Annotated in this window: 52 protein-coding genes and 1 pseudogene (1 of these 53 only partly in view); 17 read left to right on the forward strand and 36 right to left on the reverse strand. The window is 72.5% G+C overall.

The features are described 5' to 3' along the window. From BN344_RS09135 to BN344_RS09155, 6 genes are all read right to left on the reverse strand, one after another. Positions 1-593 carry the 5' portion of an electron transfer flavoprotein subunit alpha/FixB family protein gene (locus BN344_RS09135; RefSeq protein WP_040338276.1) on the reverse strand. It extends 370 nt beyond the left edge of the window, so the window shows 593 of its 963 coding nt (coding positions 1-593); its start codon is at positions 591-593; its stop codon lies beyond the left edge, outside the window. Between the two features lie 36 nt (positions 594-629). Further along, positions 630-1,409 carry an electron transfer flavoprotein subunit beta/FixA family protein gene (locus BN344_RS09140; protein WP_040338277.1) on the reverse strand — a complete coding sequence of 260 codons (780 nt, stop codon included), beginning with the start codon at positions 1,407-1,409 and terminating at the stop codon, positions 630-632. Positions 1,410-1,525: 116 nt separating this feature from the next. Continuing rightward, positions 1,526-2,638, reverse strand: coding sequence for an L-cysteine desulfhydrase Cds1 (cds1, locus tag BN344_RS09145; RefSeq protein WP_040338278.1), 1,113 nt, complete (start codon positions 2,636-2,638; stop codon positions 1,526-1,528). Between the two features lie 27 nt (positions 2,639-2,665). Further along, positions 2,666-2,830, reverse strand: coding sequence for an RGCVC family protein (locus BN344_RS20245; RefSeq protein WP_166518216.1), 165 nt, complete (start codon positions 2,828-2,830; stop codon positions 2,666-2,668). A 117-nt stretch (positions 2,831-2,947) separates the two neighbouring features. Then, positions 2,948-3,733, reverse strand: a complete 786-nt coding sequence (locus BN344_RS09150) for an enoyl-CoA hydratase/isomerase family protein (protein ID WP_040338279.1) — start codon at positions 3,731-3,733, stop codon at positions 2,948-2,950. A gap of 10 nt (positions 3,734-3,743) precedes the next feature. Continuing rightward, positions 3,744-4,511, reverse strand: a complete 768-nt coding sequence (locus tag BN344_RS09155) for an ABC transporter ATP-binding protein (RefSeq protein WP_040338280.1) — start codon at positions 4,509-4,511, stop codon at positions 3,744-3,746. Positions 4,512-4,645: 134 nt separating this feature from the next. On the opposite strand from BN344_RS09155, the gene glgX reads away from it, so the two are divergent. Continuing rightward, on the forward strand, positions 4,646-6,775 hold the full coding sequence (glgX, locus tag BN344_RS09160) for a glycogen debranching protein GlgX (RefSeq protein WP_040338281.1): 2,130 nt from the start codon (positions 4,646-4,648) through the stop codon (positions 6,773-6,775). Positions 6,776-6,797: 22 nt separating this feature from the next. Continuing rightward, the gene (locus BN344_RS09165; RefSeq protein ID WP_040338282.1) at positions 6,798-7,430 is read left to right on the forward strand and encodes an alpha/beta fold hydrolase; all 633 of its coding nucleotides are present in this window, start codon (positions 6,798-6,800) and stop codon (positions 7,428-7,430) included. A gap of 87 nt (positions 7,431-7,517) precedes the next feature. Here the strand turns inward: BN344_RS09165 and BN344_RS09170 are convergent, their stop codons facing one another. Both BN344_RS09170 and glgP read right to left on the reverse strand, forming a co-directional pair. After that, positions 7,518-8,483: an FHA domain-containing protein gene (locus BN344_RS09170; protein WP_040338283.1), complete on the reverse strand. Its 966-nt coding sequence runs from the start codon at positions 8,481-8,483 to the stop codon at positions 7,518-7,520. 133 nt (positions 8,484-8,616) lie between these two features. Then, a complete protein-coding gene (gene glgP, locus BN344_RS09175; RefSeq protein WP_040338284.1) occupies positions 8,617-11,166 on the reverse strand; it encodes an alpha-glucan family phosphorylase in 2,550 nt (849 codons plus the stop codon). Between the two features lie 149 nt (positions 11,167-11,315). Here glgP and BN344_RS09180 point away from each other — a divergent pair, with 149 nt between their 5' ends. From BN344_RS09180 to BN344_RS09200, 5 genes are read left to right on the forward strand one after another with little or no spacing between them, the layout of a single operon-like run. Further along, positions 11,316-13,343: an alpha-1,4-glucan--maltose-1-phosphate maltosyltransferase gene (locus BN344_RS09180; protein WP_040338285.1), complete on the forward strand. Its 2,028-nt coding sequence runs from the start codon at positions 11,316-11,318 to the stop codon at positions 13,341-13,343. 50 nt (positions 13,344-13,393) lie between these two features. Further along, entirely contained in the window at positions 13,394-15,262 is a 1,869-nt protein-coding gene (gene treS / locus BN344_RS09185) for a maltose alpha-D-glucosyltransferase (protein ID WP_231486685.1), read from the forward strand. Next, on the forward strand, positions 15,259-16,629 hold the full coding sequence (locus tag BN344_RS09190) for a maltokinase N-terminal cap-like domain-containing protein (RefSeq protein WP_040338286.1): 1,371 nt from the start codon (positions 15,259-15,261) through the stop codon (positions 16,627-16,629). The genes treS and BN344_RS09190 overlap by 4 nt, the downstream gene beginning before the upstream one ends. Before the next feature lie 57 nt (positions 16,630-16,686). Continuing rightward, positions 16,687-19,395: a 1,4-alpha-glucan branching protein GlgB gene (gene glgB, locus BN344_RS09195; RefSeq protein ID WP_040338287.1), complete on the forward strand. Its 2,709-nt coding sequence runs from the start codon at positions 16,687-16,689 to the stop codon at positions 19,393-19,395. 28 nt (positions 19,396-19,423) lie between these two features. Continuing rightward, entirely contained in the window at positions 19,424-20,818 is a 1,395-nt protein-coding gene (locus tag BN344_RS09200; RefSeq protein ID WP_051515750.1) for a neutral zinc metallopeptidase, read from the forward strand. Here BN344_RS09200 and BN344_RS09205 read toward each other — a convergent pair. The 4 genes from BN344_RS09205 to BN344_RS09220 all read right to left on the reverse strand — a co-directional run bounded on the left by BN344_RS09205 (position 20,815) and on the right by BN344_RS09220 (position 25,584). Then, complete coding sequence (locus BN344_RS09205; protein WP_081788617.1) at positions 20,815-21,777, reverse strand: tetratricopeptide repeat protein; 963 nt, start codon at positions 21,775-21,777, stop codon at positions 20,815-20,817. The genes BN344_RS09200 and BN344_RS09205 overlap by 4 nt on opposite strands. Before the next feature lie 47 nt (positions 21,778-21,824). Next, positions 21,825-24,575: a penicillin acylase family protein gene (locus BN344_RS09210; RefSeq protein WP_040338288.1), complete on the reverse strand. Its 2,751-nt coding sequence runs from the start codon at positions 24,573-24,575 to the stop codon at positions 21,825-21,827. A gap of 81 nt (positions 24,576-24,656) precedes the next feature. Next, a complete protein-coding gene (locus tag BN344_RS09215; protein ID WP_040338289.1) occupies positions 24,657-25,028 on the reverse strand; it encodes a VOC family protein in 372 nt (123 codons plus the stop codon). 25 nt (positions 25,029-25,053) lie between these two features. Then, positions 25,054-25,584 (reverse strand): MarR family winged helix-turn-helix transcriptional regulator, encoded by a 531-nt coding sequence (locus BN344_RS09220; RefSeq protein WP_040339008.1) that lies wholly within the window; start codon positions 25,582-25,584, stop codon positions 25,054-25,056. A gap of 418 nt (positions 25,585-26,002) precedes the next feature. Between BN344_RS09220 and BN344_RS09225 the strand changes: the two genes are divergently transcribed. Then, entirely contained in the window at positions 26,003-26,509 is a 507-nt protein-coding gene (locus BN344_RS09225) for a C40 family peptidase (protein ID WP_051515751.1), read from the forward strand. An 18-nt stretch (positions 26,510-26,527) separates the two neighbouring features. Here the strand turns inward: BN344_RS09225 and BN344_RS09230 are convergent, their stop codons facing one another. Continuing rightward, on the reverse strand, positions 26,528-28,006 hold the full coding sequence (locus tag BN344_RS09230; protein ID WP_081788515.1) for a phytoene desaturase family protein: 1,479 nt from the start codon (positions 28,004-28,006) through the stop codon (positions 26,528-26,530). A gap of 136 nt (positions 28,007-28,142) precedes the next feature. On the opposite strand from BN344_RS09230, the gene BN344_RS09235 reads away from it, so the two are divergent. Together BN344_RS09235 and BN344_RS09240 are read left to right on the forward strand one after the other, a co-directional pair. Then, positions 28,143-28,631, forward strand: a complete 489-nt coding sequence (locus BN344_RS09235; RefSeq protein WP_051515752.1) for a hypothetical protein — start codon at positions 28,143-28,145, stop codon at positions 28,629-28,631. After that, entirely contained in the window at positions 28,628-29,527 is a 900-nt protein-coding gene (locus BN344_RS09240) for an MFS transporter permease (protein ID WP_051515753.1), read from the forward strand. Before BN344_RS09235 ends, BN344_RS09240 begins: the two co-directional genes overlap by 4 nt. Here BN344_RS09240 and meaB read toward each other — a convergent pair. Together meaB and BN344_RS09250 are read right to left on the reverse strand one after the other, a co-directional pair. Further along, on the reverse strand, positions 29,491-30,516 hold the full coding sequence (gene meaB, locus BN344_RS09245; protein WP_040338290.1) for a methylmalonyl Co-A mutase-associated GTPase MeaB: 1,026 nt from the start codon (positions 30,514-30,516) through the stop codon (positions 29,491-29,493). The two genes, BN344_RS09240 and meaB, sit on opposite strands and share 37 nt — an antisense overlap. Beyond that, positions 30,513-31,718: an acetyl-CoA C-acetyltransferase gene (locus BN344_RS09250; protein WP_040338291.1), complete on the reverse strand. Its 1,206-nt coding sequence runs from the start codon at positions 31,716-31,718 to the stop codon at positions 30,513-30,515. The genes meaB and BN344_RS09250 overlap by 4 nt, the downstream gene beginning before the upstream one ends. 205 nt (positions 31,719-31,923) lie before the next feature. Between BN344_RS09250 and mce the strand changes: the two genes are divergently transcribed. The 4 genes from mce (at position 31,924) to BN344_RS19520 (ending at position 36,428) form a co-directional block, all read left to right on the forward strand. After that, on the forward strand, positions 31,924-32,382 hold the full coding sequence (gene mce / locus BN344_RS09255) for a methylmalonyl-CoA epimerase (RefSeq protein ID WP_040338292.1): 459 nt from the start codon (positions 31,924-31,926) through the stop codon (positions 32,380-32,382). Positions 32,383-32,489: 107 nt separating this feature from the next. Continuing rightward, on the forward strand, positions 32,490-33,821 hold the full coding sequence (gene ccrA, locus BN344_RS09260; protein ID WP_040338293.1) for a crotonyl-CoA carboxylase/reductase: 1,332 nt from the start codon (positions 32,490-32,492) through the stop codon (positions 33,819-33,821). Positions 33,822-33,978: 157 nt separating this feature from the next. Beyond that, positions 33,979-35,139 (forward strand): coiled-coil domain-containing protein, encoded by a 1,161-nt coding sequence (locus BN344_RS09265; RefSeq protein ID WP_040338294.1) that lies wholly within the window; start codon positions 33,979-33,981, stop codon positions 35,137-35,139. 53 nt (positions 35,140-35,192) lie between these two features. Continuing rightward, positions 35,193-36,428 carry a class F sortase gene (locus BN344_RS19520; RefSeq protein WP_081788516.1) on the forward strand — a complete coding sequence of 412 codons (1,236 nt, stop codon included), beginning with the start codon at positions 35,193-35,195 and terminating at the stop codon, positions 36,426-36,428. Between the two features lie 5 nt (positions 36,429-36,433). Here BN344_RS19520 and BN344_RS09280 read toward each other — a convergent pair whose 3' ends face one another. The 3 genes from BN344_RS09280 to nucS all read right to left on the reverse strand — a co-directional run bounded on the left by BN344_RS09280 (position 36,434) and on the right by nucS (position 39,264). Further along, entirely contained in the window at positions 36,434-36,643 is a 210-nt protein-coding gene (locus BN344_RS09280; RefSeq protein ID WP_231486686.1) for a hypothetical protein, read from the reverse strand. A 103-nt stretch (positions 36,644-36,746) separates the two neighbouring features. After that, positions 36,747-38,498 (reverse strand): 3-hydroxyacyl-CoA dehydrogenase family protein, encoded by a 1,752-nt coding sequence (locus BN344_RS09285; protein ID WP_040338296.1) that lies wholly within the window; start codon positions 38,496-38,498, stop codon positions 36,747-36,749. A 94-nt stretch (positions 38,499-38,592) separates the two neighbouring features. After that, positions 38,593-39,264: an endonuclease NucS gene (nucS, locus tag BN344_RS09290; RefSeq protein WP_040338297.1), complete on the reverse strand. Its 672-nt coding sequence runs from the start codon at positions 39,262-39,264 to the stop codon at positions 38,593-38,595. A gap of 65 nt (positions 39,265-39,329) precedes the next feature. On the opposite strand from nucS, the gene BN344_RS09295 reads away from it, so the two are divergent. After that, positions 39,330-40,199 carry a hypothetical protein gene (locus BN344_RS09295; protein WP_040338298.1) on the forward strand — a complete coding sequence of 290 codons (870 nt, stop codon included), beginning with the start codon at positions 39,330-39,332 and terminating at the stop codon, positions 40,197-40,199. A 5-nt stretch (positions 40,200-40,204) separates the two neighbouring features. Here the strand turns inward: BN344_RS09295 and BN344_RS19005 are convergent, their stop codons facing one another. Then, positions 40,205-41,383, reverse strand: coding sequence for a glycosyltransferase family 87 protein (locus tag BN344_RS19005; protein WP_051515754.1), 1,179 nt, complete (start codon positions 41,381-41,383; stop codon positions 40,205-40,207). A gap of 32 nt (positions 41,384-41,415) precedes the next feature. After that, positions 41,416-43,434, reverse strand: a complete 2,019-nt coding sequence (locus BN344_RS09305; RefSeq protein WP_040338299.1) for a protein meaA — start codon at positions 43,432-43,434, stop codon at positions 41,416-41,418. 121 nt (positions 43,435-43,555) lie between these two features. Between BN344_RS09305 and BN344_RS09310 the strand changes: the two genes are divergently transcribed. Continuing rightward, positions 43,556-43,864 carry a hypothetical protein gene (locus tag BN344_RS09310; RefSeq protein WP_040338300.1) on the forward strand — a complete coding sequence of 103 codons (309 nt, stop codon included), beginning with the start codon at positions 43,556-43,558 and terminating at the stop codon, positions 43,862-43,864. On the opposite strand, the gene murA is transcribed toward BN344_RS09310, so the two are convergent. Then, on the reverse strand, positions 43,865-45,145 hold the full coding sequence (gene murA / locus BN344_RS09315) for a UDP-N-acetylglucosamine 1-carboxyvinyltransferase (RefSeq protein WP_040338301.1): 1,281 nt from the start codon (positions 45,143-45,145) through the stop codon (positions 43,865-43,867). Between the two features lie 22 nt (positions 45,146-45,167). On the opposite strand from murA, the gene BN344_RS09320 reads away from it, so the two are divergent. Further along, complete coding sequence (locus BN344_RS09320; protein ID WP_040338302.1) at positions 45,168-45,755, forward strand: cob(I)yrinic acid a,c-diamide adenosyltransferase; 588 nt, start codon at positions 45,168-45,170, stop codon at positions 45,753-45,755. Positions 45,756-45,827: 72 nt separating this feature from the next. On the opposite strand, the gene BN344_RS09325 is transcribed toward BN344_RS09320, so the two are convergent. The 15 genes and pseudogenes from BN344_RS09325 to BN344_RS20705 form a co-directional block, all read right to left on the reverse strand. Next, on the reverse strand, positions 45,828-46,229 hold the full coding sequence (locus BN344_RS09325; protein WP_040338303.1) for a DUF2550 domain-containing protein: 402 nt from the start codon (positions 46,227-46,229) through the stop codon (positions 45,828-45,830). 38 nt (positions 46,230-46,267) lie between these two features. Then, positions 46,268-46,654 (reverse strand): F0F1 ATP synthase subunit epsilon, encoded by a 387-nt coding sequence (locus BN344_RS09330; RefSeq protein WP_040338304.1) that lies wholly within the window; start codon positions 46,652-46,654, stop codon positions 46,268-46,270. A gap of 123 nt (positions 46,655-46,777) precedes the next feature. After that, the gene (locus tag BN344_RS09335) at positions 46,778-46,972 is read right to left on the reverse strand and encodes a hypothetical protein (protein ID WP_040338305.1); all 195 of its coding nucleotides are present in this window, start codon (positions 46,970-46,972) and stop codon (positions 46,778-46,780) included. A 172-nt stretch (positions 46,973-47,144) separates the two neighbouring features. After that, a complete protein-coding gene (gene atpD / locus BN344_RS09340; protein ID WP_051515755.1) occupies positions 47,145-48,587 on the reverse strand; it encodes a F0F1 ATP synthase subunit beta in 1,443 nt (480 codons plus the stop codon). Positions 48,588-48,651: 64 nt separating this feature from the next. Then, the gene (locus BN344_RS09345; RefSeq protein ID WP_040338306.1) at positions 48,652-49,632 is read right to left on the reverse strand and encodes a F0F1 ATP synthase subunit gamma; all 981 of its coding nucleotides are present in this window, start codon (positions 49,630-49,632) and stop codon (positions 48,652-48,654) included. 3 nt (positions 49,633-49,635) lie between these two features. Then, entirely contained in the window at positions 49,636-51,273 is a 1,638-nt protein-coding gene (atpA, locus tag BN344_RS09350; protein ID WP_040338307.1) for a F0F1 ATP synthase subunit alpha, read from the reverse strand. Positions 51,274-51,329: 56 nt separating this feature from the next. Then, positions 51,330-52,205, reverse strand: coding sequence for a F0F1 ATP synthase subunit delta (locus BN344_RS09355; RefSeq protein WP_040338308.1), 876 nt, complete (start codon positions 52,203-52,205; stop codon positions 51,330-51,332). Next, positions 52,205-52,777, reverse strand: coding sequence for a F0F1 ATP synthase subunit B (locus BN344_RS09360; protein ID WP_040338309.1), 573 nt, complete (start codon positions 52,775-52,777; stop codon positions 52,205-52,207). The genes BN344_RS09355 and BN344_RS09360 overlap by 1 nt, the downstream gene beginning before the upstream one ends. Positions 52,778-52,826: 49 nt before the next feature. Next, positions 52,827-53,054: an ATP synthase F0 subunit C gene (gene atpE / locus BN344_RS09365; protein WP_040338310.1), complete on the reverse strand. Its 228-nt coding sequence runs from the start codon at positions 53,052-53,054 to the stop codon at positions 52,827-52,829. A gap of 106 nt (positions 53,055-53,160) precedes the next feature. Beyond that, positions 53,161-53,988: a F0F1 ATP synthase subunit A gene (atpB, locus tag BN344_RS09370; protein ID WP_040338311.1), complete on the reverse strand. Its 828-nt coding sequence runs from the start codon at positions 53,986-53,988 to the stop codon at positions 53,161-53,163. Then, positions 53,985-54,311, reverse strand: a complete 327-nt coding sequence (locus BN344_RS09375) for an AtpZ/AtpI family protein (protein ID WP_040338312.1) — start codon at positions 54,309-54,311, stop codon at positions 53,985-53,987. The genes atpB and BN344_RS09375 overlap by 4 nt, the downstream gene beginning before the upstream one ends. 26 nt (positions 54,312-54,337) lie before the next feature. Then, positions 54,338-54,805, reverse strand: a complete 468-nt coding sequence (locus tag BN344_RS19010; protein WP_051515756.1) for a hypothetical protein — start codon at positions 54,803-54,805, stop codon at positions 54,338-54,340. Then, positions 54,802-56,052 carry a glycosyltransferase family 4 protein gene (locus tag BN344_RS09385; protein WP_040338313.1) on the reverse strand — a complete coding sequence of 417 codons (1,251 nt, stop codon included), beginning with the start codon at positions 56,050-56,052 and terminating at the stop codon, positions 54,802-54,804. The genes BN344_RS19010 and BN344_RS09385 overlap by 4 nt, the downstream gene beginning before the upstream one ends. Before the next feature lie 168 nt (positions 56,053-56,220). Next, positions 56,221-56,862 (reverse strand): L-threonylcarbamoyladenylate synthase, encoded by a 642-nt coding sequence (locus BN344_RS09390; RefSeq protein WP_231486688.1) that lies wholly within the window; start codon positions 56,860-56,862, stop codon positions 56,221-56,223. Positions 56,863-56,909: 47 nt separating this feature from the next. Then, positions 56,910-57,551: pseudogene (locus BN344_RS20705) on the reverse strand (hypothetical protein); the annotation flags it as partial.

Here is a 57,551-nt window from a genome sequence, read left to right on the forward strand (position 1 = left end):
AGCTCGGGACGGCTGCTCTTCTGCTCGACCACGCGGTCGGTGACCTTGGCCTGCTTGGCGGCGTCGGAGACCGACACCGACACGGCCTGCTCGGCACCCGCGGCCGCAGCCGGCTCGGGGGTGACCGAGTTGCCGCGCAGGGTGTAGATCGGCGTGCCGGCGGTGACCTTCGAGTGCACGATCACCGCGCCGGCGAAGGCGGCCTGCGTGGCGGTGCCGTCGGCGGCGATCTCGGTGACGTCGGTCAGGAAACCGCTGCCGATCTTGATCGCCAGCCGGGCGGCGACCTCCTTGCCCTCGGGCGAGGAGGGGATGACGACGGCGGCCGGCGACTTCTCGCCCACCAGCTGCGCCAGCACCTCGGCCTTGGGCGCGACGAGGAACTCGTCGATCTCGGGGGCCTCGGCGACGTAGACGGTGGCGGCGCCGTACTCGGCGAGCTGGTCGCGCACGCCCGCGGCGGTGCCGGGCGCGGCGATGACGACCGCCGACGGCTCACCGAGCGCACGCGCCGCGGTGAGTGCTTCCAGGGTGGTCTTGCGGACTCCGCCGCCGGCCGGGTTGAGCTCGGCCAGGACCAGGACCTCTGCCATGCGTGGGTTCTCCTCTTCCTTCGATCCGGGCCGGACTCAGACGATCTTCTGGCTGGCGAGGTAGTCGACGAACTGCTGCCCGCCGTCGCCCTCGTCGGTGACCTTGACGCCCTCGCCCTTGGGCGGGCGGCCGGAGAAGTCGAGGACCTGGGTCGTGGCGTTGGCCAGCCCGACGGCCGAGGCGTCGACGCCGATGTCGGCCAGCGACTTGGTCTCGACCGGCTTCTTCTTGGCGGCCATGATCCCCTTGAACGAGGGGTAGCGCGGCTCGTTGATGGTGTCCCAGGTGGACACGATCGCCGGCAGCGGCGCCTCGACGGCCCAGTAGCCGCCGTCGGTCTGCCGCTCGATCTTCGCGGTGCCGCCGTCGACCGTGAGCTTGCGGGCACCCGACAGCTGCGGGAGCCCCAGGCGCTCGGCCAGCAGCGCCGGCATGACGCTCATCTGGCTGTCGGTCGCCTCGGCGCCGCAGATGATGAGGTCGTACTCCAGCTGCCCCAGGGCAGCGGCCAGGACGGCGCTGATCTGCACGGCGTCGGAGCCCTTGATGGCCTCGTCGGAGATGTGCACCGCCTTGTCGGCGCCCATGGAGAGCGCCTTGCGGATGGCGTCGGTGGCGCTGTCGGGGCCGACGGTCAGCACGGTGACCTCGCCGCCCTGGGCCTCCTTCACCACGAGCGCCTCTTCGATGGCGTACTCGTCGATCTCGTTGACGACGTTGTCCGCGGCGGCGCGCGCGACGGTGTTGTCCGCCGGGTCCAGCTTGCGCTCGCTGCCGGAATCGGGGACCTGCTTGACCAGTACGACGATGTTCACGCCAGACCTACCTCCGCGACGGGGTCAGGGGGTGCGGGCATGAGGCCCGCCCAGCTCCGACCAAGGAGGTTACTTGCAGGTATGAGGGACGCGGCACGAGGGCCGGGTGAGCCACGTCACGAGGGGTCGCCCCATAGCCCCGTGCGGGCGAATCGCTGCAGCCTGGCGGCGTGCGGGGCCAGGTCCAGTCCCTGCGCGGCGACCCACTCGTCGGAGTAGTAGGTGTGCGCGTAGCGCTCCCCGCCGTCGCACAGGAGGGTGACCACGCTGCCCGTGCGGCCGGCGGCCACCATCTCGGCGACCAGCGCGAAGGCGCCCCACAGGTTGGTGCCGGTGGAGCCGCCGGCCCGTCTGCCGGTCGTCGTCGCCAGGTGCCGCATCGCGGCGAGCGAGCCGGCGTCGGGCACCCCGATCATCCGGTCGACGATCGTGGGCACGAAGGAAGGCTCCACGCGCGGCCGGCCGATGCCCTCGATGCGGGAGGGCATCCCGGTGGTCCAGTCCGGCTCCCGGGCCGCGTAGCCGGGGAGGAACGCCGAGTTCTCCGGGTCGACGACGGCCAGCCGGGTGGGGTGCCGGCGGTAGCGGATGTACCGGCCGATCGTCGCGCTCGTGCCGCCCGTGCCGGCACCGACGACGACCCACTCGGGGACCGGGTGCCGCTCGGCGGAGAGCTGCTCGAAGATCGACTCGGCGATGTTGTTGTTGCCCCGCCAGTCGGTGGCGCGCTCGGCGAAGGTGAACTGGTCGAGGTAGTGGCCCCCGCACTCGGCGGCCAGCCGGCGGGCTTCGTCGTACATGTCCGGAGCCCGGTCGACGAAGTGGCAGCGGCCCCCGTGGAACTCGATGAGGGCGATCTTCTCGGGGCTGGTCGAGCGCGGCATCACCGCGACGAAGGGCAGGCCGAGCATGCGGGCGAAGTAGGCCTCGCTCACCGCCGTCGATCCGCTGGAGGCCTCCACGACGGTGCTGCCCTCGGTGATCTGACCCGAGCACAGGCCGTAGAGGAACAGCGACCGGGCGAGCCGGTGCTTGAGGCTGCCGGTCGGGTGGGTCGACTCGTCCTTGAGGTAGAGGTCGACACCCCACTCCGGGGGCAGCGGGTAGACGAGCAGGTGCGTGTCCGCGCTGCGCCGGGCGTCGGCCTCGACCGTCGCCACCGCCCGGTCGACCCACGCCCGGCCGGCGGGGTCCGAACGGTCGACGTCGTCTGGGCCCGATGAGCTCATGCCCGCATGATCACGCATCCCCCTGGTTCAGGACGACGGACAGGCGCATCCCCGCGGCAGGTCGCCGGCCTGGGTGGCACGGCAGAAGCGCAGCGAGATGGTGTCGTGGGCGCTCAGCGGGTGCGGGCAGTTCCCGCAGGCGTCGGCGGGTGCGTGCTCGTCGGTGGGCGTGGCGGACGGTGCGGAGACCATGGGTGAACCTGACCGGGCCGGCGACCGGCCCACGGCGTGCTCCTGGTCCCGGCACCGGCGACGGACGGCCGGCGCGCGAGGTGGACCAGGACCCCCCGGACGCTACGCCTCCCGGCGTCAGCGGCCGGTGAACGTGGCCTTGCCCGGCCCGCTCTCCAGGAACGAGCTCATGCCGGTCTTCTGGTCCTCGGTGTCGAACAGCTCGGCGAACAGCCGGGTCTCCAGCGTCAGCGCCTCGTCCATGGGCAGCTCGAGGCCCTCGTCGATGGCGCGCTTGGCGGCGGCCAGCGCCAGCGGCGGCCCGGCGGCGAACTTGCGAGCCATCGCCACGGCGGTCTCGTAGACCTCGGCGTCGGGGACGACGGCGTCGGCCAGGCCGATCTCCAGCGCCTCCTCGGCGCCGACGTGCCGGCCGGTGAAGACCAGGTCCTTGGCCTTGGCCGGGCCGACCAGACGGGCGAGCCGCTGGGTGCCCCCCGCGCCCGGGATGACGCCGAGCAGGATCTCGGGCTGGCCGATCTTCGCCTTGCTGCCGAGCACGCGGAAGTCGGCGCACAGCGCGAGCTCGTACCCGCCACCCAGCGCGTAGCCGGTGATCGCGGCGATGACCGGCTTCGGCACCCGCGCGACGACGCGGAACGACTCCTGCAGCTCCCGGCCCCAGTCCGCCATGCCGACGGCGTCGAGCTGGGACATGGCCTTGATGTCGGCGCCCGCGGCGAAGACACGCTCTCCGCCGTAGATGACGACGGCGCGGACGTCGTCGCGCTCCCCCGCCTGCAGCGCCGCGGCGCGCACCTCCCGGTGCAGCTGCTCGTCGATCGCGTTCATCTTCGGGCGGTCGAGGCGGATGGTGCCCACCCCGTCCTCGACCTGCAGGGTCACGAACTCCGGATCGGCCATGCGGGGAACCTTAGCGAGCGCGGCGGGCGGTGAACCGGCCGTCGGTCCGGGTCACGTCCAGCGGCAGGCCGAAGGTGTCCGAGAGGTTCGCGGCGGTGACCACGTCGTCGGTCGCCCCCGCGGCCACCACCTCTCCCCCGCGCAGCAGGAGGGCGTGGTCGTACCCGGGCGGGATCTCCTCGACGTGGTGGGTGACCAGCACTTGCGCCGGGGCGTAGAGGTAGCGGGCCAGGTCCGAGAGGCGGGCCACCAGGTCCTCGCGGCCGCCCAGGTCGAGGCCGGCGCCCGGCTCGTCGAGCAGCAGCAGCTCGGGGTCGGGCATGAGCGCCCGGGCGATCTGGGCGCGCTTGCGCTCCCCCTCGCTGAGGGTCCCGAACGGCCGGTGCGCGAACTGGGCGACGCCCCACTGCTCCATGAGGATGCCGGCGCGGGTGAGGTCGTGGACGTCGTAGCGCTCCCGCCCCCGGCCCACCACGGCGTAGCCGGCCGAGACGACGATGTCCCCGGTCGTCTCCGCCGGGCTGATCCGCTGCGCCAGGGCGGCGCTGGTCAGCCCGATGCGGGGGCGCAGCTCGAAGACGTCGACCGCACCGAGGGTCTCCCCCAGCAGCTGCACCTCGCCCCGGGTCGGGTGCAGCAGCGCCCCGGCCAGCTGCAGCAGCGTGGTCTTGCCGGCCCCGTTGGGCCCGAGGACCACCCACCGGTGGTCGGCCTCCACGTGCCAGTCGACACCGCGCAGCAGGTGGGTCTCCCCCCGCACGACGTCGACCCCGGTCATCCGGACGACAGCCCCTTCGGAGGCGTCTGTGCCGCCCCCACCCACCCCACCGACGCTCGACACGGACCCCATCCAACCAACCCGCCGCGCACCACGTGCACGCGCACACGCCCCGGGCTTGGCACGATCGCCCGGTGATCGAGCATCCGGTCGCCGAGGTCCTGCCCGGCTCCCCCTCCCCCCTCGGCGCGCACTGGGACGGCACGGGCACGAACTTCGCCCTCTGGTCGGCCGGCGCCTCCGCCGTCGAGCTGTGCCTGTTCGACGCCGACGGCACCGAGCACCGCCAGCCGCTGACCGAGACCACGCACCAGGTGTGGCACGGCCGCCTGCCCGGGATCGGCCCCGGTCAGCGCTACGGCTATCGCGTCCACGGCACCTACGAGCCCTCGACCGGGCAGCGGTACAACCCGGCCAAGCTGCTGCTGGACCCCTACGCCCGCGCCGTCGACGGCGGGCTGGAGCTGCACCCCTCGCTGTTCGGGCACGCCGACTCCCCCGAGGGTCCGCCCGACGACCGGGACTCCGCCCCGCACGTGCCCCGCGGCGTGGTGGTCCACGACATCTTCCCGTGGGACGGCGACCGGCCGCTGCGCACCTCGTGGTCGGACACCGTGATCTACGAGGTGCACGTCAAGGGCGCGACCATGCGCCACCCCGACGTGCCGGCACACCTGCGCGGAACCTACGCGGGCCTGGCGCACCCCGCCTTCGTCGAGCACCTGCAGGGCCTCGGCGTCACGGCCGTCGAACTGCTGCCCGTGCACCAGTTCGTGAGCGAGCCGCACCTGCTGCGGCGCGGGCTCACCAACTACTGGGGCTACAACACCCTCGGGTTCTTCGCCCCGCACGCCGCCTACAGCTCCGCGGGCGGCGGCGGTGGGCAGGTGACCGAGTTCAAGACGATGGTCAAGGCGCTGCACGCCGCCGGCATCGAGGTCATCCTCGACGTCGTCTACAACCACACCGCGGAGGGCGACCACACCGGGCCGACCCTGTCGTTCAAGGGCATCGACAACAGCGGCTACTACCGCGTCGACCCGCAGAACCCGGCCCGCTACACCGACTACACCGGGTGCGGGAACACCCTGGACGTGCGCCGGCCCGCGGTGCTGGGGCTGCTCATGGACTCGCTGCGCTACTGGGTCACCGAGATGCACGTCGACGGGTTCCGGTTCGACCTGGCCCCGGCGCTGGCCCGCTCGACGCACGACGTCGACCGGTTCTCGGCGTTCTTCGACGTGGTGCACCAGGACCCGGTGGTCAGCCAGGTGAAGCTGATCGCCGAGCCCTGGGACGTCGGCCCCGGCGGGTACCAGGTGGGCAACTTCCCGCCGCCGTGGACGGAGTGGAACGCCGCCTACCGGGACACCGTGCGCGACGTGTGGACGGGTGCGCACGTGGGCGTCCGCGACCTCGCCTACCGGCTCACCGGCTCCTCGGACCTGTACCGCTCCGACGGCCGGCGCCCCTTCGCCAGCATCAACTTCGTCACCGCCCACGACGGCTTCACGATGCGCGACCTGGTGACCTACCAGGACAAGCGCAACGAGGCCAACGGCGAGGACAACCGGGACGGCGAGAGCCACAACCGCGGCTGGAACTGCGGCGTCGAGGGCGAGACCGACGACCTGGCGGTCAACGCCCTGCGCGGCCGTCAGGTGCGCAACCTGCTGAGCACGCTGCTGCTGTCCACCGGCGTGCCCATGCTCACCGCCGGTGACGAACTGGGCCGCACCCAGCAGGGCAACAACAACGCCTACTGCCAGGACGGCGAGCTGTCCTGGCTGGACTGGACCCAGGTCGACGAGGACCTGCGGGCGTTCGTCGCACACGTGCTGCGGCTGCGCCGGTCGGCGCCCGTGCTGCGGCAGGAGGCGTTCTTCGAGGGCCACGAGCTGCCCGGCACCGGCGGCACACGCGACCTCGCCTGGTTCGCCCCCGACGGCGGTCAGCTCACGACGGCCGACTGGTTCGACACCGGGCTGCAGACCGTCGGCATGTACCTCGACGGGCGGGGCATCCGCGGCCGCGACGCCCACGGCCGGCCAGTGGTGGACGACTCCTACCTGGTGCAGCTGCACGCGGGCCCGGATCCGGTGACCGTCGAACTGCCCGGACCGCCGTGGGCCGACGGCTACGAGCTGGTGCTGTCCACCGAGTACGCCACCGGGGCACCGCCCGAGACGACCGTGGTGGCGCCGGGTCCCATCCAGCTCCCGGGCCGCTGCGTCTGGCTGCTCAAGGTCCTCCGCCGACCCTGACGAGCTGGAGAGAACTCGCACCGTGACGCAGAAGCCGCCTGTCGACGTGCCCGCCGACATCGCGTTCGTGCATGCCATCGGTGGTCGTGCGGGGGTGGGCGCCTGGCCGATGCAGGCGGACCTTCCGGGCGCCCGCTTCCTGGTCCGACGGGGGTTCGGCGACGACGAGCTGCCCGAGGAGTTGACGGTCGACGGCGAGGCGACCTGGCTCGCCGCACAGGTCCACCCCGCCACGGTCCTCGTCGGGCACTCGTGGTCCGCAGTAGCGGTCCTGGCGACGGCGATCCGGTCGCCCGGGCTGCGTGGCGTGGTCGTGATCGAACCGGCAGCGACATTCGCGGCCGCCGACGAGTACAGCGTTCAGGAGCACGTCCGCGCCGTTTCCCCGGCCACGGCGCAGGACGAGCGGTCGCTGGAGCTGCTTCGCCGACACCGACCGCCGTGGGAGACCAGGCTGACACCGGCGGCTCTCGCAGGCATGGCGGTGCCGCTCGCAGTGGTGACCGGCGGCTGGAGCCCCCTCTACGAGGCCATCGGATCGGCCGTCGTGGACATCGCAGGCGGCCACCACGTTCAGATCGAGGGAGCGGGGCACCGGCCGCAGGATGTCGGGCGGTTCAACGACTTCCTGCTGAGCTGGGTCGGCCGGCTGTAGCGGCGCTCCGACCGGAACGAAGGGTTGAACCCGAGAGGCCCAGGACCGGTGCGGTCCTGGGCCTCTGGGGTTCAGCGGTCCGCAGAGCTACTCGGGCTGCTCGAAGGTGATGACGGTCCAGCCGAGGAGCAGGCGGTCGCCGTCGGACAGGGGGTGGGCGACGCCCGGCTCGAGCTGGGTCCACTCGGTGGCCTCCGGCCCGGCGACGTGCGTGCCGTTGAGCGAGCCCAGGTCGATGAGCGAGACCTCCTCGCCGGAGCGGGTCAGCGCCGCGTGGGCCGAGGAGAGCACGTTCTGGGTGTCGGCGATCGGCACCGGCCGCGCGCCGCCGCTGCTGACCATCTCGTGGTTGTCGGGACGACGCCCGAGCACGAGGTCCTCGTCGACCGTGATGACCAGGCCGTCGTCGAACCGGAGGACCGGCGCCGCGGCGCCGGCCTCGGGGCGCCAGAAGGCGGTCTCCTCGCCCGTCTCGGGCGGGGTGCTGGCCCGGCTCGCACCGGCACCGGAAGCGGAACCGGACGCGGCACCGAACCCGGAGTCCGAGCTCGCGGTGAACGACGACGGGGCGGCCTGGGCGGGCGCCGCAGCCGGGGCGGCGGTCAGGTGCAGGGCGGCGCCGGACCCGGGCACGGTCCCCTCGACGAGGTCGAAGGAGATGCCGGGAGCCGACTGCGAGGCGGCCTCCCCCGGGCCCACGTAGAGCGCGCGGCCCACCGGGAAGCCGGAGGCGACGGTGCCCCCGTCCACCGACGACCCGGACAAGGGGACGCCGTCGACGGACGGCTGGCCCTTGCCGGACCACAGGGCGACGCCGGTGCCCGATGCGCGGTCGGCGAGCACCAGCGCGAAGGAGGCGCTGCCGGAGACGAGCGACCCCGCACGCGCGGCCACGGCCGACAGGACGCGGTCGGCGCCGGGGCCGGAGACGCCGAGGCAGGCGTGGAGGGCCGCCACGAGGGCGGGCGAACCGGGAGCGTCGACCCACAGCAGGGCGCCGTCGCGGCGGGCGACGACGGCGTCTCCGGGGAGGACTTCACAGCGGTCGGGCATGGCGGCCAGCCTAGTGATGCGCAACGGACTTCGGTGCCCGGCCACCCCCGCCACGCCGTGATCGCTGCACGTCACACCGAACAGGTGGGACCAGCGTGACGGGAGCGTCGCGACGTGTGACCGGGCGCTCCGATCAGGCCGTCGTCACCACCCCGAGCTCGGCCGGGTCGGCCAGGTGCTCGGAGTACGGGAGGACCCGCACGGTGTAGCCGAAGGCGCCGGTGCGCTCCAGCGGCACGGTGGCGGTGAACCAGTGGCGGGAGCCCTCGCTCTGCTCGTGGGCCATGGGCACCGACGTGACGTCGTGCAGCCCGTCGGCGTCGTCGACCCGGCCGTAGGCCGCCTGCACCTGGACGTCGGAGGGCTCCAGGCCCGGCAGCTCCACCTCCGCGCGCAGCGCGAGGGTCGAACCGATCTCGGGCGTGTCACCGGCTCCGGTGGCCTCCACGTGGGCGACGCGGACGGTCGACCAGTTGTGCAGCAGGTGCGCCCGCCACTGCGACTCCGACCGCGCCGGGGCGTAGCCGTCCGCGGACATCACGCGGGCCGACTGCGCGGCCGGCACGTACAGCGCCTGCACGTAGTCGCGCACCATGCGGGTGGCCAGCACCTTGGGCCCGGTCTCGCGCAGCGTGTGGCGGACCATCTCCACCCAGCGCGCCGGCACGCCCTCCGCGTCGCGCTCGTAGAACCGCGGCAGCACCTGGGTCGAGAGCAGGTCGTAGATCGCCCGCGCCTCGACCTCGTCGCGCCGGTCGGCGTCGGCGACACCGTCGGCCGTGGGGATGGCCCAGCCGTTCTGGCCGTCGAACCACTCGTCCCACCACCCGTCGCGGATGGAGAGGTTCAGGCCGCCGTTGAGCGCGGCCTTCATGCCCGAGGTCCCGCACGCCTCCAGCGGGCGCAGCGGGTTGTTCAGCCAGACGTCGCAGCCCCAGTAGAGGTAGCGGGCCATGCCGATGTCGTAGCCGGGCAGGAACGCGATCCGGTGCCGGATCTCCGGGTCGTCGGCGAACTCGACCATCTGCTGGATCAGCTTCTTGCCGCCGTCGTCGGCCGGGTGGCTCTTGCCGGCGATGACCAGCTGCAGCGGCCGCTCCGGGTCCAGCAGCATGGCCTTGAGGCGGGCCGGGTCGCGCAGCATGAGCGTCAGGCGCTTGTAGCTGGGCACCCGGCGGGCGAAGCCGATGGTGAGGACGTCGGGGTCGAAGGCGGTGTCGGTCCAGCCGACCTCCGCCTCGGTGGCCCCGCGGGAGAGCGCGGTCTCGCGGATGCGGCGGCGCACCTCCTCCACCAGCCGGCCCCGCAGCGTGCGGCGAATCGCCCACAGGTCGCCCGCGGCGATGGCGTCGACGCCGTCGAAGTGGACCGGGCCGGTGACCTCCGCCGGGTCGCCCTGGCTGGAGGTCTGGGTGCCCATCTCGACCAGCTCGCGCGCGGTCCAGGTCGGCGCGTGCACGCCGTTGGTGATCGAGCCGATCGGGACGTCGCCCTCGTCGAACCCGGGCCAGAGGTTGTTGAACATGCCCCGGCTCACGTGCCCGTGCAGCTCGCTCACGCCGTTGGCGCGCTGGCCCAGCCGCAGGCCCATGTGGGCCATGTTGTACTTCGACGGATCCTCCTCGGCGCCGAGCGCGAGCAGGTCCTGCAGCGGGACGCCGAAGCCGGCGAAGTACCGCTCGATGAGACCCCTGGGGAAGCGGTCGATGCCCGCCGGGACCGGGGTGTGCGTGGTGAAGACCGTGCCCGCCCGCACCGCCTGGACCGCCTCGGCGAACGACAGCCCGTGGGACTCCATGAGCTCGCGGATCCGCTCGATGCCGAGGAAGCCCGCGTGCCCCTCGTTGGCGTGGAACACCTCCGGCGCCGGCGTCCCGGTGAGCGCGCAGTAGGCGCGCAGGGCCCGCACGCCGCCGATGCCCAGGAGCATCTCCTGACGCAGGCGGTGGTCCTCGTCGCCGCCGTACAGCCGGTCGGTCACGCCGCGCTCGGCCGGCGCATTCTCCTCGATGTCGCTGTCGAGCAGGAGCAGGGAGACCCGGCCCACCTGCGCCCGCCACACGTGGGCGAACAGCGTGCGGCCCTCGGGCAGCGGCACGGAGATGACGACGGCGGACCCGTCGGGCTCGCGCAGCAGCTTGACCGGCAGGCCGTGCGGGTCCAGCGACGGGTAGTGCTCGAGCTGCCAGCCGTCGGCCGACAGGCCCTGGGTGAAGTAGCCGGCCCGGTAGAGCAGCCCGACGCCGATCAGCGGCACCCCGAGGTCGGACGCGGCCTTGAGGTGGTCACCGGCCAGGATGCCGAGGCCACCGGAGTACTGCGGGAGGACCTCGGTGATGCCGAACTCCGCGGAGAAGTACGCGATCGTCGCGGGCGCCTCGGCCCCCAGCGACTGGTACCAGCGCGGCGTCGTCAGGTACTCCTCGAGGTCGTCGACGGCGTCCTGCAGCCGGCGGACGAAGCGACGGTCCTTGGCCAGGGCGGCCAGCCGCTCGGCCGACACCTCGCCGAGCGCCCGGACCGGGTCGCCGCCGCACGTCCGCCAGAGGCCGGGGTCCAGCGACTCGAAGAGGTCACGCGTCTCGGGGTGCCAGGACCACCGGAGGTTCATCACGAGCTGGGACAGGGGCGTCAGGGGTTCGGGCAGCGCCGCACGGACGGTGAACCGACGAAGAGCACGCACCGGCCGAGACTAACCAGCGGACGGCGTCCCGCCAGGGGTTCGACGGAACAATCCGGGCCGGCGGCCGCACCGCTCCAACGGGTGAGGCCCGTGGGACGGCACCGCAGCCGAGGTGCTGGTGGGGCGGGACCTCAGTAGCGTGGTCGGCGATGACTGGCCGCACTGACCTCCGCCTCGGCATCTCCGATGTCGCCCCCGTCGTGTCCTGCGGGACCTTCTCCGCCCGCGCCGTGGTGGGTGAGCACCTGCCGATCACCGCGACGGTGTTCCGCGAGGGCCACGACGCCGTCGCGGCGAACGTCGTGTGGACCGCGCCGGACGGCTCCGAGGGGCCGTTCGTCCGCATGGCGAAGCTGCCGCCCGAGCCGGACCGCTGGATCGCCGGGGTCGTGCCCGACCGCGAGGGCCGGTGGACCTTCCGCGTCGAGGCCTGGAGCGACCCGCTGGCGACGTGGCGGCACGCGGTCGAGGTCAAGGTCGAGGCCGGCCAGGGCCCCGAGGACCTGGCCAACGACCTCGAGGAGGGCGCGCGGCTGCTGGACCGGGTGGCGAAGGAGGCGGACGCGGACTGGCAGGGCCGGGTCGAGGCCGCCGCCGCCGCGCTGCGCGACACCTCGCAGGAGCTCACCGTCCGCATCGCGCCCGCGCTCGCGGCGGGCCTGCAGAAGTACCTGCACGAGCACCCCGTGCGCGAGCTGGTGACTCCCTCCCCCGAGTACGAGGTGTGGGTCGACCGCCGGACGGCGCTCTTCGGCTCCTGGTACGAGTTCTTCCCGCGGTCGGAGGGCCCGGTCGTGGGCGGCACGTCGACGCACGGGACGTTCGCGACCGCGGCCGACCGGCTGCCCGCCATCGCCGACATGGGCTTCGACGTGGTCTACCTGCCGCCGATCCACCCGATCGGCACGGTCAACCGCAAGGGCCCGAACTCCAAGGAGTTCCCCGGCGGCAACCCGCACGAGGTCGGGCCCGACGACGTCGGCTCCCCGTGGGCGATCGGCAGCGCCGAGGGCGGCCACGACGCCGTCCACCCGCAGCTGGGGACGATGGAGGACTTCCGCGCCTTCGTCGCCCGCACCCGCGAGCTGGGCATGGAGGTGGCGCTGGACTTCGCGCTCCAGGCCGCACCCGACCACCCGTGGGTCGAGGCCCATCCGGAGTGGTTCACGACCAAGCCCGACGGCACGATCGCCTACGCGGAGAACCCGCCGAAGAAGTACCAGGACATCTACCCGATCAACTTCGACAACGACCCCGACGGCATCTACGCCGAGTGCCTCCGGGTGATCCGGGTCTGGATCGAGGCCGGCGTCAAGATCTTCCGGGTCGACAACCCGCACACCAAGCCGCTGAACTTCTGGCACTGGCTGATCTGGGAGGTCAAGAAGACCGACCCCGACGTCCTGTTCCTCGCCGAGGCCTTCACCCGGCCGGCGATGATGCACCAGCTCGCGCGGATCGGGTTCACCCAGTCCTACACGTACTTCACGTGGCGGACCGAGCGGGGCGAGCTCGAGGAGTACGGCCGCGAGCTGGCCACCAACAGCCACTACATGCGGCCGAACTTCTTCGTGAACACCCCGGACATCCTCCACGAGTCGCTGCAGTTCGGCGGCCCCCCGATGTTCAAGATCCGGGCGGTCCTCGCGGCGATGCTGAGCCCCACCTGGGGGGTCTACTCCGGCTTCGAGCTCTTCGAGCACGTAGCGGTGAAGCCGGGCAGCGAGGAGTACCTCGACAGCGAGAAGTACCGGCTGCGGCCGCGCGACTGGGAGGCGGCCGAGGCCTCCGGGCGGAGCCTCGCGCCCTACCTGCGCCGGCTCAACGAGGTCCGCCGCGCGCATCCAGCGCTCCAGCAGCTGCGCACGCTGCACTTCCACGCCGTCGACAACCCGAACCTGCTGTGTTTCTCCAAGACCGACCCCGGGTCCCAGGACGCGGTGCTGGTCGTGGTCAACCTGTCCAGCCGCGACACCCACATCGGCACGACGGCGCTGGACCTGCCGGTCCTCGGACTGGACTGGCACGAGCGGTTCGGCGTCACCGACGAGCTCAGCGGCGCCCACTACGACTGGGGCCAGTTCAACTACCTGGAACTCGATCCCTACCGCGAGCCCGCCCACGTCTTCGCGGTCACGCTGCCGCGCCCGGTGCGCTTCCCGCCGCCGGTCTCCTGAAGTCAGGACCCCGCCCACCCGCCGTACGACCCAAGGGGCCACTCCTCCCGATGTCCGTTCCCGTCCCTGACTTCCCCGACAGCCGCTCCGCCCTGCCGCCGCCCGGCACGGATCCGGAGTGGTTCAAGCGCGCGGTCTTCTACGAGGTCCTGGTGCGCGGCTTCGCCGACAGCAACGCCGACGGCGTCGGCGACATCCGCGGCATGATCGACAAGCTCGACTACCTGCAGTGGCTGGGCGTCGATTGCCTCTGGCTGCCGCCGTTCTTCGCCTCGCCGCTGCGCGACGGCGGGTACGACGTCAGCGACTACACCGCGGTGCTGCCGGAGTTCGGGGACATCCACGACTTCAAGGACTTCCTCGACCAGGCCCACGCGCGCGGCATGCGCGTGATCATCGACTTCGTCATGAACCACACCTCGGACCAGCACCCGTGGTTCCAGGCCTCCCGCAGCGATCCGGAAGGCGACTACGGAGATTTTTATGTATGGGCCGACGACGACACCGGATACGCCGACGCCCGCATCATCTTCGTCGACACCGAGAGCTCGAACTGGACGTTCGACCCGGTGCGCAAGCAGTACTTCTGGCACCGCTTCTTCTCCCACCAGCCGGATCTCAACTTCGAGAACCCGAAGGTGCAGGAGGCGATCATCGAGGCCCTGCGGTTCTGGCTGGACCTGGGCATCGACGGCTTCCGCCTCGACGCCGTCCCCTACCTCTTCGAGGAGGAGGGGACCAACTGCGAGAACCTGCCGAAGACCCACGAGTTCCTCAAGCACGTGCGCAAGGTCGTCGACGCCGACTACCCCGACACCGTGCTGCTGTGCGAGGCCAACCAGTGGCCGGCCGACGTCGTCGAGTACTTCGGCGAGAACGGCGACGAGTGCCAGATGGCCTTCCACTTCCCGGTCATGCCGCGCCTGTTCATGGCCGTGCGCCGGGAGCAGCGCTTCCCGATCTCGGAGATCATGGCGCAGACACCGGAGATCCCCGACAACTGCCAGTGGGGCGTCTTCCTCCGCAACCATGACGAGCTGACGCTCGAGATGGTCACCGACGAAGAGCGCGACTACATGTGGGACGAGTACGCCAAGGACCCCCGCATGAAGGCCAACATCGGCATCCGCCGGCGGCTGGCCCCGCTGCTGGACAACGACGTCAACACCCTCGAGCTGTTCAACGCGCTGCTGCTGTCGCTGCCGGGCTCACCGGTCCTCTACTACGGGGACGAGATCGGCATGGGCGACAACATCTGGCTCGGTGACCGCGACGGCGTCCGCACGCCGATGCAGTGGACCCCGGACCGCAACGGCGGGTTCTCCAGCGCCGACCCGCAGCGCATGTACCTGCCGCTGAACCAGGACCCGGTCTACGGCTACCAGGTCACCAACGTCGAGTCCCAGCTGCGCAACACCACCTCGCTGCTGCACTGGATCCGCCGGATGATCCAGGTGCGCAACCAGCACCCGACGTTCGGACTGGGCACGTTCGAGGAGATCGGGTCGCGCAATCCGACCGTGCTGTCGTTCGTGCGCCGGTTCGGCGACGACGTGGTGCTGTGCGTCAACAACCTCTCGCGGTTCCCGCAGCCGGTGGAGCTCGACCTCCGGCAGTTCGAGGGCTACACCCCCATCGAGCTGACCGGCCGGGTCGAGTTCCCGCAGATCGGCGTGCTGCCGTACATGCTCACGCTGGCCGGGCACGGCTTCTACTGGTTCGAGCTGGCCAAGCCGGCCGAACCGGCCGCCGAGGAGCCCGAGGACTGGGAGAGCACCGGCAGCAGCGCCATCGCCGACTCCCTGCTCGCCGCGGGGGTGGTCAGCGCCGCGGAGGAGACGCCCGGCGACAACCTGCCGGCTCCCGACGCCGAGCAGAACTCCCCCGACTCCGTCGACCGCGCGGGAGGACCCCGATGAGCGCACTGGCAGAGCTGCTCCGCGAGTGGATGCCCGCCCAGCGGTGGTTCGGGAGCAAGGGCCGCGAGTGGGCGGACGTCACCGAGGACGGCTTCTTCCTCGACCGCAGCGAACCCGTGCTCTCGGTGCACCTCGTGCGGGTCACCTACACCGACGGCGGCGGCGACACCTACCTGGTCCCGATCTCCTGGCGCGACGCCTACGTCGAGGAGCTCGGCTCCGCCCACATCGGCACGGTCACCGGCGACGGGCGGCAGTCGCACGCCTACGACGGCATGCGGGACCGGGACGCGACCACCCCGTGGCTGATCCACCTGGTCCAGGCCTCCACCGTCGGGCCGATGCACTTCCACCCCGCGGGGGTGGCCTACATCCCCGAGGGCGTGCCCGGCGACATCGTCTCCACCGAGCAGAGCAACACGTCCCTGGTCTACGGCTCGGAGGCGATCTTCAAGCTGTTCCGGCGCCTGGAGCCCGGGCTGAACCCGGACGTGGAGATCCACGACGCCCTGCGCCGCACCGAGAACCCGCACATCGCGCCGCTGCTCGGGCACATCGAGATCGACGACCCCGACCCGTCGAAGCCGCCGGCGACGGTCGCGATGCTCCAGACATTCGTCCCCAACGCCAGCGACGGGTGGCGGCTGGCCACCGCGAGCGTGCGCGACCTCTACGCCGAGGGCGACCTGCACGCCGACGAGGTGGGCGGCGACTTCGCCGCGGACAGCGAGCGGCTGGGCACGGCCACCGCGTCGGTGCACCTGGACATGGCACGGGTGCTGCCCACGGAGCCGGCCGACCCCGACTGGTACGGCGGCGTCGCCCGGCAGATGGGCGAGCGGCTGGACGCCGCGATCGAGATCGTGCCGCAGCTGGCCGAGCACGCCGAGGGCATCCGGCAGATCTACGCCGCCGTCGCGGACAGCACCGAGCCGGTCGTGCGCCAGCGGGTGCACGGCGACCTGCACCTGGGCCAGGTGCTGCGGACGGCGACCGGCTGGATCGTCCTCGACTTCGAGGGCGAGCCGGCTCGGCCCCTGGCCTCCCGCCGCGAGCTGGACAGCCCGCTGCGCGACGTCGCCGGGATGCTGCGCAGCTTCGACTACGCCGCGCGGCACATGCTCGTCGAGCAGCCCGACGACCCCCAGCGGGCCTACCGCGCCCAGGAGTGGGCCGAGCGGAACCGGGCCGCGTTCTGCACCGGTTACTCCGAGGCCAGCGGCCTGGATCCGTGCGGAGGCTCACCACTCCTTCGGGCGTTCGAGGCCGACAAAGCGGTTTACGAGTGCGTCTACGAGGCACGGAACCGACCGCACTGGTTGATGATCCCGCTCAACTCGCTGTCCCGGCTGACCAGTCGCGACTGACGCTCACGAGAGACCCGAGGCCATCACACCCACGAGCACGGCACCGGAGGACGAGACATGAGCAGCGCAGACGGAAAGGAACCGGTGGCAGACAAGGACGACCTGCAGCGCGCCGTGGAGGACCGGGTGGCCGAGGTCGAGGCCGCCGCCGGCACCGAGCCGGTGGTCAACGCCCCCGCGAAGAAGACTGCCCGCAAGGCGGCGGCCAAGAAGCCCCCGGCGAAGAAGGCGGCCGGCAAGCGGGCGCCGCGCAAGGCGTCGGGTGCCGACGCCGGGAACGTCGCGCCCGCCGGCGAGGTCACGACCACCGGTCAGGAGAGCACCGAGTCCACCGCGCCCGAGGGCGGGCCCACCACGGTGCCGCCGGTGGTGGCGCCGGCACCGATCGCCGAACCGGGCAACCCGGCCGGCTCCCCCGCACCGCCGCCCGAGCCGCCGGACCAGGACCCCGCGGAGCCCAGCCACCCGCAGGCACCGGAGGACGGCGGTGAGCCCTCCGCAGCGACGCCGTCGCCCACGGGCCTGGCCGCACCCGGCGAGCAGCCCACTCTCGACGAGGTGGGCGAGGACGACCTGCGCGCCATCGTCGAGGGCTGGTCGCACGACCCGCACCGCGTCCTCGGCGCGCACCAGGCCGGCGAGGGCTGGGTCGTGCGGACGCTGCGTCCGGACGCGGTCTCCGTGGCCGTGCTGGACGAGGACGGCGGGCGCTACGAGGCCCGCTCGCTGCACGCCGGCGGCGTCTACGAGGCCACGCTCCCGCAGCAGCCGGGCGACTACCGCATCGAGGTCGTCTACCCCGACGGCCAGGGCGGCACGACGACCCACGAGGTCGACGACCCGTACCGCTGGCTGCCCACGCTCGGGCCGATGGACGAGCACCTGATCCGCGAGGGCCGCCACGAGCGGCTCTGGGAGGTGCTCGGTGCGCACGTCCGCCGGTACGAGACCCCGCGGGGGACGGTCGAAGGCGTCTCCTTCGCCGTCTGGGCCCCGGCCGCACGCGGCGTCAAGGTCACCGGCGACTTCGACTACTGGGAGTCCCGCGCCTACCCGATGCGGTCGCTGGGTTCCTCCGGCGTCTGGGAGATCTTCGTGCCCGGCGTGCAGGTCGGTTCCCGCTACCGGTTCCACGTGCTGGGCGCCGACGGGACCTGGCGGGAGAAGTCCGACCCGATGGCCTTCGCCACCGAGGTGCCGCCGCTGAACGCGTCGGTGATCACCGAGTCCGCCCACGAGTGGAACGACGACGCGTGGCTGGCGGAGCGGGCGAGCGGCGGCTGGCACGAGAAGCCGATGAGCGTCTACGAGGTGCACGCCGGCTCCTGGCGCCAGGGCCTCTCCTACCGCGAGATGGCCGACGAGCTCGTCGACTACGTGTCGTCCGCCGGCTTCACCCACATCGAGTTCATGCCGCTGGCCGAGCACCCCTTCGGCGGGTCCTGGGGCTACCAGGTCACCTCGTACTTCGCCCCCACCTCCCGCTTCGGCACCCCGGACGACCTGCGCTACCTGATCGACCGGGCGCACCAGGCGGGCATCGGCGTCATCGTCGACTGGGTGCCGGCGCACTTCCCGAAGGACGAGTGGGCGCTGGCCCGCTTCGACGGCACCCCGCTGTACGAGCACGGCGACCCCCGCCGCGGGGAGCAGCTGGACTGGGGCACGCTGGTCTTCGACTTCGGCCGCTCCGAGGTGCGCAACTTCCTCGTCGCCAACGCGCTGTTCTGGTGCAAGGAGTTCCACGTCGACGGCATCCGGGTCGACGCCGTCGCCTCGATGCTCTATCTGGACTACTCCCGCGACGAGTGGGTGCCCAACCAGTACGGCGGCCGGGAGAACCTCGAGGCGGTCGCGTTCCTGCAGGAGTTCAACGCGACCGTGTACCGCGAGGTCCCCGGCGTCGTGACGATCGCCGAGGAGTCGACGGCCTGGCCGGGCGTCACCCGGCCCACCCACCTGGGCGGCCTGGGCTTCGGGTTCAAGTGGAACATGGGCTGGATGCACGACTCGCTGGACTACGTCGAGCGGGAGCCGATCTACCGCGGCTACCACCACGGGCAGCTCACGTTCTCGATGCACTACGCCTACTCCGAGAACTACGTGCTGCCGATCAGCCACGACGAGGTCGTGTACGGCAAGGGCTCGATGCTGCGGAAGATGCCGGGCGACCGGTGGCAGCAGCTGGCGAACCTGCGGGCCTACCTCGGCTACATGTGGGCCCACCCGGGCAAGCAGCTGCTGTTCATGGGCTCGGAGTTCGCCCAGGACGCCGAGTGGGCCGAGAGCCGCTCGCTGGACTGGTGGCACCTCGACGACCCTGCGCACCGCGGGATCCTCGAGCTGGTCACCGACCTCAACGCCCGCTACCGCGAGCTGGACGCGCTGTGGGCCCTCGACATCGACCCCTCGGGTTTCCAGTGGATCGACGCGAACGACGCCGGCGGCAACGTGCTGTCGTTCCTGCGCTACGGCAAGGCGGTCGCCTCGGCCGACGAACCGGCCGACGCCGCCGACGCCGACCGGTCGGCGGTCGCCTGCGTGGTGAACTTCGCCGGGACCCCGCACCACGAGTACCGGATCGGGCTCCCCCGCCCCGGCTTGTGGCGCGAGGTGCTCAACACCGACGCCGAGGGGTACGGCGGTTCGGGTGTGGGCAATCTCGGCGGCGTGGAGGCGGTCGAGGAGCCCTGGCACGGGCAGCCGTACTCGGCCACGGTCTCGGCACCTCCGCTGGGCACCGTCTGGTTCCTGCACGAGGCCTGACCGGCCGCTCCACGAGGAAGCAGGGAGCATGCGACGACGGCGGTGGGCCGGGCTCACCGCCGTCGGTTGCTGCCTGCTGACGCTGCTCGGTTGCTCGGTGGTCGTCGTGGGAAAGGCCAGCCCGGCTCGGCCGCCCACCACGGACGTCGGGCTCGGCGACATCGACGTCGTCGGCTCGACCGACGAGGAGGTCGACGTGCTGGCGCGCAACGCGCTGGCCGATCTGGAGACGTTCTGGGCCGAGCAGTTCCCCGCGGTCTTCGGGACCTCCTTCGTGCCGCTGCAGGGCGGCTACTTCAGCGTCGACCCCGGCGATGCCGACCCGGGCCTGTACCCGCGGGGCATCGGCTGCGGTGCCGCGTCCAGCGAGGTCGAGAACAACGCCTACTACTGCGTGGCACCCGACTCCCCGAACTCGGACTCGATCAGCTTCGACCGCTCGTTCCTCGCCGACCTCGGCGCGGAGTTCGGCCGGTTCATCCCGGCGCTGGTGATGGCCCACGAGTTCGGGCACGCGGTGCAGGCCCGGGTCGGCTCGTCGGAGTTCTCCATCCTCGTCGAGACGCAGGCCGACTGCTTCGCCGGCGCCTGGGCGCGCTGGGTCGCCGAGGACGAGGCCCAGCACACGACCCTGCGCACCGTCGAGCTCGACGACGTCCTGCGCGGGTACCTGCTGCTGCGCGACCCGGTCGGCACCTCCCTCGCGGAGGAGACCGCGCACGGCTCCTACTTCGACCGGGTCTCCGCCTTCCAGGAGGGCTTCGACGCCGGTACGGAGGCGTGCCGGGACAACTTCGACACCGACCGCGTCCTCACCCAGGACGAGTTCGACCCCAGGAACGAATCCGACATCCGCACAGGGGGGAACGCCGACTACGACGTCCTTCTGGAACTCGTGGAGACGTCCCTCCCTGCGGCATGGACGATCGCCTTCGAGGACGAGTTCGACACGTCCTTCGAGGCGCCGTCGATCGAGCCGTTCGACGGCGAGGCCCCCGGCTGCGCGGCGGACTCGGGCCTCGACCTCGTCTACTGCGCCGACGAGGCCCTGGTCGGGTTCGACGAGGCGGATCTGGCGACTCCGGCGTACGACGAGCTCGGGGACTTCGCGGTGGCCACCGCCATCTCGCTGCCGTACGGGCTGGCCGTGCGTGACCAGCTCGGGCTGTCCACCGACGACGAGGAGGCCGTGCGCTCGTCCGTGTGCCTGGGCGGTTGGTACGCCGCACAGGTCTACGGCGCCGGCGACCTCGTCGGCGCCTCGGTCTCACCGGGCGACATCGACGAGAGCGTGCAGTTCCTGCTCACCTTCGGCGGCGAGCCGACGGTCCTGCCCGCCACCGACCTGACCGGCTTCGAGCTGGTGGACCTGTTCCGGAACGGCTTCGTCGAGGGCCTGCCCGCCTGCGGCCTGGACGCCTAGAAGAGGGCGGTGGTGAGCGCCCGGCGGGCTGCCCCGACGCGGGGGTCCTGATCCCCCACGACACCGAACAGCTCGACCAGGTGCTTGCGGGCCTCGTCCCGCTCCTCCCCCGCGGTGCGGCGGATCACCTCGAGCAGCCGCTCGAACGCCGCCTCGATGTTGCCGGTGCCGAGCAGGAAGTCCGCGGCGCGCGTCTGGGCGGCGATGTCGTCCGGGGCGGCGTCGGCGGCCGCCAGCGCGTCCGGCCCGGCCTCCTCGGCACGACGGAACAGCTGCACCTGCCGCAGGGCGATGCCGGCGTCGGGATGGTCCGGCTCCTCGGCGAGGACGGCCTGGTAGGCGGCCTCCGCGGCGGCGAGGTCGCCGCGTTCCAGCGCGGCCTCCGCGGCGTCGAGACGCGGGTCCTCCAGCTCCGGCTCGGCGGCCTCGCCCGGCACGGCGCCGCCGGTCGTGGCGCGCACCAGCTCCGCGACGAACTCCCGGGCCTGCTCCTCGGGGATGGCGCCGTTGAACTCGGCGATGAGCTGGCCCTGCCACACGGCCTTCACCGCGGGGATGCCCTGGACCCGCAAGCCCTGGGCCAGGGCCGGGTTCGCGTCGACGTCGACCTTCGCCAGCACCCACGAGCCGCCACCCTCGGCGGCCAGCCGCTCGAGGACCGGGGAGAGCTGCTTGCAGGGGCCGCACCACTCCGCCCACAGGTCCAGCACGACCGGGACCTGGAACGAGCGGTCCAGCACCTCGGCCTGGAAGGTCGCCTCGGTGACGTCGACCACCGCGCCGCCGGGCGCCCCCGCCGGGGCGGCGGCGCTCGGCGGCGGTGCCGTCTGGGCGCGGGCGGCTGCCTCCGAGCGGGCCTTCACGGCGGCGAGGTCGACGGCGCCGGCCATCGCGGCGGCCATCTGCGCCTGCTGGGCCTGCGCCCGGGGGTCGGGACGTCCAGGGCGGGTGGGCTGCATGCCAGCGATCATCCCACCGCTGCCCCGGGCGTGTCGGCGCGGCCCGGTCAGCGCTCCCGGTGGCCGGTGAAGGCCACCACCTGCTGGAACGTCGGCCGGTTCTGCCAGTCGATGTCGCGCACCCCGATCACGCCGGTCGCCGTGTGGCGGATGTCGTCCTGGTGCTTGTCGTAGGTCAGCTCGGCGAGCGAGCCGGCCCCCTGCGCGGCGAGGCTCCGGTCCACCGCGCCGCGCAGCGAGGCCCGCAGGTCCTCGGTGCACTGGGTGGCGTCGCCGCCCCCGCAGTAGCTGCGCGACCAGGCGCCGTCGGAGTTGCCGCCCAGGTCGCGGACGACGTAGCCGTACCAGGCGACGTTGTTCCAGGCCGAGCCCAAGCCCTGCCGCGGGTGGTCGTCCAGCCGCTGCGGCAGCTCGGCCACGAGGTCGCCGAGCGTCCCGCGCAGCAGGTCGTGGGCGACCGAGTGGACCGTGCCGTCCTCGGCGGTCGACTCCCACCAGGCGTCGAAGAGCGCGATCGCCGCCTGGTCCTCGTAGGTGCCGTCCCGGTCGGCGTCGATGCGGTGGGCTCCCTTCGCCTGCCAGTCGCGCAGCAGCGCCGTCGCCTCGGCGAGCGCCGGGTCGTCCCCGATCGCCTCGAGCAGTGCGGGCACCGTGTACACGGCCCGGACGTCGACGGTGGCGGCGTCCTGCACGGCGGCGACCAGGTCGGTCGTGGTCACCCCGCCCTCCCCGACGAGGACGTCCATCCGGTCCGAGAGCGCCAGGCTGCGCTGCACCGGGCCCCAGCCCCAGCTGTCGTCGGCCCCGGCCCAGCCGGGCGCCGGCTTGTTGTTCCAGGAGACGAGGTAGCCCGAGGGCGGGTTCGTCTGCTGCGGGTGGTCCTCCGGGGCCATCCAGCCCTGCCAGTCGTACTCGTCGTCCGCCCAGCGCGGCAGGTGCGGGTCGGTGCCCTCGGCCCGGACCGGCACCAGGCCCGACGAGTAGTACGCGATGTCCCGGTCGTCGGCGTAGAACCAGTTGAAGGTGTAGTCGATCGCCGTGGCCGCCTCCTGGAAGCTCTCGGCGTCCTGGACGTACTCGGGGTTGCCGAACCGCTCGAACCCGACCACCGAGTCGAGCTCCCGGTGGTACGTGCTGCGCTGCAGCACGATGCCGACCGGCTCGCCGCCGGCCGTGGTGCGCAGCTGCACGATGCCCTGCTCGGTGCGCAGCACCAGGAAGCGGAGGGTCTGCGGAGCACCGACGCCCCCCAGCGTCGGCAGAGCCACCTGCTCGTGCACGTGCCGGTCCATGGGCACGCAGGTGTCACCGTCCAGGTAGCCCTCCGACTCCACGGTGGCGGTGCCACCCGCGGGGTCGCACAGCCGGACGACGACGGTGTCCACGTTGTCGTGGTTGGCGCTGGTCGCCGACCACGCGTAGTCCACGCCGCGGCCGAGCTGGACGACGACGTTGGTGCCGGCGAAGGAGACGCCGCGCGCCCGGACCCCGGGGGCGACGACGGACTGCTCGGTGAGCAGCTGCGGCGCGTAGTAACTGGTCTGCGGACCGAAGACCGCCCGCGGCCGGCCGTCGTCGGTGTGCTCGCCCGACACCAGCGCGGCATTGCTCATGCCGTCGCCGACCGCGCCGAGGTCCAGGGTCCCGAAGGGTCCGGTGACCTGCTTCGGCGCGGGGTCCAGGCGGCCGGAGAGCGAGCCCAGGGAGGGCAGCGGCAGCGGCGATCCGCCCGCGTCGGACCCGGTGCCCGGCGCGGTGGCGCCGTCGAGGTCGGGCAGCGCGACCCCGGGCCGGGTCGGGTCGACCGCCGCGCCGCCGCCGTTCGGCGCGGACAGCGACGACGTCGTCGGCGCCTGCGGGTCGTCGGCCGACCGCAGGTCGTCGAAGATGCGCCGGCCCTCCTCGGGCCCGAACTGCGCCTGCAGCTGCTGCAGCCACCGGGCGTTGGCGAACTCCGCGCCCCCGCCCTTGCCGAAGATGCCGCCGACGAGCGAGGCGATGTAGACCAGGTCGGCGCGGTCCCAGTCCTGCGGGACCTTCTGGAGCGCGACGTACTCGACCGGGCAGTGCGGACCGAGCACCAGCCCGGGGCAGAGCGCGCGCTGCCCGGCGTTGATGCCCTCGAGGTAGGCGTCGGTGGCACGCAGCAGCGCCTGGCCCTCCTCGCCGAAGCGGGCCGCGACGTCCTCGACCTGGGCGGCGGCCTCATCCTCCGTGTAGAACGCGCTGCGCAGCTGCTCCTGGTCCATGGCGATGTTCTCGGGGCTGGGGCCGAGGAACTCCGAGGCCCGGGCGGCGCCGACGTGGCGCAGCACGTCCATGAGGAACATGCGGTCCTGGGCCCCGGCGTAGCCCGAGGCCCAGGCAGCGAGCTCACGGGTCTCCGCCTCGATGTAGGGCACCCCGAAGGAGTCCCGGCGGATGACGACGCCCTCGCGCGGACGCTCGATGCGGACCGCGTCCTCGTCGGCGAGGGTGAGCGGGGCGTCCTTGTAGAAGTCGCCGAGCCGGTCCTCGGTGAGGGCCGCGAGGTCGGTCGCGTTGAGCGCGTCGTACATCTCCAGCTGGTCGGAGAAGTTGACCGGCGCGTTCCGGCCGTCGACCGCCTGTCGCCCGACCGGGTCGCCGAGCAGTGCACCCACGGCACCGGGCAGGGTCATCGCACCCGACTGGCCGGGCGGCAGGATGTTGCGCACCCCGCCGTACTCGGTGGACTGCTCATGAGCCACGGCGGTGTGCGGGACCGCCAGGCCGGCGACCGCCACCGCCCCTGCCACCAGCACCGATGCGAGCCGCACGACGACCTCCGGGGTAGGGGGATGTTGCCGTGCCTCAACGACACACCTATTGGTGAGTTACGTCACCGGTGGCCCGAGGTCTCAGGACTGGGCCCACACCCCGAGTTCGTTGCCGCTCCGGTCGCGGAAGTGGAAGCGCCGTCCGCCCGGGAAGTCGTACGGGCCCTCGACCACCCGCCCGCCGGCCGCGGTCACCGCGCTCAGGGTGCCGTCCAGGTCGGTCGAGAAGAGCAGGACCAGCGGACCGCCCGGACGGGGCGGCTCGTCGCTCAGCGCCAGCCCGCCGGCCTCGGGTGCGCCCGCGGCGCCCCGGATGCCGGCGTAGCCGGGGCCGTAGTCGGTGAACTCCCAGCCGAAGGCGGCGGCGTAGAACCGCTTCGCCTCGGCGAGGTCGGTCACGGTCAGTTCGACGTAGTCGATGGCGTGGTGCCGGTGTGCATCGGAGTCGCTCATGCCGCGATGGTGCCGGGAGGGTCTGTCAGGAACGGAGCCCGGCCGCGTCGACGCCGTCCACGTCGCCGGCGCCGAGCCGGACCCGGCGCAGGACGTCGAAGAGCGCGTGCTGCTCCGCCTCGGGCAGGTCGCCGAGCCCGAAGTCCAGGGCGGTCAGCGCCCGGGTGGCCACCTCGACCACCTCGCGTCCCTGCGCGGTGATGCCGGCCAGCACGCCGCGGCCGTCGGCGGGGTTGGGCCGCCGGTCGACGTAGCCGGCCGCGACCAGTCGGTCGATCGCATTGGTCACGCTGGTGGGGTGCACCATCAGCCGGCTGCCGATCACCTTGAGCGGGAGCTCGCCGGTGCGGCTGAAGGTGAGCAGCACCAGCACCTCGTACCGGGCGAAGGTGAGCCCGTGCGGCTTGAGCACCTCGTCGAAGCGGGCGAGCAGGATCTGCTGGACCCGGAAGACGCTCGTCGCGGCCCGCATCGCGGCGGCGGGGCCGAAGCGCTGCTCCCACGTCTCCCCCGCGCGCTCGATCGGGTCGAACGGCAGCCCCAGCGGTCGGACCATGCGCGCGACGCTACCGGCGCGCACGGGTCCCATCGAGGCATGCCCCTCGCCGGTGTCACCCGTCCGCGCGGATCCCGGCGCCACGACCGACGGGGTGACCCGGTCCACACCGAGGCGGTTATTCCCAGCGATGACGCGACTTGTCGACGCGTCGACACCTCGACATGACGCCTCCCGGGTTGAGTCCACCGGAGGCCGTTCGTACGGTGGAGGAGCCGGCCGGGTGGTCGTCGCCCGACGAGGGTGACCCCGGGTCCGGTACCGCCGAAGCCCCGGTGTGCAGCGCCCGACCCCCGCGGTCGGGACCACGGCCCCCGGTGCGCGAGCCGCGCGAGACATCCGACGAATCCATCTCCGGTGTGCCGTGCCGTGCCCGCGCGGTCGGCTCGCGGCGGACGAACGGAAGGAGAGCCGCCGCATGGCGACCACTCACCCGACCCAGTCCCGCACCGTGCGCCGCACCGGCGCCGCCCTGCTCACCACCGCCGCCGCTTCGGTGGGCATGTTCCTCACCCCCGCGACCGCCGTCGCCGCCGACCCGGCACCCGCACCGGCCGCCGCGTCGGCACCTGCGCCCGCCCCTGCCCAGGTCGCCGTCGACACCGCACGCGCCCAGGTCGGCAAGGCCTACCAGTACGGCGCCGCCGGCCCCGACCGCTTCGACTGCTCCGGCCTGACCCAGTACTCCTACCGCGCCGCCGGCATCGAGCTGCCGCACTCCAGCAAGGCACAGTCGGAGATGGGCGTGACCGTGCACCCGTACGAGATGCAGCCCGGCGACCTGGTGTTCTTCTACTCCCCGGTGAGCCACGTGGGCATCTACATCGGCGATTCGAAGATGGTGCACGCCGGCAGCGAGTCCACCGGTGTCGAGATCGCCGACGTCGGCATGCCCGGCTTCACCGTCGCCAAGCGCATCGCCTGATCCACGGCTGCGTCCGGCTCAGTGCAGAGCCGGGCGCAGCGGCGGGATCTCCCGCACGCCGAAGACGTCGCGCAGCGCGACCCGAGCAGCCAGGTCGCCGCACATGCCGTGCACGGCCGGGCCGGGCGGGGTGGCGGCCGACGCCATGTACACGCCCCGCACCGGCGTCCGGTAGGTGTTCCACCGCGGGACCGGCCGGGCCAGCATCTGGCGCAGGGTCGCCTGGCCGTTGGAGATGTCCCCGCCCAGGTAGCTGGGGTTCCACTGCTCCATCTGGACGGCGGTCTTCGTCGCCCGCTCGAGGATCGTGTCCTTGAAGCCCGGCGCGAACCGCTCGATCTGGTCCTCGATCGGCCCGGTCATGTCGACGTCGGCACCGTGCGGCACGTGCACGTAGGCCCAGAAGATGTGCCCGCCCTCAGGTGCCCGGGTGGGGTCGGGCACGGTCGGCTGGACGGCGAGCACGTACGGCCGGTCGGTGATCCGGCCCTCGTTCGGGGCCCGCTCCCCCTCGATCGTCTCCTCGAGGTCGCCGGCCACGTGGATGGTCCCGGCCCGGTGGACGTCGGGGTTGGTCCACGGCACAGGTTCGGAGAGGATCCAGTCGATCTTGAAGACGCCGGCGCCGTGCTTGTACCTGCGCACCCAGCGGCGGTAGCCCTCGTTGAGCCGGTCGCCCGCCATCGCGACGAAGTCCGCGGGCGCGGTGTCGAGCAGGACGGCCGGCACGCCCTCGAACTCGCGCAGGTCGGTCACCCGGTGCCCGGTCACGACCTCGCCGCCCTGCTCCTCCAGCGCCGTGACCATCGCGTCCGCCAGCTTCTGGGAGCCGCCCTCGATCAGCGGCCACCCGACGTGGTGGGACAGCATCGCCAGCAGCATGCCGAGCGCGGAGGTCAGCGGCTGGGTGAGGTCGAGCATCCCGTGCGCCGCCGCACCGCCGAGGAGCGCCCGGCCCTCGTCGGTGTCGAAGTACCGGTGCGACAGCCAGCGCACGTTGGGCAGACCGGTGAGGGCGAACCTGGTGACCTGGGGAACGCTCTTCGTCGGCAGCGAGCGCAGCCGGCTGGACAGGAAGAAGTCGATGACGTCGGTGCCGTGCTCCACCAGGGGGCCGAACAGCCGCCGGTAGGCGTCCGCGTCGGTACCGAGCCCGGCCGCGGTCTCCTCCAGCGACCGGAAGGACAGCGCGGCCCGGCCGTCGTCCAGCGGGTGGGCGAAGCTGATCTCGGGGTGGACGAACCGGACCCCGCGGCTCTCGGCGTCGAACTCCCGGAAGAACGGCGCGGCCACCGCCATCGGCTGCACGGTGGAGCACACGTCGTGGTGGAACCCGGGACGGATCAGCTCCTCGGTGCGCATGCCACCGCCCGGGCGGTCCCCGGCGTCGACCACCTGCACCCGCAGCCCCGCCGCGGACAGCCGCAGCGCGGCCGCCAGCCCGTTGGGGCCCGCGCCGACCACGACGGCATCCGGTCGTCCTGCCAGCCCGCTCACCCGCCGATCCTCACACGGCGCCCGCGATGCGCAAGTTCCGTGGCCCGTGAGTCGGTCTGGTGCCCGTGAGGCACGCCGTCCGCGTTCGTGCGCGCGCCCATGGCGTGCCGTCACGGGCCGGTTCTAGCCTTCGCCGGTGCAGTCCTCCCTCCTCCCCCCGCCGTCGGCCGAGCCCGAGGTGCTCCGGCTCTCCCCGGCGGGACGCCGGAGGCGCCTGGCCGCCGTGGTCGTGATCCTCGGGCTGCTCCTGGCCGGCACCGTCTGGGGCGATGACGACGAGTTCCCGTTCGGGCCGTTCCGGATGTACTCCACGCGCAACGACCCGAACACGCCGGTGATCTCCACCCGGGCCGTCGGCCTGACCGCCGCGGGCGAGGAGGTGCGGCTGTCCGGTGGCCAGGTCGGGCTGCGGCGCGCGGAGTTCGAGGGACAGATCAACCGGCTCCGCGCGCAGCCCGACCTGCTGGGCCTGCTCGCCGACGCCTACACCGAGGCCAACCCGTCGGTACCCGAGCTGGTGTCGGTGCAGATGATCCACCGCAAGTTCGAGCTGGCCGACGGCCGCCCGACCGGCGACTACACCGACACGGTCGTCGTCGAGTTCGACCTGGAGGACCACTCGTGACCGCCGCATCGACCGGAGCGCCTCCCGCTCCCCCGCTGCCGACGACGAGCCGATGGTGGTTCAGCCCCGTCCCGCTGGCCCGCATCGCGGTGTTCCGCGTGCTGGCCTACCTCTTCATCCTCGTCGACGTCTTCCTCACCACTGCCTGGGTGCGGGCCCACGCCGACGTGCCCACGGACTGGTACCAGCCTGTCCTCATCGCCCGGCTGCTGCCGCTGCCCACACCGACGCACACCGTGGTGCTGGTCGTGCAGTGGGCGCTCGTCGTCGCCGCCGTGGCCGCTGCCACCGGCCGCGCACCCCGGGTGCTGGGCACTGCCGTCTTCCTCCTCTACCTGGAGTGGATGGTCATCGCGATGAGCTACGGCAAGGTCGACCACGACCGGATCGCCTTCCTCGTGGCGCTGGCCGTGCTGCCGACGATCGGCCGTGCGCGGTTCCGCGACCGCCGGCTGTCCGAGGCCGCCGGCTTCGCGATGGCCGCCGTGTTCGTCAGCGTCGTGCTCACGTACTTCCTCGCCGCCTGGGCCAAGGTCCGGTTCGGCGGCTGGGACTGGCCGACCGGGTCGACCCTGACGCGGGCGGTGGTCCGCCGCGGCACCGACCTCTCCCGCTGGACCCTCGAGGTCCCGGGGCTGCTGCTCGCGGCGCAGTGGGTGATGCTGATCCTGGAGTTCCTCGCGCCGCTCATCCTGTTCGTGCGCAGCGACCGGGCACGGATCGCGCTGGTGGCCTTCCTGATCGGCTTCCACGTCATGACGTACGCGGGCGTGCAGATCATCTTCCTGCCGCACTGCGTCGCGATCCTGTCGATCCTGCCGTGGGAACGGTTGACCGCGCGGTTCGGGCGGCAGCCGGATCAGAGCTGGGCGACCAGCTCGTCGGCGGCCCGGTAGGGGTCGCTCTCCCCCGCCACGACCTGCTCGGCCAGCGCGCCGAGCGCCGTCGTGCCGCGGAGGTCGCCGATCCGCTCGCGCAGCGCCGCGAGGGCGATCGCCTCGATCTCGCGGGCGGCCCGCTCGGCTCGCCGGCGGTGGCCCTCGCCGGAGGACTCCAGCCAGACGCGGTGCTCCTCGACCCGCACCAGCACCTCGTCGATGCCGTTCTCGCTCTCCCGGGAGGCGACGGTCTTCACGATGGGGGGCCGCCATCCGCCGGGCTCGCTGTAGCGCCCGCCGAGCGACTGCATGTAGCGGAGGTCGCGCACCGCCTGCTGGGCGCCGTCCCGGTCGGCCTTGTTGACGACGAAGACGTCGGCGACCTCGAGGATGCCGGCCTTGGCCGCCTGGATGCCGTCGCCCATGCCCGGTGCGACCAGTACCAGGGTCGTGTCGGCCAGCGAGGCGATCTCCAGCTCCGACTGCCCGACGCCGACGGTCTCCACGAGCACGACGTCGCACCCGGCGGCGTCGAGCACGCGGAGCGCCTGCGGCGTCGCCCAGGACAGCCCGCCGAGATGGCCCCGGGAGGCCATGGAGCGGATGAAGACGGCGTCGTCACCCGCGTGGTCCTGCATGCGCACCCGGTCGCCGAGCAGCGCGCCGCCGGAGAAGGGGGACGACGGGTCCACGGCCAGCACGCCGACGCGCTTGCCGGCCTGGCGCAGGGCACGGACGAGCGCGGTCGTCGTCGTGGACTTCCCGACCCCGGGGGAACCGGTGAGGCCGAGCACCTGCGCACCGCCGGTGTGCGGCGCCAGCGCCGCGGCGACCTCGCGCAGCGCGGGACTGGCGTCCTCGACGAGCGAGATCAGCCGGGCGACCGAGCGGGCGTCGCCGTCCCGGGCCCGCTCGACGAGCGCCGGGACGTCGACGGACCGGCGCCCCCGACGCCCACGAGGGGTGGCGGGGGCGCCGGTCTGGACGGCGATGCCGTCCGAGGTCACGCCTGGCTGGGGGCGTGCAGGATCAGGGCGTCGCCCTGACCGCCGCCGCCGCACAGCGCGGCGGCACCGACCTTGAGTCCCCGGCGGCGCAGCTCCAGCGCGACGTCCAGGACGACGCGGGCGCCGCTCATGCCGATCGGGTGCCCCAGGGCGATGGCGCCACCGTTGGGGTTGACCTTCTCCGGGTCGATGCCCAGCTCACGGGTGGAGACGATGCCGACGGCGGCGAAGGCCTCGTTGAGCTCGACGACGTCGAGGTCCTTGGGGTCGATGCCCTCGCGCTCGCAGGCCTTCTTGATGGCACCGGACGGCTGGCTCTGCAGCGTGGCGTCCGGGCCGGCGACGACGCCGTGCGCGCCGATCTCGGCGATCGGGGTGATGCCCAGCTCGGCGGCCTTGGCCGCGCTCATCACGACCACGGCGCAGGCACCGTCGGAGATCTGCGAGGCGGTGCCGGCGGTGATCGTGCCGTCCTTGGCGAAGGCTGGCTTCAGCTTGCCCAGGCTCTCCACGGTCGTGTCGGCGCGGATGCCCTCGTCGTCGGTGAACTCGATCGGGTCGCCCTTGCGCTGCGGGATGAGCACCGGGGTGATCGACTCGGCGAAGACGCCGTCCTTGTGCGAACGCGCGGCCTTCTGGTGGCTGGCCGCGGCGAACTCGTCCTGCTCCTCGCGGGTCAGGTCGTACCGGGAGTTGGCCTGCTCGGTCAGCGCGCCCATCGCCACCTGGTCGAAGGTGTCGGAGAGGCCGTCGTGCGACATCGAGTCGATGAGCTTGGTGTCGCCGAACTTCGTGCCCGTGCGCGAGTTGGCGAGGATGTGCGGCGCCTGGGTCATCGACTCCTGGCCACCGGCGACGACGATGTCGTACTCGCCGGCGCGGATGAGCTGGTCGGCCATGGCGATCGCGGTCAGCCCCGAGAGGCAGACCTTGTTGATGGTCAGCGCGGGCACCGACATCGGGATGCCGGCCTTCACCGCGGCGGGGCGGGCCGGGTTCTGGCCCGCGCCGGCCTGGATGACCTGACCCATGATCACGTAGTCGACCTGGTCGCCGGAGATGCCGGCGCGCTCGAGGGCGGCCTTGATGGCGACGCCACCGAGGTCGGCGGCCGAGAAGTCCTTGAGCGAGCCGAGCAGCCGGCCCATCGGGGTACGAGCGCCGCTGACGATGACCGAGCGGGCTCTGTTGTTCTCGCTCACAGGGGGACCTCCAGTGCCGGGCCGCCGTCGCCGGCGACCGAAAAGTGACAGAGCGGACCGCGCAGGGATCACGCGGCGTCGGGCTGCATACCAGGATAGGACCACCCCCCGACGGGCGTGGCGTGGCCCACTACCGGTCACCCGACCGGGCACCCGGGGCGCCCCCGGAGTGTCGCCCCGGGCGGTGGCGGGGCAGGATGCCGGAGTGACCACCAACGATGCTGCGTCGGCCGGCCTGCCCGAGGGCCTGTTCACGACGATCGACCACGTGGGCATCGCGGTGCCCGACCTGGACGAGGCGATCGCCTTCTACGCCCAGGCCTTCGGGGTGCACTCGGTGCACGAGGAGACCAACGAGGAGCAGGGCGTCCGCGAGGCGATGCTCGCCGTGGGCGACGGGGACACCCGGATCCAACTGCTCGCGCCGCTCACCCCCGAGTCGACGATCGCCAAGTTCATCGGCCGCTCCGGCCCGGGCCTGCAGCAGCTCGCGTTCCGCGTCGACGACGTCGAGGCGGTCAGCGCCACCCTGCGTGAGCGCGGCCTGCGGCTGCTCTACGACGTCCCGAAGCGGGGCACGTCCGACAGCCGGGTGAACTTCATCCACCCCAAGGACGCCGGCGGCGTGCTCGTCGAGCTCGTGCAGCCCGCCTCCACGCACTGACCCATTCCGACCCGGCGGTTACCCGTCGGTAACATTTCCTCACCGCAACTGCCCAGTACCGCCCTCCGAGCCGGCCGTCGACGGCCTTCCACGACCCAGGAGAACGCGTGAACGAGATCAGGGACGCCATCCTCGCCGACCAGCTGGACGCCATCGGCGGCCTGGCTGTACCGGAGTCCTACCGCGCCGTCGTCGTGCGCAAGGACGAGCAGGACATGTTCGAGGGGGTGGCCACCCGGGACAAGGACCCGCGCAAGTCCCTGCACGTGCAGGACGTCGCGACCCCCGAGCTCGCCCCCGGCGAGGCCCTCGTCGCCGTCATGGCGTCGTCGGTGAACTACAACACCGTCTGGACGTCGATCTTCGAGCCGGTGTCGACCTTCGGCTTCCTCGAGCGCTACGGCCGGGTCTCCGAGCTGACCAAGCGCCACGACCTGCCGTACCACATCGTGGGCTCCGACCTCGCCGGCGTCGTGCTGCGCGTGGGCCCGGGCGTGAACAAGTGGAAGCCGGGCGACGAGGTCGTCGCGCACTGCCTCTCGGTGGAGCTCGAGGACCCGGCCGGCCACGACGACACGATGATGGACCCGCAGCAGCGGATCTGGGGCTTCGAGACGAACTTCGGCGGCCTGGCCGAGCTGGCCCTGGTCAAGAGCAACCAGCTCATGCCCAAGCCGGCGCACCTCTCCTGGGAGGAGGCGGCCGCCCCCGGGCTGGTCAACTCCACCGCCTACCGGCAGCTGGTCAGCCGGAACGGCGCCAACATGAAGCAGGGCGACACCGTCCTGATCTGGGGCGCCTCCGGTGGCCTGGGCTCCTACGCCACCCAGATGGCGCTCAACGGCGGCGCGATCCCGGTGTGCGTGGTGAGCAGCCCGGAGAAGGCGGAGATCGTCCGCAGGATGGGCGCCGAGCTGATCATCGACCGCTCCGCCGAGGGCTACAAGTTCTGGAAGGACGAGCACAACCAGGACCCGAAGGAGTGGCAGCGCCTCGGCAAGAAGATCCGTGAGCTGACCGGCGGCGAGGACGTGGACATCGTCTTCGAGCACCCCGGCCGCGAGACCTTCGGTGCCAGCGTCTACGTCGCGAAGAAGGGCGGCACCATCGTCACCTGCGCCTCCACCAGCGGCTACATGCACCAGTACGACAACCGGTACCTCTGGATGAACCTGAAGAAGATCCTGAGCTCCCACTTCGCCAACTACAAGGAGGCGTGGGAGGCCAACCGGCTCATCGACAAGGGCCTCATCCACCCGACCCTGTCGAAGGTGTACCCGATGGAGGAGGTCGGCCAGGCCGCCCTCGACGTCCACAAGAACGCCCACCAGGGCAAGGTCGGCGTCCTGACCCTCGCCCCCGAGGAGGGCCTCGGCGTCAAGGACGCCGAGAAGCGCGAGAAGCACGTCGACGCGATCAACCGCTTCCGCGGCGTGTAACGACGCCGCTCCGGCGCCCACGGGGGCCCGGCTCCGCACGGAGCCGGGCCCCGCTGTCGTCCCGGGCCGTGTCGCCAGTGACGTCCGGGGCGACTGGGGACGAACGGACTCGCCCGACACGCTGACGGACGAAACCTCCGTCTGCGAAGATGTCGCCATGAACGATCCCCGCCACGATCTGCCGATGCACGAGGCCCAGCACTCGTTCGACGTGGTGCTGCGGGGATACGACCGCAGCCAGGTCGCCGACACCATCGAGCGGCTCGAGGCGGACTTCCGCATCGCCTTGGCCGACCGCGACGCCGCCGTCGCCCGTTCGGCCGACCTGGCCGGTCAGCTCTCGGCCATGCACGGCGAGATCGAGGCACTGCGCCGCAAGGCCGCCACCGCGGCCGCGCCCACCTTCGAGAACATCAGCGAGCGCATCCAGCACATGCTGCAGCTCGCCGAGGAAGAGGCCGGCGAGATCCGCCGCGCTGCCGAGCTGGACGCCCAGGCGGTGCGCGAGCAGACCGCCGCCGAGGAGCGCGCGCTGCTCGAGCGGCACGCAGCCGGTCAGGCCGAGGTCGAGCGGATGCTCGGCGAGGCCCGCCAGAACGCCGAGCAGATCATGCAGAAGGCGCAGCAGCGGGCCGACGAGCTCGTCGCCAAGGCCCAGGAGCGGGTCGCCCGCCTCGACGCCGAGTCCCAGGCCCGCCGGGCGAAGGTCGAGGAGGACTTCGACATCGCCCAGCGCGCCCGCCGCGCCGAGGCCGCCCGGCTCGAGGAGGAGCGCGAGCGCGTCTCCACCGAGGCCGCCAGGCAGCGGGTCTCCGCGGCCGAGCAGCACGCCGCCCAGCTCATCGCCGAGGCCGAGGCCAAGGCGGAGGCCATCCGGGGCGTCCGCGACGAGCTGACCACCCGGCTCGTCCAGGCCCGCCGCCTGCTCGACAACCTCCCCGACCTCACCGACCGCCCGCAGCAGGCGTCCGGCGAGGACCAGCGTCCCGACGACCAGCGTCCCGATGCCCAGCGTCCCGAAGCCCAGGCCACGGAGAACGCCCGCCCGGAGCAGGAGCAGCGCCCCCAGCCGGCGGCGCGGACGGCGCAGCCGGCGACGGGCACCCAGCCCGCTGCGGCGGCCGAGACCCCGGTGTCCCGCGGTGACGGCGAGTCCGCCGCGGGCCGCCAGCCCACGCGGGCCGAGGCGACACCCACGCGTCAGCTGCCGCTGCCCTCCCGGCAGGGGCAGGGGCAGGCGCCCACGGGTGCCACCGCAGCACCGGCCAACCCGACCACGCAGTCCATCGACCAGCCCGTCGGGCAGGGACGTTCCTGAGAAGGGGCGGCCTGCTGGTCCTCCTCGGCACGGCGCTCTCGCTCGTCGCCGGGGTGGGGGTCGCGCAGGCGGCCGACGAGCCCGGCCGGCTGCGACTCGCCCACCTCTCCCCTGACACCCCGGCGGTCGATGTCGCGCTGACCCGCGCACCGGCCGACGGCCCCGCGGTGGACCCGGGTCCCGAGGTCGGCGACGCGCTGCGGTACGGGGACGTCGGCGAGTACGCGGAGCTCGAGCCCGGCGCGTACGCGGTCAGCATCCGGCCCGCGGGCACGGACGCGGACACTCCCCCGGCACTGTCCGCACGCATCGAGGTGCCGGCCGGTGGTGCACGCACGCTCGCGCTGTCGGGCGCGTTCGCCGAGCTGGCCCTCACGTCGCTGACCGACGAGCTCGCCCCGCCGGGCGCCGGCACCGCACGGGTGCGGGTCCTCGGGGCGGCCACCGGCGCGAGCGACCTCCGCATCAGCGTCGAGGGCGGTCCGCTGCTCGCCGCCGGGCTGCCCTTCCCGGGCACGAGCGGCTACACCGACGTCGCCGCCGGTCCGGCGAGCGTGCGGCTCGCGTCCGGCCTCGGCACGACGACTGTGCCGCTGGACCTCCGTGGCGGCACCGTCGTCAGCCTGCTGGTGCTGGACGACCCGGACGGCGGAATCGTCCTGCGCCCGGTGCTCGACGCGGTCTCGCCCGCCTCGGTGCCCGTCGGCGCGGTGGAGGCAGGTGGCTCGGGCGCGCTCTCCTCCGCGGTGCTCGCCGCCGGTCCGGCACTCCTCCCGAGGCGGGTACCGGTCGCCGCCGCCGTCGCGCACGCGGGCGGCTCCCTGGGACCGGCGGGCGCCTCGCCGCCCGGAGCGCCGGTCCGGGTGCGGGTGCCCGGCGCCGGCGTCGACGCCGTCGTCGGGGTCACCGGCCTCGGTGCCGACGGCGCCCTCGCCGTGCCGGCCGACCCGGCGCTCGCGGGGTGGTACGCCGGGGGGCCCGCTCCCGGCGAGCGCGGCCCCGCCGTCCTGGCCGGACACGTGGACTGGGCCGGGCGGCCCGCGGTGTTCGACGGGCTCGCGGGAGCCGGACCCGGCGACGAGATCGTCGTGGACCGGGCCGACGGGTCCAGCGCGCGGTTCGCCGTCAGCCGGGTGCTGCAGACGCCGAAGGACGCGTTCCCGACCGACGCCGTCTACGGGCCGGTGCCGGGAGCCGAGCTGCGGCTGATCACCTGCGGTGGGCGGTTCGACCCGGTGTCGGGCAGCTACGCGGACAACGTCGTCGTCTTCGCCCGGCTGGTCGGCTGACGCCGCTACCTGCGTCGGTCGCGGGCCCGCCAGCAGGTGGTGTGCCAGTGCCGCCGCCAGTCGGCCGCCGACTCGGTGTCCCACGGATCCAGGTCGGAGGCGCGGGCATAGGCCGGCCAGGTCACCAGGTGCGGCGTCCCGGGCCGGACCTCCTGGTCGCAGCCCGGGCAGCGGTAGGTCTTGCCGCTGCTCGAGCCGGCGACGGTGCGCACCACCCAGTCACCGTCACCGGCCTCCTCGACCGTCTCGACGCGCCGGACCGGGTCGCGTCCCGCAGGACGTGACCCGGTCCGGGCGCGCCGTCGCGGCACCGAGGGGTCAGCGCTTGGTGTAGTCGTGGAAGCCGCGGCCGGTCTTGCGGCCCAGGTACCCGGCGGTGACCAGGTGCTCGAGCAGCGGCGCCGGGGCGAGCGCCGGGTCGCGGAACTCCGTGTGCAGCTCCTGCTCGATGGCCAGCGAGACGTCGTTGCCGACGACGTCGAGCAGCTCGAACGGACCCATCGGGTACCCGAGGCCTGCCTTCACCGCGGTGTCGATCTCGGTGGTCGAGGCGTAGTGCGACGCCAGCATGGACACCGCGTCGTTCAGGTACGGGAACAGCAGCGCGTTGACGATGAAGCCGGCTCGGTCACTGCAGGAGACCGCGACCTTCTTGAGCTTCGCCGTGACCGCGTGCACCGTGGCGGCGACGTCCGGGGCGGTGGAGACGGTGGAGACCACCTCGACCAGCTTCATGACCGTCGCGGGGTTGAAGAAGTGCATGCCCACGACGTCGGCCGGGCGACCACTGGCCTGCGCGCACTTGATGACCGGCAGGCTCGAGGTGGTGGTGGCGAGCACCGCACCGGCCTTCGCGATGCGGCCCAGGTCGGCGAAGAGCGCCTCCTTGACCGGGAGCGACTCGACGACGGCCTCGATGACGAGGTCGACGTCGGACAGCGCCTCCACGGAGGTGGCGCCGGTGACCCGCCCGAGGACCTCGTCGCGGACGGACTGCTCGAGCCGGCCGCGCTCCACCTGCTTGTCGAGCGACTTGGCCAGAGCCTTCTCGACGCCGGCGACCTTCTCGTCGGAGCGCGCGATGAAGGTGACGTCGTAGCCGCCCTTGGCGACGACCTCGATGATGCCGGTCGCCATCGTGCCGGAGCCGACGACGCCGACGCTCTGCACCGGACGCGCGCCCTCGGCGGCGCCACCGGGGGTCGGGGTGGCGGCGTCGGCGACGACCTCGGCCGAGCCGACCCCGGCGTAGGTGTAGAAGCCCTGACCGGACTTCCGGCCGAGCAGGCCCGCGGTCTTCATCTGCTTGAGGACCGGGCTCGGCGCGTGCAGCCGCTTGCCCGACTCCTGGTGCAGGGCGTCGAGGACGTCGTAGGTGGTGTCGACACCGATCTCGTCCAGGACCTGCAGCGGACCCTTGGGCAGGCCGCAGCCGAACCGCATGGCGGCGTCGATGTCCTCGCGGCTGGCGTAGCCGTTCTCGAACATCGAGACCGCGTGGTTGAGGTAGCCGAACAGCAGCGCGTCGACGATGAAGCCGGGCTCGTCACCGACGGTGACCTGCACCTTGCCCAGGCGCTCGACCAGGGCCACGGCGTCCTCGACGGCCGACGCGTCGGCGATGGCCGTGCGCACGATCTGGACCAGCTGCGCGTCCTTCGCCGGCGTGGCGAAGTGCAGTCCGACGACCTTGCTCGGCCGGCCGGTGCCCACCGCCAGCTCGGTGACCGAGAGGCTCGAGGTGTTGGTCGCCAGGACGGTGTCCGGCCCGCAGATCTTGTCGAGCTGCGCGAAGATCCCGGCCTTGAGCTCCTGGCGCTCGGGCACGGCCTCGACGACCAGCTCTGCCGCGGAGAGGTCCTCCAGCGCCGTGCTGAAGCGGATGCGGCCGAGGACGTCGTCCCGGTCGTCCCCGGCGGACTGCTCGACGGCGGCGCGCGCTCGGGCGACCGCCTCGTCGCTGACCTCGACGGCGGTGACCGACAGGCCCGCCCGGGCGAATACCTCCGCGATGCCGGCACCTGCGGTGCCCAGCCCCACGACGCCGACCTCGTTCAATTCCCTGGCCACGCTGCCATCTCCTCCACCGTCGGTGATCGCGGGCAGTCTCTCACCCGGCCCTCGCGCACCGCGCGAGGGTTCACCCCGTCGGTGGGCGGCGGAGTCAGAAGAGGCGCTGGGAGGGGTCGTCGGTGCCCTTGAGGACGGCGTAGTCGACGGTCACGCAGTCGATCCCGCGGTCGGCAGCCAGCACCCGGGCCTGCGGCTTGATCTCCTGGGCGGCGAACACGCCCTTCACCGGCGCGAGCAGCGGATCGCGGTTGAGGAGCTCGAGGTAGCGGGTCAGCTGCTCGACGCCGTCGATCTCCCCGCGGCGCTTGACCTCCACGGCGACGGTCGCGCCCGAAGCGTCCCGGCACAGCAGGTCCACCGGCCCGATGGCGGTCGGGTACTCGCGGCGCACCAGTGACCAGCCGGCCCCGAAGGTCTCGACGTGCATGGCGAGCAGCCGCTGGAGCTCGGCCTCGACGCCGTCCTTCTGCAGGCCCGGGTCGACGCCCAGGTCGTGCGAGTGGTCGTGCTCGACCGACTCGATCGTGATGACCAGCTGCTCACCGGCCTTGTTCGTGACCGTCCAGGTGCCGCTGCCGTCGCGGAGCTCGTCCTTGAGCGTGCAGGGCGGCGTCATCCAGTTCAGCGGCTTGTAGGCACGGTCGTCGGCGTGGATCGACACCGACCCGTCGGCCTTCACCAGCAGGAGCCGGGTCGCCATCGGCAGGTGGGCGGTGAGCCGCCCGATGTAGTCCACGGAGCAGCGGGCGATGACCAGACGCACGGGCGCCGACGGTACCCGGCGCGGGAAGCACGCCCGCGGCCCCGTCGGGCTGGCAACATGCCGACATGGGTCTCGTCCGTGCCGCCACCGTCCTCCTGGCCGTGCTGGCGGTGACCGCGTGCGCGGAGCGCAGTCCCGGACCCCTGCGCGCCGAGGTCCCCGAACCGCCCGGGCTGCCCACGGAACCGGATGCGCTCGTGCTCCGGGTGGACCAGGTGGGTGGCTTCACGCTGCCGGGTGCCGACGCCGGGCGACTGCCGATGGTGAGCGTCCACGCCGACGGACGGGTGTTCGGCCAGGGGCCGATGGCGGCGATCTACCCCGCGTTCGCCTGGCCGAACGTGCAGGTGCGCCAGGTGCCCGTCGAGGAGGTACGGGCACTCGTCGACCGGGCGCTGGAGGCGGGAGTGGCCGACACCGAGGACCTGGGTTCGCCGCCACTGGCCGACGTGCCCACCACCCGCTTCACGCTCGTCACCTCGGACGGTCGGCTGGTCCGCGAGGTCTACGCGCTCTCCGAGGGGCTCGGCGAAGAGGGGCTCACCGACGAGCAGCGCGACGCGCGCGCCGATCTGCAGTCCTTCCTGGACGAGCTGATGGAGGTGGCGCAGCCCTTCGACGGCTCACCGGCGGGTTACGAGCCCGAGGCGATCGCCGCCGTCGTCCGGCCCTGGACCGCTCCCGAGGACGACGGCTCCGGCCTCGACTTCGGGGGGACGCCGCAGCCGTGGCCCGGCCCACCGCTGCCGGGCGAGCCGATCGGGCCCGACGTCCACTGCCTGGTGGTCACCGGCGACCAGGCGACGGCGGTCCGGGCGGCTGCCGCTGGGGCGAACGTGCTCACGCCGTGGGCCGGTCGGGACGGGGCAGCGTGGTCGGTGACCTTCCGGCCGCTGCTGCCGGACGAGTCGACCTGCGCCGACCTGCTGGACTGAGCGCGTCAGACGTGCGCGGGACGACGCAGGTCGGCGTCGCCGAGTGCGGGTTCCTCGGACGTGGTCCGCCGGCGCAGCGTCCAGACCAGGACGACCACGAGCAGCAGACCCCACCCCGCCGCGACCCGCGACACCGCGAACGCGTCCGGGACGGTCGAGCCGTCGAGCACCTGCCGGCCGGCCTCCGTGAACAGCAGCACGGCCACCCAGGCCAGTGGATTGCGCATCGGCGACCCCGGACGGACCACGCTCATCAGCAGCGGCACGAGGAACAGCGCGTAGTACGCCTGGCTCAGCGAGGAGCTGAGGAAGGTGGCCAGCAGGAGGGCACCGGAGCCCACGGCGAGGGCCAGCACCTCGTCCCGCTCGCGGCGCAGCTGCCAGACCACAACGACGGCCGCCGCGACCGCGGCGACGCGGAGCACGTCCACCAGCGGTCCGGGGATGTCGAGGTAGCGCCCGGCCGCCCACAGCGAGGAGTTGAACTCCTCCCGGGCATGGAGGATCCCGGGCACGGTGATGTCGAAGAACTCACGCCGGTTCGGCGTCACGGCGAGGCCGGCGACGTTCAGCACGGCCGGGATGGCGGCGGCCCAGGCCAACGTCGACCAGTTCCTGCGCAGCAGCGGGATCACCACGAGCAGCACCAGCACGGGCTTGATCGCCAGCGCCAGGCCGAGGCAGATCCCCGCGAGGACCCGCCGATCGTTCCGCACGGCGATCAGGAACGCGGCCGCCAGGGCGAACAGGAAGGAGTTGTTGATGTTGCCCAGGTGCCAGGTGTCGCTCATCGGCGGCAGGATCGAGAGGGCCAGCACCAACCCTGCCGCAGGCGATCCGCCCAGCGGCTCCCCCAGGAGGCGCAGCGTCAGCACGACCCCGAGCACGACAGCGAGGACCGAGACGGTGTTCCACACGTAGAACGCCGGGTCGTGGTCGAGGAGACCGAAGGGCGCCATGGCCAGCAACCCGCTGGGCGTCAGCAGGAAGAACTCGTCGCTGTAGACCGACTGGCGCTCCAGCAGGTTGAGGGCGCCCCCGTAGAGCACCTCGAAGTCGAAGTGCCAGTCGGGGCTGCGGAAGGACCGGACCACCCGGACCGCGAACGCCACCGCCGCCAGCGCCCAGAGGGCCACCCGCACGCCCCCGTCCGCGCGGGCGCTCCACCGCTCGGTCCCCACCATGCCCGTGCCTTCCTGCCGCGGATGGTGGTTGCTCAGACCGACGCGGGAACCTTGTCGCCCAGACCGTTGGCTTCCCGGATCACGTCGACCACCGAGCCCATGATCTCGGTCAGACCGAAGTCCTTGGGTGTGAACACGCGGGCGACACCTTGTTCGCGCAGCCGCCGGGCGTCGCCGTCCGGGATGATCCCGCCGACGACCACGGGGACGTCGTCCAGACCGGCCTCCCTGAGGCCCTGGAGCACCGCCGGCACCACCTGCAGGTGCGAGCCGGACAGGACGGAGAGCCCGACGACGTGGACGTCCTCCTCCACCGCCGCGGAGACGATCTGCGACGGCGTGAGCCGGATGCCCTGGTAGATGACCTCGAAGCCGGCGTCGCGGGCCCGGACGGCGATCTGCTCGGCCCCGTTGGAGTGCCCGTCCAGGCCGGGCTTGCCGACCAGGAAGCGCAGCCGGCCGCCGAGCTCCTCGCCGGTGGCCCGCACCCGGTCGCGGATGTCGATGAGCGTCTCGTCGGCCTCGCCGCTGCCGGTCGCGGCAGAGACGCCGGTGGGCGCCCGGTACTCGCCGAACACCTCGCGCAGGACCCCGGCCCACTCCCCCGTGGTCACGCCCGCGCGGGCGCAGTCCAGCGTGGCCGACATGAGGTTCACGTCGGACGACGCGGCCTCGCGGAGCGCGTCCAGAGCCTTCTGCACCGGCTCCGGGTCGCGCTCGGCGCGCCACTTCTTCACCGCCTCCTGGGCGGCGGCCTCCACCGCCGGGTCGACGGTCATGATCGCGGTGTCGAGATCGGCGGTCAGCGGGTTGGGCTCGGTGGTGTCGAACTTGTTGACGCCGACGACGACGTCCTCGCCGCTCTCCATCCGGCGACGGCGCTCGGCCAGCGAGGCGACGAGCTGACCCTTCATGTAGCCGGACTCGACGGCGGCGACGGCGCCGCCCATCTCCTGCACCCGGGCGATCTCGGCGCGGGCGCCCTCGACGATGTCCGCGACCTTCTTCTCGACGACGACCGATCCGGTGAACAGGTCCTCGTACTCGAGCAGGTCGGTCTCGTAGGCGAGCACCTGCTGCAGCCGCAGCGACCACTGCTGGTCCCAGGGGCGCGGCAGGCCGAGAGCCTCGTTCCAGGCCGGCAGCTGCACGGCGCGAGCGCGGGCGTCCTTGGACAGGGTGACCGCGAGCATCTCCAGCACGATCCGCTGGACGTTGTTCTCCGGCTGCGCCTCGGTCAGCCCCAGCGAGTTGACCTGGACGCCGTAGCGGAACCGGCGGTGCTTGGGGTCCTCGACGCCGTAGCGCTCCTTCGTCAGCTCGTCCCAGAGCTGGGTGAAGGCGCGCATCTTGCACATCTCCTCGACGAAGCGGACGCCCGCGTTGACGAAGAAGGAGATGCGGGCGACGACCTCGCCGAACTTCTCCTGCGGCACCTGGCCGGAGTCGCGCACCGAGTCGAGGACGGCGATCGCGGTGCTGATCGCGTAGGCGATCTCCTGCTCCGGCGTGGCACCGGCCTCCTGCAGGTGGTAGCTGCAGATGTTGGTCGGGTTCCACTTCGGCATGGTCGTCACCGTGTAGGCGACCATGTCGGTGATCAGGCGCATCGAGGGAGCCGGCGGGAACACGTAGGTGCCCCGCGACAGGTACTCCTTGATGATGTCGTTCTGGGTCGTGCCGGCCAGCTTGCTGACGTCGTGCCCGTGCTCCTCGGCGACCGCCTGGTAGAGCGCGAGCAGCCACATGGCGGTGGCGTTGATCGTCATCGACGTGTTCATCTCGTCGAGCGGGATGCCGTCGAAGAGCGCGCGCATGTCGCCGATGTGGGTGACCGGCACACCGACCTTGCCGACCTCACCGACGGCGAGCTCGTCGTCGGGGTCGTAGCCGGTCTGGGTGGGCAGGTCGAAGGCGACCGAGAGACCGGTCTGCCCCTTCGCCAGGTTGCGCCGGTACAGGGCGTTGGACTCGGCCGGCGAGGAGTGGCCGGCGTAGGTGCGCATGACCCAGGGGCGGTCGCGATCCTGCGGCGATGACGGGAACGGCATACCCGCGGAGTCTAGGGCCGACGCCGGGACGGAGTAGCCCCACCGGGGTCAGGTGGCCGGTGGCACACTCGATCGAAGGAAGGGCCCCGCCCTCGGCGAGACGGGGCCGGATGGGAAACCCGTGGCGCGTGGGCTGGGACCCGTCGTCGTGGTGGTCCTCGTCGTCGTCGCGCTGGCGCTGGTGACCAGGTGGGCCTTCGGGCCCGGCTACGGGCGCTCCGCCCCGCCCACCGGTCGGTCGGCGGAGGGGCTGCTCGTCCCGGTCGCCACGGTCTCCTCACCGGAGACGGCGCGGGCTCTGCGCGCGGTCCTCTCCGACGCCGGGATCCGCTCGACGCAGCGCAGTCCCGCCCCACCCCGGACGGACGTGCTCGTCTTCCCGGACGACGCCGACCGCGCCCGGTCCCTGGCCGCCTCGTTCGGCCGCTGATCAGCCCGGGCGCTCGGTGCGCCGGACGTCGGCGCCGAGACCCTGCAGCTGCTCGACGAAGTGGGGGTAGCCACGGTCGACGTGGTGCACGTCCTGCACCTCGGTGACGCCGTCGGAGAGCAGACCGGCCAGCACGAGCCCCGCGCCCGCCCGGATGTCCGTGGCCACGACGGGTGCGCTGGAGAGGCGCTCGCGGCCACGGACGACGGCGTGGTGCCCGTCGATGCGCACGTCAGCACCGAGGCGCACCAGCTCGTTGACGAACATGAACCGGCCCTCGAACACGTTCTCGGTGATCAGCGCCGTGCCCGTCGAGACCGCGGCCAGGGCCACCGCCATGGGCTGCAGATCGGTCGGGAAGCCCGGGAAGGGCAGCGTGACGACGTCGACGCCCTTCGGCCGGTCTGTCATGGCCACGCGCAGCCCGTCGGGCCGCACCTCGACGGTGGCGCCGGCGTCGGCGAGCTTGTCGAGGACGACCCGCAGGTGCCCGGCCACCGCCCCCTCGATGACGACGTCGCCCCGGGTCATGACCGCCCCGATCGCCCACGTGCCGGCGACGATGCGGTCGGGCACGGTCGTGAAGGTGACCGGCGTGAGCCCCTCGACGCCGTCGACGGTGATCGTGGAGGTGCCCGCGCCCTCGATGCGCGCGCCCATCGCGGTGAGCATCGCGCAGAGATCGGCGATCTCCGGTTCCCGCGCGGCGTTGTCGATGACCGTCGTCCCCCGGGCCAGGACGGCGGCCATGACCAGGTTCTCCGTGGCACCCACGGACGGGAAGTCCAGCCAGATCGAGGTGCCGGTCAGCCGCGGCGCGGTGGCCACGAGGAAGCCGTGCTCGCTGACGATGGTCGCGCCGAGCCGCTCCAGCCCGGCGATGTGCATGTCCAGCCCTCGGGAGCCGATGGCGTCCCCGCCGGGGAGTGCCACCCGGGCGCTGCCGCAGCGGGCGACCAGCGGCCCCAGCACGCTGATCGAGGCACGCATGCGGCGCACGAGGTCGTAGTCGGTCTCGGTCGACGGCTGGTCCGGCACGTCGACGACGACCCGCCCACCCCCGCCGCTGCCGGGCGAGGGCGTGTAGGTGACCTCGCAGCCGAGGCGGCGCAGCACCTCGCTCATGATCGCCACGTCGAGGATGTCGGGTACCTCGTCGATCGCCGTGCGGCCCGGAGCGAGCAGCGCGGCGGCCATGAGCTTCAGTGCGCTGTTCTTCGCCCCGGTGACCCGGACCCGGCCCGTCAGTGCCGTTCCGCCGGACACCTCGAAGCACTCCACCGGGTCAGCCTAGGCTTCCGGCATGACCGTCCGGCTGACCCGCATCTACACGAAGACCGGCGACGCCGGGCAGACCCACCTCGGCGACATGAGCCGGGTGGCCAAGACCGACCCGCGGCTGGTGGCCTACGCGGACGTGGACGAGACCAACAGCGTGCTGGGGACGGCGCTGGCCCTGGGCTCCCCGGAGCCCGCACTGGCCGATCTGCTGCGCAGCATCCAGAACGACCTGTTCGACGTCGGCGCCGACCTGTGCACCCCGGTCACGCCGGACCCGAAGTACCCGCCGCTGCGCATCACCGCCGCCTACACCGAGCGGCTCGAAGCGGCCTGCGACGAGTACAACGAGACGCTGCCCAAGCTGGACAGCTTCATCCTGCCCGGCGGCACTCCCCTGGCCGCTCTGCTGCACCAGGCGCGCGTGGTGGCCCGGCGGGCCGAGCGCAGCGTGTGGGCGCTGCTGGAGGCCGACGAGGCGGGCGGGCACACCGGCCGCAGCAACGCCGAGACCGCGCGCTACCTCAACCGGCTCTCGGACCTGCTGTTCATCCTGGCGCGCGTGGCCAACCCCGGCGGCGACATCCTCTGGCAGCCGGGCGGGCCGAAGTGACGTGATGGAACGGCCGCCCTTCAGGGGCCCGCGCCGAGCGTGCGAGGCGTGGGGGGAAGGGTGGTCCTTCTGCTATCGGACCGGCGGGGCGGACTCCACCCAGGAGAGGAAGCCGGTCACCGTCGAGGGGTCCATCGCCAGATCGCGGGGTCCCTCGGCCGTCGAGCAGGAGAGGACCACGACGTCCTCGGGCAGGGCCAGGTCGTCCCGGCCGGCCCGGCGCTGGGCGGTGACCCGGAACTCGGAGCGGCCCAGCCGGTGCTGCGGGCGCACCGACAGCGACAGCGCCCGGTACCAGAGAAGCGCGTCACCGCCGTACCAGGCGACCCCCACCGACCAGCGCGGCGAGCCGGGGACCCGCAACCACATGGTCACCGCGCCGAGCCCCGACAGCAGGAACCGGCGGCGGAGCAGGAAGACCACGGCGAGCACGAGCAGGAGCACCCCGGCGAGCACCAGCAGAGCGGTGGTCACGGGGCGGTCCGGTCAGTCGGGGCTGGGAGCCGGCGTCCTCAGACGGTCTCGCCGGCGGCACGCAGCCGGGACTGCGCCCGCCGGACCGCGTCGAGCGACTCCTCGTCGTCGGCCGACCCCGCGCGCCGCAGAGCCTCGCGCGCCCGCTCGACGTCGATCTCCGTGGAGATCTCGGCCGTCTCCGCGAGGATGGACACGCCGCTCTCGGTCACCGACAGGAATCCGCCGTGGGCGGCGACCGTGAGGTCCTCGCCCGTCTCGGTGCGGATGGTCACGACGCCACCGGGGGCCAGCTCGCCGAGCATCGGCGCGTGGCCGGGCAGCACACCGAGTTCGCCCTCGGTGGTGCGAGCGATGACCATCCTGGCCTCACCGGACCAGATCTTGCGCTCGACTGCCACCAACTCGACCTGCAGGGTCGCCACGACTCTCCTCGGGGGTGCACGGGACGGAACTGTCACTCTAACCGCGCAGCTCCGGTCCGGAACGGCCACCCTTCAGGGCCCCGCGCCGAGCCTGCGAGTCGTGGGGGGAAGAGTGGTCCTTCGTCAGGCGGCGCGGCGGTACAGCAGCGTGAAGCGGCCGACCCGGACCCACGGATGCCGGACGGTCGAGGGCGGCGCCCACTCGTCGACGGTGAACCGGGGCTGCTCGACCGGCTGCTCGGGCGCGTAGGGCGCCCAGGTCCAGCCGAGCTCGTCACGATCGGCGGTGTGCTCGTGCAGTGCGCTGATCTGATCCACGTCGAACCCCTGCGACGGCGTCCGCCGGTCGGACGCTCCTCCTGATGGTCGGCACAACCGGCCGTCCGCTGGAGGGGTGTGACCTGAAGAACACACGGTCGGGTGACAGGAACGCCGACGGCCGGGCCCCCGCGAGGGAGACCCGGCCGTCAGTGACGTTCGGAGCGGACCGTCAGCGCTTGAGCTTGGACGCGTTCTTCTCGAGGTCCTCGAGACCTCCGCACATGAAGAACGCCTGCTCCGGCACGTTGTCGTACTCGCCGTCGGTGATCGCCTTGAACGCCTGCAGCGTCTCCGACAGCGGCACGAACGAACCGGGCTGACCGGTGAAGGCCTCGGCCACGAACATGTTCTGCGAGAGGAAGCGCTCGACGCGCCGGGCCCGGTTGACCGTGACCTTGTCCTCCTCGGAGAGCTCGTCGATGCCGAGGATCGCGATGATGTCCTGCAGCTCCTGGTAGCGCTGCAGCACCTGCTTGACCCGCTGGGCTATGTCGTAGTGCTCGTTGCCCACGTACTGCGGGTCGAGGATCCGGCTGGTCGAGTCCAGCGGGTCGACGGCCGGGTAGATGCCCTTCTCCGAGATCGGCCGCGAGAGCACGGTCGTCGCGTCGAGGTGGGCGAACGTGGTGTGCGGCGCGGGGTCGGTGATGTCGTCCGCGGGGACGTAGATCGCCTGCAGCGAGGTGATCGAGCGTCCGCGGGTCGAGGTGATCCGCTCCTGCAGGGTGCCCATCTCGTCGGCGAGGGTCGGCTGGTAACCCACGGCCGACGGCATGCGACCCAGCAGCGTGGAGACCTCGGACCCGGCCTGGGTGAACCGGAAGATGTTGTCGATGAAGAGCAGCACGTCCTGGTTCTGCTCGTCGCGGAAGTACTCGGCCATGGTCAGCGCCGAGAGGGCCACGCGCAGCCGGGTGCCCGGCGGCTCGTCCATCTGGCCGAAGACCAGCGCGGTCGAGTTGATGACGCCGGACTCGGTCATCTCCGTGATGAGGTCGTTGCCCTCACGGGTGCGCTCGCCCACCCCGGCGAACACCGACACACCACCGAACTCCTGGGCGACCCGGCGGATCATCTCCTGGATGAGCACCGTCTTGCCGACGCCGGCACCACCGAACAGGCCGATCTTCCCGCCGGCCACGTAGGGGGTCAGCAGGTCGATGACCTTGATGCCGGTCTCCAGCATCTCGGTGCGTCCCTCGAGCTGGTCGAACCGCGGCGCGTGCCGGTGGATCGACCAGTGCGGGGCGTCCTCGCCGTAACCGGGCTGGTCGAGGCACTCGCCGAGGGCGTTGAACACGTGCCCGGTGACGGCGTCGCCGACGGGCACCATGATCGGGTTGCCGGTGTCGGTGACCTCGGCCCCGCGGACCAGGCCGTCGGTCGGCGCCATCGAGATGGTGCGGACGACGCTCTCGCCGAGGTGCTGGGCGACCTCGAGGGTCAGGGTCTTGCCCAGGTCGGCCAGGGTCACGTCGACCTTCAGGGCGTTGAACAGGTCGGGCATCGCGTCGCGGGGGAACTCGACGTCGACGACCGGCCCGGTGACCCGCACGACACGGCCGGCGGCCTGCGTCTGCTGGTTGGTCGGACGGTCCTCGGTGACGGTCATCAGAACTGCTCTCCTGCCCTCGGGCTGTGTGCTCGGTGATCTCGCGTCTGCTGGAACATGTGGATCAGTCGCCCGATCCGGCCGAGACCAGCGCGTCGGCGCCGCCGACGATCTCGCTGATCTCCTGGGTGATCTCGGCCTGCCGGGCCTGGTTGGCCTGCCGGGAGAGGTTCTTGGCCAGCTCCTCGGCGTTGTCGGAGGCCGACTTCATCGCCCGGCGACGCGACGCGGACTCGGAGGCGGCCGCCTCGAGCATCGCCGCGTAGATGCGGGTGGTGACGTACTTCGGGAGAAGCGCGTCGAGCAGGCCCTCGGCCGACGGCTCGAACTCGTAGGAGGTCGGGATGCCGGAGTCACCGGAACCGTTCGCCGCGTTGGACTCCCGGTCCTCCCGCTCGTAGTCGAACTCCTCGACCTCTTCCACCTCGAGCGGTGCCAGCCGCTTGGCCACGGGCACCTGCGCGAGCAGCGAGCGGAACTCGGTGTAGACGATGTGCAGTTCGTCCACGCCGAGCACACCGTCGGCGCCGGCGTCGCCCTCCTCGTCGTCCTGGCCCGCCGAGAAGACGTCGATGAGCGCGCTGCCCACCTCCTGCGCGTTCTCGTAGCCCGGCTGCTCGGAGAAGCCGGTGAAGGTGGCGGCCATCTCGCGGTCGCGGAAGGAGTAGTACGTCTCTCCCTTGCGGCCGACGACGTAGAGGAGCGGCTGCTTGCCCTCCTGGCGCAGCAGGGACAGCAGCTCCTCGGTCCGCCGGAGCACGTTCACGTTGTACGAGCCGGCGAACCCGCGGTCGGAGGTGATGACCAGGACCGCGGCGCGCTTGGGGTTCTCGCGCTCGGTCAGCAGCGGGTGGTCGAGGCTGGCCGAGGAGGCCAGCGCCGACAGCACCCGCGTGATCTCCCGGGCGTAGGGCTTGGACGCCTCCACCCGGGCCTGGGCACGCACGATGCGGGCACCGGCGATCAGCTCCTGGGCCGAGAAGATCTTCTTCGTCGACTGGGTGGAGCGGATGCGGCGCCGCAGCGCGCGGAGGGAAGCGGCCATGGGTCAGGCCTTCTTCTTGACCTGGACGCGCTCCTGGCCCCGCTCGGATGCGTCCATCGCCTCGGCCTCGGGCTCGTTCACCTTGAGGGACTCGCCCTCGCCGGTGGTGAACTGCTCGTAGAACGCCTCGACGGCGCGCTCCAGAGCGGACACGGTGTCGTCCTCGAGCTTCTTCGACGTCCGGATGGTGTCGAAGATGCCGTTGTCACCGCGGGCGATGTAGTCCAGGAACTCCGACTCGAAGCGGCGCACGTCGCTCACCGGCACCACGTCGAGCTTGCCGGTCGTGCCCAGCCACAGGGACACGACCTCGCGCTCGACCGGGTACGGCGAGTACTGGCCCTGCTTGAGCAGCTCGACCAGGCGCATCCCACGGTCCAGCGTCGCGCGGCTGGAGGCGTCGAGGTCCGACGAGAACGAGGCGAAGGCCTCCAGCTCGCGGTACTGGGCGAGGTCGAGGCGCAGGCGGCCGGCCACGGACTTCATGGCCTTGATCTGCGCCGACCCACCCACGCGGGACACCGAGATGCCGACGTTGATGGCCGGACGGACACCGGAGTTGAACAGACCCGTCTCCAGGAAGATCTGCCCATCGGTGATCGAGATGACGTTGGTCGGGATGTACGCCGACACGTCGTTGCCCTTGGTCTCGATCAGCGGCAGGCCGGTCATCGAGCCGGCACCGAGCTCGTCGGAGAGCTTCGCGCAGCGCTCCAGCAGGCGGGAGTGCAGGTAGAAGACGTCGCCCGGGTAGGCCTCGCGGCCCGGCGGGCGGCGCAGCAGCAGCGACACCGCGCGGTAGGCCTCGGCCTGCTTCGACAGGTCGTCGAAGACGATCAGGACGTGCTTGCCCTCGTACATCCAGTGCTGGCCGATGGCCGAGCCGGTGTAGGGGGCGATGTACTTGAAGCCCGCGGCCTCGGACGCCGGGGCGGCGACGATGGTCGTGTACTCCATCGCGCCGGCCTCCTCGAGGGAGGCGCGGATCGCCGCGATCGTCGAGCCCTTCTGGCCGACGGCGACGTAGATGCAGCGGACCTGCTGGGACGGGTCGCCGGTCGCCCAGGCTTCCTTCTGGTTGATGATCGTGTCGGTCACGATCGCCGTCTTGCCGGTCTGCCGGTCGCCGATGACCAGCTGGCGCTGGCCGCGGCCGATCGGGGTCATGGCGTCGATGGCCTTGATCCCGGTCTGCAGGGGCTCGTGCACCGACTGCCGCTGCACGACGGTCGGCGCCTGGAGCTCCAGGGCGCGGCGGCCCGTGGTGGCGATCGGGCCGGCACCGTCGATCGGGTTGCCCAGCGGGTCGACGACGCGGCCGAGGTAGCCGTCGCCGACGGGCACCGACAGCACCTCTCCGGTGCGGCGGACCTGCTGGCCCTCCTCGATGCCGGCGAAGTCACCCAGGACGACGACGCCGATCTCGCGCACGTCGAGGTTCAGGGCCAGACCGCGGACGCCGCTCTCGAACTCGAGCAGCTCGTTGGTCATGACCGAGGGCAGGCCCTCGACGCGGGCGATGCCGTCGCCCGCCTCGGTGACCGTGCCGACCTCTTCGCGCGAGACGTCGGGCCGGTACTCGGTGACGTAGTTCTGGATGGCACTGCGGATCTCGTCTGCGGAGATCGTCAGCTCGGCCATGGCTCTGGTCCTCTTCCCTGCGGGGTGCTTGGTCGATGTGGGGTCGGAGCGGGCGGTCAGCCGGCCAGCCGCCGTCGGGCGGCTTCCAGCCGGTGGAGGATGCTGCCGTCGATGACCTCGTCGCCGACGTGGACGACGAGACCGCCCAGCACGTCGGGGTCGACGATCACCTGGATGCCGACGGTCCGCCCGTACAGCCGGCCGAGCACGTCGGCGAGCCGCTGTTCCTGGGCGCTGGTGAGGGCGACGGCGCTGGTCACCCGGGCCACGGACTGACCGCGACGGTTGCTGGCCACCTGCGAGAGACGCTCGATCGCGTTCTCCGCGGCCCCGACGTGCGGGCCGGTCAGGATGTTCCGCAGCAGCTGCTCGGTCACCGGGCTGACCCGGCCGGAGAGCAGCCGGTCCAGCAGCGCCTTCCGGCCCTCGACGGGGGCCTTCCGGTCGCCGAGGATCCGTGCGAGCTCGCGGTCGCCGGCGACGATGCGCCCGAACCGGAAGAGCTCGTCCTCGACGCTGTCGAGCTCTCCGCTCACGGCCGCGGCGTCCAGGGACGCCTCGGTGGCCACGGTGGTCGCGGCGTCGACCAGGTCGAGGGGACGCGACCAGCGCTGCCGGGCGATGGTCTGGACCAGGTCCAGGGCGGTGGCGGACAGCTGGGACCCGAACAGGCGCTGCACCAGGGCGGCGCGCTCGTCGGGCTTGCCCGCCGGGTCCGCCATGGCCCGGCGCAGCGTCAGCTGGCTGTCGAGCACCCGCGCGACGGCGAACAGCTCGTCGGCCAGCGCCAGCAGCTCCGCTCCGGTGGCGGCGCGCGGCGGCTGACCGGTGAGCCGGTCCTTCGCCTTCTCGAGGAGCCCGGAGGAAGGACGGGTCAACTGCTCCAGGCGCTCCCGCACCTGGAGCGTCGCCGCCCGGCTGGAGGCCTCCATCAGCGGTTGCTCTCGCCCACGGGCACGGCCCCGCCGCGACCGTCACCGGTCGCGGCCATGCCGTCGAGCTCGTCGAGGAAGCGGTCGACCGTGCCGCTGCGCCGGGCGTCCTCGGCGAGCGACTCGCCGACCACCCGGCCGGCCAGGTCGACGGCCAGCGCGCCGATCTGCCCGCGCAGCTCGTGCACGATCTGCTGCCGCTGGGCGGCGAGCTGCTCCTCGCCGCGGGCGCGGATGCGGTCCGACTCCTCCTGAGCCTGGGCGCGCAGCTCCTCGAGGATCTGCTGTCCCTCGGCCCGGGCGGCGTCACGGATCTGCGCCGACTCGTTGCGCGCCTCGGCCAGCTGGGCGCGGTACTGCTCCAGCGCAGCCTTCGCCTCGACCTCCATCGCCTCGGCGCGCTCGATGCCCCCCTCGATCGCCGCGCGACGGGCCTGGAATGCCTTCTCGAACTGCGGTGCGACGAACTTCCACACCACGAAGAGGAGGACCAGGAACGCGATCGTCCCGATGATGATCTCGCCGACCACCGGGAGGAGCGGGTTCGGGCTCTCCGCAGCCAGGATGCTCATGCTTCAGTGTCCCGTCTGGATTGGGTTGTCCATGCCTCGGCGGGCTGGATCAGGTGCCGTAGACGAGCGGGGCGACGAAGCCGATCAGCGCGAGCGCCTCGGCGAGGGCGAACCCGAGGAAGGCGTAGGTACGGGTCAGACCGGCCGACTCGGGCTGGCGGGCGGTCGCCTGGATGTAGGCGGCCCACACCAGGCCGACACCGATGCCGGGGCCGATCGTGGCGATGCCGTAGCCGACCGAGCCGATGCTGCCGGTCATCTCTGCGAGAACGTCCATTGCGGGGTGTTCCTCCTGTGTCGTCGCCCGGTGGTCACCGAGCGGCTGGCGGGGTCGTGCGGTGGTGCAGTGCGTGGGGCGACCGCGGGGCGGCCACCGGATCAGATCAGTGCGCGGCCTCGACGGAACCGTTGAGGTAGGTGCCCATCAGCATGGTGAAGACGTAGGCCTGCAGGAAGATGATCAGCAGCTCGAAGAACGTCATCACGAGCGCCATGAGCGCCGACAGCGGGAAGAAGATCACGGAGAAGTTGCCGACCTGGAACAGGTAGACCGCGCCCAGCGCGAACGTCACCAGCAGCATGTGGCCGGCGAACAGGTTGGCGAAGAGTCGGATCGCCAGGGTGAACGGCCGGACGATGAAGTTCTGCAGCAGCTCCAGCGGCGTCACCAGGATGTAGGCGGCCTTGGGCACGCCCGGCAGGAACATGATGTCGCGGAAGTAGGGCCACAGGCCCTGGTTCTTGATGCCGACCGCGATGTAGACGAACCAGCAGATCAGCGCGAGGACCAGCGGGAAGGAGAACCGCGCCATCGGGGAGATCTGGATGCCGGGGATGATCGCGAGCGCGTTGTTGGCGAGGATGAAGAAGAACAGGGACGCCAGGAACGGCGCGAAGGGAAGACCCTTCGGTCCGACCACGTCGCGGGCGATGCCGTCGCGCACCAGGGAGTACCCCGACTCGCCGAGGAACTGCAGGCGCCCCGGGACGATCTCGGCCTTGCGGGCGGCCATCACCAGGAAGACCAGGATCGCCGCGGTCGCGAGCCACAGCGCCAGGATGATCCGGTCGATGTCGAACTGGATGCCGAGGACCGAGAAGCCGAAGAGCGTCTCGGGGAAGAACTCCCCGACACCCGGAGGGGTGAAGCCGCCGCCGGGGTCGCTCTCCACGGCGAGGAGGTCGCCGAGCGCGTGGGCGCTGGAGGTCACCGTTGTCCCTTCTGCGTCACGGACCGGCTAGCTCGCCCGCCCGTGGTGTGGCTGCTCCGCGACCCGGGGGGTGGATCGACGGCTCCGTACTTGACGACGACCACGTAGATCGCCACTGCCATGCCGAGGACGATGCCGATCGGGGCGAACAGGCGCAGGTCCAGCCACCGGTCGATCAGCCACCCGACCCCACCCCACACGGCCATACCGGAGATGAGCGTCCCGGTGACCGACCAGCCGATGTCCGCCCCACTGGGCTGACGGGCTGGACTGGCAGGGCGTGATCGAGCGCTCCCGTTGTCGCGGGAGGTGTTCTCGGCCATCGGATCGGAGACTATCAGCCGCCCTTTCAGGCCTTCTCCGCCTCCGAGTCACGTGCCCCCGGAGGCGGGGCGGGAGCCGGTACGTACTGCAGCTGCCGGGTCCACACCCAGCGCAGCTGGACGACGCTCCAGAGCAGCGCTCCGACGACCACCGACCACCCCACGGTGCGCCGGTCCAGCCACCCGTCCTCCGGCAGCCCGGTGAACACCGGGAAGAGCACCAGCGCCTTCACGCCGAAGGCCAGCAGCGCGGCCGGGAGGGTGAGCGTGTCCCCTATCCGGCCCGCGAAGGCGACGGCCAGCCCGGACACGGCGAAGAAAGCGGTCACGATCACGGCGGTCACCGCGATCGCGGCGGCGTGCTCCCACCCGGCCACCAGACCGGCCACCGGGGCGGCCACGGCAGCGATGGCGGCGGTGACCAGGGTGCCGACGCGCAGGAACGACAGGTCCCAGGGTGCGGTGGGGCCGGCAGCCCGCGGCGAAGTGCTCATCGGACGACCTCCGGGGCCTCAGCGGCGCGGGACGAGCCGGTGCGTGAGGTGCTGCCGACCGGGGCGGGGCGCACGGCCCGGGCCGTCGGATGGTCGGCGCGGCTGCGCTCCCGCTGCGCGGCCAGCTCGGCTGCCCGCGCCTCGCGCGCCGCGCGACGGGCGCGCGGGCTCAGCACCACGACCAGGCCGACGACCAGCAGCACGGCGATGGCGACCAGCAGCTCCGCCGTTCCCCCGGTGATCGACAGGGCGACCGCGCCGAAGGACAGCAGGGACGCCCAGAAGTACATGACCAGGACCGCACGGCGGTGCGAGTGCCCGATGGACAGCAACCGGTGGTGCAGATGCATCTTGTCGGGGGCGAACGGCGAGCGGCCGCGCCGGGTGCGCCGGACCACGGCCATGACCAGGTCGATGAACGGGATGAACAGCACGGCGACCGGTACGAGCAGGGGCAGGGTGAGGGGCAGCAAGGTGGCTGCCGAGTCGAACGACTGAGGGTCCACTCCCCCGGTCGCCGTCACGGCGGCCGCGGACAGCATCAGGCCCACCAGCATCGAGCCCGAGTCGCCCATGAAGATGCGCGCCGGGCTGAAGTTGTGCGGCAGGAAGCCCAGGCACGCGCCGGCCAGCACCGCGGTGATCAGCGCCGGTGCGCTGGCGACGTCGTCGTAGCCGACCAGTCCCAGGTGGTAGCTGTAGGCGAAGAAGGCCAGGGCAGCGATGGCCGAGACGCCGGCCGCCAGTCCGTCCAGCCCGTCGATGAAGTTCAGCGCGTTGACCACCAGGACGGTCAGCAGGATGGTCAGCGGGACCCCGACGTCGGGCCCCAGGGAGATCGTGCCGATGTCGGCGACCGGCAGGAAGAGGAAGGACAGCTGGACGCCGAGCAGCACCATCACGCCCGCGGCCGCGATCTGGCCGGTGAGCTTGGTCAGGGCGTCGAGGCCCCACTTGTCGTCCAGCACGCCCAGCGCGCAGATCAGCCCGCCGGCCACCAGGACGGCGTAGGTCTGGGAGTCGTCGAACGTGCGCTGCAGCGCCGGCAGCCGGGTGGCGACGAGCACCGCCGTGGCCACGCCGAGGTACATCGCGACGCCCCCGCCGCGCGGCGTCGGGATGGCGTGCACGTCGCGCTCGCGCGGAGCGGCCATCATCCCGGACCGCACGGCGACCATCCGCACCACCGGGGTGGTCAGGAAGGTGACCAGCGCGGCGGTGAGGAGGACGACGGCGTACTCGCGCATCGGCTCAGCCGGCGTGCATCGGCTCGGGTCGTGCACCGAGCATGGGCGTGCTCATCCCGGCCGCCCTCCCGAACCTCGTCGTCGCCCGCGACGCCCGGTGGGGCGGCGCGGCGGTCGTCCCACGGTAGCGCGACGCCCCCGCGTCGCCCCGCGCTGGCGGCTGCGTCGTCAGTCGGTGATGTCCGGCACGGCGTCGCGGAGCCGGTCGACGGGGATCGCACCGACGCGCAGGACCCGGGGCGTGGAGCCGGTGCAGTCGACGATGGTGCTCGGCGCGGAGTCCGTGCGCGGTCCGCCGTCGAGGACGACGGCGGCGTGCTCGCCCAGCTGGTCCGCGGCTTCCTGCGCGGTGGTGCCGGCCGGCCGGCCGGAGCGGTTGGCGCTGGAGACCGCGAGCGGGCCGGTCCGGCGAAGCAGGTCCCGGGTCAGCTCGTCGTCGGGCAGCCGGACGGCGACGGTGCCCTCCGCGTCACCCAGGTCCCAGGCCAGCGACGGCGCGTGCTCGACGACGAGGGTCAGGCCGCCGGGCCAGAACGCCTGCGCCAGTGCCATGGCCGCGGGTGGCGTCTCCAGTACCAGTCCGGCCAGCGTCGACGCCTCGCCGATGAGCACGGGCACCGGCATGCCGCGGCCACGGTTCTTCGCGGCGAGCAGCGCGGTGACCGCCGCCGGGTCGAACGCGTCGGCCGCGACGCCGTAGACCGTGTCCGTGGGCAGCAGGACGAGCCGGCCGGCAGCCAGGGCCGCTGCCGCGGCGTCCAGGCCGGCGGTGCGTCCCTCGGGATCGGTGCAGTCGTACGTCTCGGCCACGGGGAGGAAGTCTGTCATCGCCGCCGGCCGCCCCGGCGCCCGGTGCGTCAGTCGTCGTCGCCGTCGTCGTCGCCGTTCCCGCGGCCCCCGTTGCCGTTCCCGCCGCCGTCGTTCCCGCGGCCCTCGTTCCCGCGGCCCTCGTTCCCCCGGCCCTCGTTCCCCCGACCCTCTGGCTCGTCCTCGTCCTCCTGGACGGGCACCGGGACCGGGACCGGCACCGGGGCCGGCGCGGGAGGCGGCGCGGGCGCGGGGACGGGCGGCACCGCGTAGGACAGGCGGACGACGTCGTCGGCTGCGAGCGTGCCGACCGGGGTCGCGGCGGTGACGAGCCCCGACTCCACCTCTCCCGTCTCGACCGCGACGAGCTCCACCCGGAGTCCGCGGGCGATCAGCTCGGCCTGGACGACCGCCACCGGCCGGCCGACGAGGTCCGCCTCCACCACGTCGATCCCCGTCGGGGTGCTCGTGCTGCCCGGCTCGCGGGCCTCCGACGTCGACTCCCCCGTGAGCTGGGCGACGAGGCCGACGGCCGCGGCGACGAGCAGTGCCGCCAGGACGACGGCGACCGGCAGCGTCCACCTCCGGCGGCGCAGGCCAGCGGCCGGCGTGACGGCGGGCGGCGTGGCGGCGGCCGGCGCGAGGGCGGTCGGGCGGGCCGAGGGGACGGCGGGGGAGAACGGCGGTGGGTG

This window comes from Candidatus Blastococcus massiliensis AP3 (assembly GCF_000582785.1).
Lineage (GTDB): Bacteria > Actinomycetota > Actinomycetes > Mycobacteriales > Geodermatophilaceae > Blastococcus > Blastococcus massiliensis.

Bases quoted from the DNA above. Each gene is read 5' to 3' on its own strand.
- cds1 (WP_040338278.1), bottom strand. From the start codon at position 2,638: ATGAGCTCATCGGGCCCAGACGACGTCGACCGTTCGGACCCCGCCGGC.
- BN344_RS20245 (WP_166518216.1), bottom strand. From the start codon at position 2,830: ATGGTCTCCGCACCGTCCGCCACGCCCACCGACGAGCACGCACCCGCC.
- BN344_RS09150 (WP_040338279.1), bottom strand. From the start codon at position 3,733: ATGGCCGATCCGGAGTTCGTGACCCTGCAGGTCGAGGACGGGGTGGGC.
- BN344_RS09155 (WP_040338280.1), bottom strand. From the start codon at position 4,511: ATGACCGGGGTCGACGTCGTGCGGGGGGAGACCCACCTGCTGCGCGGT.
- BN344_RS09170 (WP_040338283.1), bottom strand. From the start codon at position 8,483: ATGCCCGACCGCTGTGAAGTCCTCCCCGGAGACGCCGTCGTCGCCCGC.
- BN344_RS09180 (WP_040338285.1), top strand. From the start codon at position 11,316: ATGACTGGCCGCACTGACCTCCGCCTCGGCATCTCCGATGTCGCCCCC.
- treS (WP_231486685.1), top strand. From the start codon at position 13,394: ATGTCCGTTCCCGTCCCTGACTTCCCCGACAGCCGCTCCGCCCTGCCG.
- BN344_RS09190 (WP_040338286.1), top strand. From the start codon at position 15,259: ATGAGCGCACTGGCAGAGCTGCTCCGCGAGTGGATGCCCGCCCAGCGG.
- glgB (WP_040338287.1), top strand. From the start codon at position 16,687: ATGAGCAGCGCAGACGGAAAGGAACCGGTGGCAGACAAGGACGACCTG.
- BN344_RS09200 (WP_051515750.1), top strand. From the start codon at position 19,424: ATGCGACGACGGCGGTGGGCCGGGCTCACCGCCGTCGGTTGCTGCCTG.
- BN344_RS09205 (WP_081788617.1), bottom strand. From the start codon at position 21,777: ATGCAGCCCACCCGCCCTGGACGTCCCGACCCCCGGGCGCAGGCCCAG.
- BN344_RS09215 (WP_040338289.1), bottom strand. From the start codon at position 25,028: ATGAGCGACTCCGATGCACACCGGCACCACGCCATCGACTACGTCGAA.
- BN344_RS09220 (WP_040339008.1), bottom strand. From the start codon at position 25,584: ATGGTCCGACCGCTGGGGCTGCCGTTCGACCCGATCGAGCGCGCGGGG.
- BN344_RS09225 (WP_051515751.1), top strand. From the start codon at position 26,003: ATGGCGACCACTCACCCGACCCAGTCCCGCACCGTGCGCCGCACCGGC.
- BN344_RS09265 (WP_040338294.1), top strand. From the start codon at position 33,979: ATGAACGATCCCCGCCACGATCTGCCGATGCACGAGGCCCAGCACTCG.
- BN344_RS09295 (WP_040338298.1), top strand. From the start codon at position 39,330: ATGGGTCTCGTCCGTGCCGCCACCGTCCTCCTGGCCGTGCTGGCGGTG.
- BN344_RS19005 (WP_051515754.1), bottom strand. From the start codon at position 41,383: ATGGTGGGGACCGAGCGGTGGAGCGCCCGCGCGGACGGGGGCGTGCGG.
- BN344_RS09305 (WP_040338299.1), bottom strand. From the start codon at position 43,434: ATGCCGTTCCCGTCATCGCCGCAGGATCGCGACCGCCCCTGGGTCATG.
- BN344_RS09320 (WP_040338302.1), top strand. From the start codon at position 45,168: ATGACCGTCCGGCTGACCCGCATCTACACGAAGACCGGCGACGCCGGG.
- atpD (WP_051515755.1), bottom strand. From the start codon at position 48,587: ATGACCGTCACCGAGGACCGTCCGACCAACCAGCAGACGCAGGCCGCC.
- BN344_RS09345 (WP_040338306.1), bottom strand. From the start codon at position 49,632: ATGGCCGCTTCCCTCCGCGCGCTGCGGCGCCGCATCCGCTCCACCCAG.
- atpA (WP_040338307.1), bottom strand. From the start codon at position 51,273: ATGGCCGAGCTGACGATCTCCGCAGACGAGATCCGCAGTGCCATCCAG.
- BN344_RS09355 (WP_040338308.1), bottom strand. From the start codon at position 52,205: ATGGAGGCCTCCAGCCGGGCGGCGACGCTCCAGGTGCGGGAGCGCCTG.
- BN344_RS09360 (WP_040338309.1), bottom strand. From the start codon at position 52,777: ATGAGCATCCTGGCTGCGGAGAGCCCGAACCCGCTCCTCCCGGTGGTC.
- atpE (WP_040338310.1), bottom strand. From the start codon at position 53,054: ATGGACGTTCTCGCAGAGATGACCGGCAGCATCGGCTCGGTCGGCTAC.
- BN344_RS09375 (WP_040338312.1), bottom strand. From the start codon at position 54,311: ATGGCCGAGAACACCTCCCGCGACAACGGGAGCGCTCGATCACGCCCT.
- BN344_RS19010 (WP_051515756.1), bottom strand. From the start codon at position 54,805: ATGAGCACTTCGCCGCGGGCTGCCGGCCCCACCGCACCCTGGGACCTG.
- BN344_RS09385 (WP_040338313.1), bottom strand. From the start codon at position 56,052: ATGCGCGAGTACGCCGTCGTCCTCCTCACCGCCGCGCTGGTCACCTTC.